This window comes from Streptomyces sp. NPDC107521 (assembly GCF_055598485.1).
In genome coordinates this window covers 347,194-403,143 of sequence record NZ_JBVKAT010000004.1, presented here as the reverse complement: position 1 = coordinate 403,143, position 55,950 = coordinate 347,194, and the positions used below count along the sequence as shown (strand labels likewise).

General features: G+C 74.6%; 49 protein-coding genes, 1 tRNA gene and 5 pseudogenes. 26 read left to right on the top strand and 29 right to left on the bottom strand.

The window, feature by feature from the left end; all coding sequences use genetic code 11:
* A pseudogene (locus ACZ7LB_RS09635) lies at positions 1 to 417 on the top strand (chitinase); the annotation flags it as partial.
* Positions 418 to 551: 134 nt separating this feature from the next.
* Here ACZ7LB_RS09635 and ACZ7LB_RS09630 read toward each other — a convergent pair.
* Positions 552 to 959, bottom strand: coding sequence for a hypothetical protein (locus tag ACZ7LB_RS09630; protein WP_471466609.1), 408 nt, complete (start codon positions 957 to 959; stop codon positions 552 to 554).
* Between ACZ7LB_RS09630 and ACZ7LB_RS09625 the strand changes: the two are divergent.
* The 8 genes and pseudogenes from ACZ7LB_RS09625 (at position 867) to ACZ7LB_RS09590 (ending at position 7,287) form a co-directional block, all read left to right on the top strand.
* Positions 867 to 1,610, top strand: a pseudogene (locus ACZ7LB_RS09625) (NAD(P)H-dependent oxidoreductase). The gene ACZ7LB_RS09630 and the pseudogene ACZ7LB_RS09625 sit on opposite strands and share 93 nt — an antisense overlap.
* Positions 1,611 to 2,121: 511 nt before the next feature.
* The gene (locus tag ACZ7LB_RS09620; protein WP_471466607.1) at positions 2,122 to 2,331 is read left to right on the top strand and encodes a hypothetical protein; all 210 of its coding nucleotides are present in this window, start codon (positions 2,122 to 2,124) and stop codon (positions 2,329 to 2,331) included.
* Complete coding sequence (locus tag ACZ7LB_RS09615) at positions 2,315 to 2,827, top strand: DUF6879 family protein (RefSeq protein ID WP_471466606.1); 513 nt, start codon at positions 2,315 to 2,317, stop codon at positions 2,825 to 2,827. The genes ACZ7LB_RS09620 and ACZ7LB_RS09615 overlap by 17 nt, the downstream gene beginning before the upstream one ends.
* On the top strand, positions 2,824 to 3,657 hold the full coding sequence (locus tag ACZ7LB_RS09610; protein ID WP_471466604.1) for a helix-turn-helix domain-containing protein: 834 nt from the start codon (positions 2,824 to 2,826) through the stop codon (positions 3,655 to 3,657). The genes ACZ7LB_RS09615 and ACZ7LB_RS09610 overlap by 4 nt, the downstream gene beginning before the upstream one ends.
* Before the next feature lie 552 nt (positions 3,658 to 4,209).
* Positions 4,210 to 4,347, top strand: a complete 138-nt coding sequence (locus ACZ7LB_RS09605) for a hypothetical protein (protein WP_411952198.1) — start codon at positions 4,210 to 4,212, stop codon at positions 4,345 to 4,347.
* A gap of 14 nt (positions 4,348 to 4,361) precedes the next feature.
* A pseudogene (locus ACZ7LB_RS09600) lies at positions 4,362 to 5,550 on the top strand (cupin domain-containing protein).
* Positions 5,547 to 6,452, top strand: coding sequence for an aldo/keto reductase (locus tag ACZ7LB_RS09595; protein ID WP_471466602.1), 906 nt, complete (start codon positions 5,547 to 5,549; stop codon positions 6,450 to 6,452). Before ACZ7LB_RS09600 ends, ACZ7LB_RS09595 begins: the two are co-directional and overlap by 4 nt.
* A 238-nt stretch (positions 6,453 to 6,690) precedes the next feature.
* Positions 6,691 to 7,287, top strand: coding sequence for a hypothetical protein (locus ACZ7LB_RS09590; RefSeq protein ID WP_471466601.1), 597 nt, complete (start codon positions 6,691 to 6,693; stop codon positions 7,285 to 7,287).
* Positions 7,288 to 7,308: 21 nt separating this feature from the next.
* Here the strand turns inward: ACZ7LB_RS09590 and ACZ7LB_RS09585 are convergent, their stop codons facing one another.
* The 3 genes from ACZ7LB_RS09585 to ACZ7LB_RS09575 form a co-directional block, all read right to left on the bottom strand.
* Positions 7,309 to 7,887: a recombinase family protein gene (locus ACZ7LB_RS09585; protein ID WP_471466641.1), complete on the bottom strand. Its 579-nt coding sequence runs from the start codon at positions 7,885 to 7,887 to the stop codon at positions 7,309 to 7,311.
* A 256-nt stretch (positions 7,888 to 8,143) separates the two neighbouring features.
* Positions 8,144 to 8,231: transfer RNA gene (locus ACZ7LB_RS09580), tRNA-Leu, on the bottom strand.
* A gap of 410 nt (positions 8,232 to 8,641) precedes the next feature.
* The gene (locus ACZ7LB_RS09575) at positions 8,642 to 9,589 is read right to left on the bottom strand and encodes a beta-ketoacyl-ACP synthase III (protein ID WP_471466600.1); all 948 of its coding nucleotides are present in this window, start codon (positions 9,587 to 9,589) and stop codon (positions 8,642 to 8,644) included.
* A 691-nt stretch (positions 9,590 to 10,280) separates the two neighbouring features.
* On the opposite strand from ACZ7LB_RS09575, the gene fdhD reads away from it, so the two are divergent.
* On the top strand, positions 10,281 to 11,132 hold the full coding sequence (fdhD, locus tag ACZ7LB_RS09570) for a formate dehydrogenase accessory sulfurtransferase FdhD (protein WP_471466598.1): 852 nt from the start codon (positions 10,281 to 10,283) through the stop codon (positions 11,130 to 11,132).
* Between the two features lie 54 nt (positions 11,133 to 11,186).
* On the opposite strand, the gene ACZ7LB_RS09565 is transcribed toward fdhD, so the two are convergent.
* A complete protein-coding gene (locus ACZ7LB_RS09565) occupies positions 11,187 to 12,206 on the bottom strand; it encodes a bile acid:sodium symporter family protein (RefSeq protein ID WP_471466639.1) in 1,020 nt (339 codons plus the stop codon).
* A 581-nt stretch (positions 12,207 to 12,787) separates the two neighbouring features.
* On the opposite strand from ACZ7LB_RS09565, the gene ACZ7LB_RS09560 reads away from it, so the two are divergent.
* Both ACZ7LB_RS09560 and ACZ7LB_RS09555 read left to right on the top strand, forming a co-directional pair.
* Positions 12,788 to 13,681 (top strand): LysR substrate-binding domain-containing protein, encoded by an 894-nt coding sequence (locus tag ACZ7LB_RS09560; protein ID WP_471466596.1) that lies wholly within the window; start codon positions 12,788 to 12,790, stop codon positions 13,679 to 13,681.
* Between the two features lie 157 nt (positions 13,682 to 13,838).
* Positions 13,839 to 14,675, top strand: coding sequence for an aldo/keto reductase (locus ACZ7LB_RS09555; RefSeq protein WP_471466595.1), 837 nt, complete (start codon positions 13,839 to 13,841; stop codon positions 14,673 to 14,675).
* Between the two features lie 231 nt (positions 14,676 to 14,906).
* On the opposite strand, the gene ACZ7LB_RS09550 is transcribed toward ACZ7LB_RS09555, so the two are convergent.
* From ACZ7LB_RS09550 to ACZ7LB_RS09535, 4 genes are all read right to left on the bottom strand, one after another.
* A complete protein-coding gene (locus tag ACZ7LB_RS09550) occupies positions 14,907 to 15,995 on the bottom strand; it encodes a class I SAM-dependent methyltransferase (RefSeq protein ID WP_471466593.1) in 1,089 nt (362 codons plus the stop codon).
* A 229-nt stretch (positions 15,996 to 16,224) separates the two neighbouring features.
* Positions 16,225 to 16,938 carry a hypothetical protein gene (locus ACZ7LB_RS09545; protein WP_471466591.1) on the bottom strand — a complete coding sequence of 238 codons (714 nt, stop codon included), beginning with the start codon at positions 16,936 to 16,938 and terminating at the stop codon, positions 16,225 to 16,227.
* A gap of 251 nt (positions 16,939 to 17,189) precedes the next feature.
* Complete coding sequence (locus ACZ7LB_RS09540) at positions 17,190 to 17,438, bottom strand: hypothetical protein (protein ID WP_471466590.1); 249 nt, start codon at positions 17,436 to 17,438, stop codon at positions 17,190 to 17,192.
* A gap of 363 nt (positions 17,439 to 17,801) precedes the next feature.
* Positions 17,802 to 18,110: a 4a-hydroxytetrahydrobiopterin dehydratase gene (locus ACZ7LB_RS09535; protein WP_471466588.1), complete on the bottom strand. Its 309-nt coding sequence runs from the start codon at positions 18,108 to 18,110 to the stop codon at positions 17,802 to 17,804.
* A gap of 123 nt (positions 18,111 to 18,233) precedes the next feature.
* Between ACZ7LB_RS09535 and ACZ7LB_RS09530 the strand changes: the two genes are divergently transcribed.
* The 6 genes from ACZ7LB_RS09530 (at position 18,234) to narI (ending at position 26,778) form a co-directional block, all read left to right on the top strand.
* Positions 18,234 to 19,055, top strand: coding sequence for a helix-turn-helix domain-containing protein (locus ACZ7LB_RS09530; RefSeq protein ID WP_471466587.1), 822 nt, complete (start codon positions 18,234 to 18,236; stop codon positions 19,053 to 19,055).
* Between the two features lie 75 nt (positions 19,056 to 19,130).
* Entirely contained in the window at positions 19,131 to 19,994 is an 864-nt protein-coding gene (locus ACZ7LB_RS09525) for a helix-turn-helix domain-containing protein (RefSeq protein WP_471466586.1), read from the top strand.
* A gap of 278 nt (positions 19,995 to 20,272) precedes the next feature.
* Positions 20,273 to 23,968 carry a nitrate reductase subunit alpha gene (locus tag ACZ7LB_RS09520; RefSeq protein WP_471466585.1) on the top strand — a complete coding sequence of 1,232 codons (3,696 nt, stop codon included), beginning with the start codon at positions 20,273 to 20,275 and terminating at the stop codon, positions 23,966 to 23,968.
* A complete protein-coding gene (narH, locus tag ACZ7LB_RS09515; RefSeq protein WP_471466583.1) occupies positions 23,968 to 25,560 on the top strand; it encodes a nitrate reductase subunit beta in 1,593 nt (530 codons plus the stop codon). The genes ACZ7LB_RS09520 and narH overlap by 1 nt, the downstream gene beginning before the upstream one ends.
* A gap of 1 nt (position 25,561) precedes the next feature.
* Positions 25,562 to 26,059: a nitrate reductase molybdenum cofactor assembly chaperone gene (gene narJ, locus ACZ7LB_RS09510; protein WP_471466581.1), complete on the top strand. Its 498-nt coding sequence runs from the start codon at positions 25,562 to 25,564 to the stop codon at positions 26,057 to 26,059.
* Positions 26,056 to 26,778 carry a respiratory nitrate reductase subunit gamma gene (gene narI / locus ACZ7LB_RS09505; RefSeq protein ID WP_471466579.1) on the top strand — a complete coding sequence of 241 codons (723 nt, stop codon included), beginning with the start codon at positions 26,056 to 26,058 and terminating at the stop codon, positions 26,776 to 26,778. Before narJ ends, narI begins: the two co-directional genes overlap by 4 nt.
* 80 nt (positions 26,779 to 26,858) lie before the next feature.
* Here the strand turns inward: narI and ACZ7LB_RS09500 are convergent, their stop codons facing one another.
* From ACZ7LB_RS09500 to ACZ7LB_RS09490, 3 genes are all read right to left on the bottom strand, one after another.
* Entirely contained in the window at positions 26,859 to 27,287 is a 429-nt protein-coding gene (locus ACZ7LB_RS09500; RefSeq protein ID WP_471466578.1) for an OsmC family protein, read from the bottom strand.
* Positions 27,288 to 27,344: 57 nt separating this feature from the next.
* Complete coding sequence (locus ACZ7LB_RS09495; RefSeq protein WP_471466576.1) at positions 27,345 to 29,510, bottom strand: phage holin family protein; 2,166 nt, start codon at positions 29,508 to 29,510, stop codon at positions 27,345 to 27,347.
* A 124-nt stretch (positions 29,511 to 29,634) separates the two neighbouring features.
* Complete coding sequence (locus tag ACZ7LB_RS09490; protein ID WP_161228882.1) at positions 29,635 to 30,036, bottom strand: hypothetical protein; 402 nt, start codon at positions 30,034 to 30,036, stop codon at positions 29,635 to 29,637.
* An 80-nt stretch (positions 30,037 to 30,116) separates the two neighbouring features.
* On the opposite strand from ACZ7LB_RS09490, the gene ACZ7LB_RS09485 reads away from it, so the two are divergent.
* Entirely contained in the window at positions 30,117 to 30,890 is a 774-nt protein-coding gene (locus ACZ7LB_RS09485; protein WP_471466574.1) for an MBL fold metallo-hydrolase, read from the top strand.
* Complete coding sequence (locus ACZ7LB_RS09480) at positions 30,887 to 31,516, top strand: DedA family protein (RefSeq protein WP_471466573.1); 630 nt, start codon at positions 30,887 to 30,889, stop codon at positions 31,514 to 31,516. Before ACZ7LB_RS09485 ends, ACZ7LB_RS09480 begins: the two co-directional genes overlap by 4 nt.
* A gap of 149 nt (positions 31,517 to 31,665) precedes the next feature.
* On the opposite strand, the gene ACZ7LB_RS09475 is transcribed toward ACZ7LB_RS09480, so the two are convergent.
* The 4 genes from ACZ7LB_RS09475 to ACZ7LB_RS09460 form a co-directional block, all read right to left on the bottom strand.
* Positions 31,666 to 32,733 carry an MBL fold metallo-hydrolase gene (locus ACZ7LB_RS09475; RefSeq protein ID WP_471466572.1) on the bottom strand — a complete coding sequence of 356 codons (1,068 nt, stop codon included), beginning with the start codon at positions 32,731 to 32,733 and terminating at the stop codon, positions 31,666 to 31,668.
* Positions 32,730 to 34,121 (bottom strand): aminotransferase class I/II-fold pyridoxal phosphate-dependent enzyme, encoded by a 1,392-nt coding sequence (locus tag ACZ7LB_RS09470; protein ID WP_471466571.1) that lies wholly within the window; start codon positions 34,119 to 34,121, stop codon positions 32,730 to 32,732. The genes ACZ7LB_RS09475 and ACZ7LB_RS09470 overlap by 4 nt, the downstream gene beginning before the upstream one ends.
* Before the next feature lie 1,579 nt (positions 34,122 to 35,700).
* Positions 35,701 to 36,666, bottom strand: coding sequence for a hypothetical protein (locus tag ACZ7LB_RS09465; protein ID WP_471466570.1), 966 nt, complete (start codon positions 36,664 to 36,666; stop codon positions 35,701 to 35,703).
* A 316-nt stretch (positions 36,667 to 36,982) separates the two neighbouring features.
* Positions 36,983 to 37,777, bottom strand: coding sequence for an RNA polymerase sigma factor SigF (locus ACZ7LB_RS09460; RefSeq protein ID WP_471466569.1), 795 nt, complete (start codon positions 37,775 to 37,777; stop codon positions 36,983 to 36,985).
* 803 nt (positions 37,778 to 38,580) lie between these two features.
* On the opposite strand from ACZ7LB_RS09460, the gene ACZ7LB_RS09455 reads away from it, so the two are divergent.
* On the top strand, positions 38,581 to 38,973 hold the full coding sequence (locus ACZ7LB_RS09455) for a DUF2795 domain-containing protein (RefSeq protein WP_471466568.1): 393 nt from the start codon (positions 38,581 to 38,583) through the stop codon (positions 38,971 to 38,973).
* 89 nt (positions 38,974 to 39,062) lie between these two features.
* Positions 39,063 to 39,617 (top strand): type 1 glutamine amidotransferase domain-containing protein, encoded by a 555-nt coding sequence (locus tag ACZ7LB_RS09450; RefSeq protein WP_471466566.1) that lies wholly within the window; start codon positions 39,063 to 39,065, stop codon positions 39,615 to 39,617.
* Between the two features lie 422 nt (positions 39,618 to 40,039).
* On the opposite strand, the gene ACZ7LB_RS09445 is transcribed toward ACZ7LB_RS09450, so the two are convergent.
* The gene (locus ACZ7LB_RS09445; protein WP_471466564.1) at positions 40,040 to 40,324 is read right to left on the bottom strand and encodes a DUF6158 family protein; all 285 of its coding nucleotides are present in this window, start codon (positions 40,322 to 40,324) and stop codon (positions 40,040 to 40,042) included.
* 63 nt (positions 40,325 to 40,387) lie between these two features.
* Between ACZ7LB_RS09445 and ACZ7LB_RS09440 the strand changes: the two genes are divergently transcribed.
* Positions 40,388 to 41,509: a baeRF2 domain-containing protein gene (locus tag ACZ7LB_RS09440; RefSeq protein ID WP_471466563.1), complete on the top strand. Its 1,122-nt coding sequence runs from the start codon at positions 40,388 to 40,390 to the stop codon at positions 41,507 to 41,509.
* A 168-nt stretch (positions 41,510 to 41,677) separates the two neighbouring features.
* On the opposite strand, the gene ACZ7LB_RS09435 is transcribed toward ACZ7LB_RS09440, so the two are convergent.
* Positions 41,678 to 43,297 (bottom strand): ABC-F family ATP-binding cassette domain-containing protein, encoded by a 1,620-nt coding sequence (locus ACZ7LB_RS09435; RefSeq protein ID WP_471466561.1) that lies wholly within the window; start codon positions 43,295 to 43,297, stop codon positions 41,678 to 41,680.
* A 412-nt stretch (positions 43,298 to 43,709) separates the two neighbouring features.
* On the opposite strand from ACZ7LB_RS09435, the gene ACZ7LB_RS09430 reads away from it, so the two are divergent.
* The 3 genes from ACZ7LB_RS09430 to ACZ7LB_RS09420 all read left to right on the top strand — a co-directional run bounded on the left by ACZ7LB_RS09430 (position 43,710) and on the right by ACZ7LB_RS09420 (position 46,406).
* A complete protein-coding gene (locus tag ACZ7LB_RS09430) occupies positions 43,710 to 45,224 on the top strand; it encodes a phosphatase PAP2 family protein (protein ID WP_471466559.1) in 1,515 nt (504 codons plus the stop codon).
* 136 nt (positions 45,225 to 45,360) lie between these two features.
* Complete coding sequence (locus tag ACZ7LB_RS09425) at positions 45,361 to 46,182, top strand: methyltransferase domain-containing protein (protein WP_471466558.1); 822 nt, start codon at positions 45,361 to 45,363, stop codon at positions 46,180 to 46,182.
* A gap of 53 nt (positions 46,183 to 46,235) precedes the next feature.
* Positions 46,236 to 46,406, top strand: a complete 171-nt coding sequence (locus ACZ7LB_RS09420) for a hydrophobic protein (protein WP_471466556.1) — start codon at positions 46,236 to 46,238, stop codon at positions 46,404 to 46,406.
* A gap of 56 nt (positions 46,407 to 46,462) precedes the next feature.
* On the opposite strand, the gene ACZ7LB_RS09415 is transcribed toward ACZ7LB_RS09420, so the two are convergent.
* The 11 genes and pseudogenes from ACZ7LB_RS09415 to ACZ7LB_RS09365 all read right to left on the bottom strand — a co-directional run bounded on the left by ACZ7LB_RS09415 (position 46,463) and on the right by ACZ7LB_RS09365 (position 55,222).
* Positions 46,463 to 46,750, bottom strand: a complete 288-nt coding sequence (locus ACZ7LB_RS09415; protein WP_471466554.1) for a gas vesicle protein K — start codon at positions 46,748 to 46,750, stop codon at positions 46,463 to 46,465.
* Between the two features lies 1 nt (position 46,751).
* Positions 46,752 to 46,931, bottom strand: coding sequence for a gas vesicle protein (locus ACZ7LB_RS09410; protein ID WP_161228830.1), 180 nt, complete (start codon positions 46,929 to 46,931; stop codon positions 46,752 to 46,754).
* 263 nt (positions 46,932 to 47,194) lie between these two features.
* A pseudogene (locus ACZ7LB_RS09405) lies at positions 47,195 to 47,965 on the bottom strand (GvpL/GvpF family gas vesicle protein); the annotation flags it as partial.
* A complete protein-coding gene (locus tag ACZ7LB_RS09400; RefSeq protein ID WP_471466552.1) occupies positions 47,962 to 48,291 on the bottom strand; it encodes a gas vesicle protein in 330 nt (109 codons plus the stop codon). The pseudogene ACZ7LB_RS09405 and the gene ACZ7LB_RS09400, both read right to left, overlap by 4 nt.
* Positions 48,288 to 49,550: an SRPBCC family protein gene (locus ACZ7LB_RS09395; protein WP_471466550.1), complete on the bottom strand. Its 1,263-nt coding sequence runs from the start codon at positions 49,548 to 49,550 to the stop codon at positions 48,288 to 48,290. Before ACZ7LB_RS09395 ends, ACZ7LB_RS09400 begins: the two co-directional genes overlap by 4 nt.
* On the bottom strand, positions 49,547 to 50,263 hold the full coding sequence (locus ACZ7LB_RS09390) for a DNA primase (protein WP_471466548.1): 717 nt from the start codon (positions 50,261 to 50,263) through the stop codon (positions 49,547 to 49,549). The genes ACZ7LB_RS09395 and ACZ7LB_RS09390 overlap by 4 nt, the downstream gene beginning before the upstream one ends.
* Positions 50,260 to 50,523, bottom strand: coding sequence for a gas vesicle protein GvpG (locus tag ACZ7LB_RS09385; RefSeq protein WP_471466546.1), 264 nt, complete (start codon positions 50,521 to 50,523; stop codon positions 50,260 to 50,262). The genes ACZ7LB_RS09390 and ACZ7LB_RS09385 overlap by 4 nt, the downstream gene beginning before the upstream one ends.
* Positions 50,524 to 50,531: 8 nt before the next feature.
* Positions 50,532 to 51,317: a GvpL/GvpF family gas vesicle protein gene (locus ACZ7LB_RS09380; protein ID WP_471466544.1), complete on the bottom strand. Its 786-nt coding sequence runs from the start codon at positions 51,315 to 51,317 to the stop codon at positions 50,532 to 50,534.
* The gene (locus ACZ7LB_RS09375; protein WP_471466542.1) at positions 51,314 to 51,754 is read right to left on the bottom strand and encodes a gas vesicle structural protein GvpA; all 441 of its coding nucleotides are present in this window, start codon (positions 51,752 to 51,754) and stop codon (positions 51,314 to 51,316) included. Before ACZ7LB_RS09375 ends, ACZ7LB_RS09380 begins: the two co-directional genes overlap by 4 nt.
* A gap of 411 nt (positions 51,755 to 52,165) precedes the next feature.
* Positions 52,166 to 52,483: pseudogene (locus ACZ7LB_RS09370) on the bottom strand (gas vesicle protein GvpO); the annotation flags it as partial.
* An 888-nt stretch (positions 52,484 to 53,371) separates the two neighbouring features.
* Entirely contained in the window at positions 53,372 to 55,222 is a 1,851-nt protein-coding gene (locus ACZ7LB_RS09365; protein WP_471466540.1) for a transketolase, read from the bottom strand.
* Positions 55,223 to 55,950: the final 728 nt, after the last annotated feature.

Here is a 55,950-nt window from a genome sequence, read left to right as displayed (position 1 = left end):
CACGCCCTGCGCAACGACCTCACCCTCCTGCACGTCCAGGACTACAACTCCGGCTCCATCATGGGCCTGGACAACCAGTACCACTCCATGGGCGGAGCCGACTTCCACATCGCCATGACCGACATGCTCCTCACCGGCTTCCCCGTCGCGGGCGACACCGCCAACGTCTTCCCGCCCCTCAAGCCCGAGCAGGTCGCCATCGGCATGCCCGCCACCACCAACGCCGGCAACGGCCACGTCTCCCCCACCGAGGTCAACAAGGCCCTCAACTGCCTCACCAAGAAGACCGACTGCGGCAGCTACCAGACCCACGGCACCTGGCCCAACCTCCGCGGCCTGATGACCTGGTCCATCAACTGGGACCGCTTCGGCGGCCACCAGTTCCAGAACAACTTCGACACCTACTTCCGCCGCTGACCACCAGCCGGTCGTCGACCGCCCCGTGAAGACGCCGGAAGCCGACCGGGACACCCCGGCCGGCTTCCCCGGCGTACGGCGGCGCTCCTGGGACATCCGCGGGCCCGCCGTGTCGACGGCGACGGCCCCGGTCGTCACGTTCCCGCCGCCGCCCGGGCGGCGTCCGTGCCGCCGCCGTTCCGGGCGAGTGCAGTGCGCAGGCGGCGGGCGCGCCACCCGCTCAGCAGCCACGCGGACGGCAACTGGAGGGTGAGCATGGCGTAACCCGCCATGGCGAAGGCGTCATCGGCCGGTGCGGCGGCTCCGTCCCGCCACGCGGAGAAGCCGTACGACAGCAGCAGCACCAGCAGATACGCGCCGCCGTCGACCAGCGGAATCTGCCACGGCGGCCCGGGAGCACCGAGTCGGCGCGTCACGGTCAGGGTGAGGGCGGCGACGGTCAGGAACACGTGGGACAGCGGGTTCGCGGGCCAGAGCGCCACCCACGTCCCAAGGCTGTCCGCGGCCGCCGACCAGGCGAGGTCGACCAGGGCTCCGATCACCCCGGATCCGAGGGTGACGGTCAGCGGGTAGGAGACGGCGCCGGAAGCCCGCTGCGGGTGGTCCGGGACCCCGGCCGCGCGTTCGACGCCGGGACGCTCACCCCGGACGTCCTGGCCGAGCGGCAGAAACCGCTGTGGGCCGACACGCTCGTCCTCCGGTTCCCGCTGTGGTGGTACACCATGCCCGCGATCCTCAAGGGCTGGGTGGACCGGGTGTTCACCCAGCACTTCGCGTACGGCGTGGGCGAGCACAGCGACACCCGGTACGGCGGGCGCTTCGGCGAGGGCATCCTTTCGGGCCGCAGGGCCCTGCTGTCGGTGACCGTCGGCGGCCGGGCGTCGCACTACGCGGCGCGCGGGATCAACGGCCCCGTCGACGACCTGCTGTTCCCGATCCAGCACGGCATCCTCCACTACCCGGGCATGGAGGTACTGCCCCCGTTCGTGGTGTACGGCGCCAACCGGCTGAGCGGCGGGGACTACCGGGACGTCGTCGGCGCCTGACAACGGCGCCCGGTCGCCCTGGAATCGACCGAGCCGACCCCGTTCCGTCGCCAGAACTCGGGCGGGTGCGAGATGCCCTCGCTGCACCTGAAGAAGGGCCTGGAGCCCGCGGACCGCACGGGCTTCGGGCTGCACGTGCACGGCTGAGGGCGGCCGCGCCATGGGACCGCCGGCCGCGCGACCGGTCGCCCTCGGTCCCGGAAGGCGACCCGCGTCCCGGAAGAACAAGAGGACCCCTGGTGAACAGGGGTCCTCGCTGGTGTCCGAGGGGGGACTTGAACTCTCCTCTCGGGCACCAGCCCCCAACCGCTCTGACCTGGGGAAACGCCCGTCGACAGGCTTGATTTCGGCGGGCGTTTCTCCTGTTCTTTCCTGCTGTTTCAGGCCCTTTCGGGCCCCTGTTGGTCATGCGTTGGTCACGTGACCAACCCTCCTCCGAGGCGTCCGTCCCCGGTCAGGCTTCCTGGACCGCGCCACGGGGCTACGCCCAGTCTGCACGGGCGCGTACGTGCCCGCGTACCGGGGGTGGCCGGGGCGGTTGGGGACCTGTTTATGCAAGGACACGCATAGTCGCGTTCACGCATAGACGCGTAGCGCCACCCCCTCTACTGTCGGTGGGCAGGCGGCCCAAAGCGGGGCCAGAGCAAGGGGGTTTGGCATGTCCGAATGTTCGGCACTCACCCGGCTCACGGGCAACGGCAACGGCGAGTCCGGAGAAAAGGACTGCCCGAACGTGTACCGCACGGCCACGGGATCTTTCGTCGTGCAGGGCGACGTGTCCAACGCCTTCACCCCGCCCTCCGGGGAAGGGCTCGTGGAAATCCCGGAGGCGGTTCTCAGGGAGGCTTTCCGTGCACTTGGATGGTGACGCGTGGAATGACTGCTTCGATTCCATGGAGCGTGAGGCGTGGCGGCTGGAAACGCTGCCCGTCTACACCATGCCCCAGGAAGCGGAGAAGCTGAAGCGTTTCCTCGCCGGAGAGAAATCCCCGGACGATTACACGTCGGCCTGGATGGACGAGGTTCGGCAATGGGCCTCGGAAGGGAAGAGCGTCGGCAGGGTGCACGTCGTGACCCGCCCGCTCTCGGACTACCTCCGGTTCGAGTTCGAGTATTACTACCGGCACCACGTGAAAGCGGGCGAGGATATCCGCATTCTCGACCTCACCGACCGAGAGAACCCGGGGATTCCGGATCAGGACTTCTGGATGTTCGATGAGTCCAAGGTGGTCCTGATGAACTACCGGGCGGACGGGACGCAGATAAACCGGGAACTGTACGAGAGTGATCCTGAGCCGTATCGGCAGTGGAAGCGGATTGCCGTGGCCGAGTCGGTTCCATTCCTGGAGTACGTGAGCGAGTGATGTTCGACCCTGAACAGTTGGGGCAGCCGAAGCAAGAATTGGCCGCCCTGCTGAAAGAACTACGCAAGCGAGCCGGCCTCACTGGGGACCGGCTCGCTCGGCGTTGCAACATGTCCCAATCGAAGATCAGTCGGATCGAGAACGGGAAAGCCCAACCGAGCCTGCTCGACCTGGAGAGAATCCTCCGGGCTGTCGTTGCTCCGCCCGAGGTCATCGAGGAGGCCATTGCCCTCGCGAGGCTGGCCAATACCGAGTGGCAAGACCTGCGCTCACTGCGGCGAAGGGGGCTGGAGAAGAAGCAGACCGAACTTGCCGCGCTCGAATCCTCCTCTACCGAGTTCCGTTTCTTCCTGCTCTCGATGATTACGGGGCTACTGTCCACCCCTGAGTACATCCGGGCCAGCCTTGCCCATTCACCAACTGATGCCACTAAGACGATCGCGAGGAAGCTGGAGCGGCAGGAGGTTCTTTACGACACGAAGAAGCGGTTTACCTTCATCCTCACCGAACAGGCCGTGAGGTGGCCACTCCTGCCCCTTGCCGCGATGGCGATGCAGATTGACCGGCTGGCCTCACTGACCCACCTGCCGAATGTGAAGCTAGGTGTCATCCCAATCGCGGGATACAAACCCATGGCTCCTATGGACACCTTCACTGTCTACGACAACACCCTGGCCACTGTGGAGAACACCACCGGAGTCGTGATCCTGAGAGATCCACGCGACATCGAAATGCATTTGGAACTGTTCTCGACACTGGAGGGATACGCGCTGTTCGGGGCCGAAGCACGAGCCGTGTTGACGGAGTGGGCTGCCGCCTGTCGTTCATGATCTTTATTCCATGACGGGAAAGAACTACACAGCCGCCGCGTTCTGGGCCAATGATTTCCCCCATGACAGCGACCGAGCGAAACGAAGAGCGGGTGCGTTACGGCGTAGGTCGGGGGCGGGAGTACCGGCGGACGTTCGGCCCTGATGGTGGTGTGCGCTCATGACGGGGCGCATGACTCTGCGGGTGTCGTACGACGGCGGTCGGACGTACGGCCCGGTTCGTGAGGTACAGGTGGAGCCGCGCAATGCGGTGATCCTGGGCTCGCTGACCAAGTACCCGCCGTGCGGGTGCCCTCGGTGCGCGGGCCGCAGTTCGGTGCCTTCCAGTGCTCTCCGCTCCCTGGCGGTGGAGCCGAAGGCGACGTGATGCGTCGCTTGGGCCACTGGGTGCTGCGCCACCTTGGCCGGCACGCGGGGCCGCTCTACCTGGCCGCGATCCTCGGCGGCTGTGCCCTGGTTCTCGCCGTGGCTCTTTGGTAACCGCATTGGCCGCTGTCTCCGATGCCTCCCGCCCGATTCCCGGTGGGAGTTCCCGAGAAGAGAGGTAGTCCGATGGCGGAAGAGAACACCACTTCGGTGGCCCCCGAGGGGGGTGGCCTGCTCGTCGCGAAGCGGAAGATCGTGGCCGCACGCACCCGTGCCGAGCAGGAGTCTGACGTCAGCAGTGGCCGTTCCGACGGCAACGACTGAAGGGAGCGCCCACGGTGCTTGATACAGCCTCGTGGGCGGGGCGTCTGGGCGGGGACTTGTTCCTCGCCCAGACGTACCACCGCTCTTACGCGCACTTCCCCGGAGCCGCCGACACGGCGGGCCTGTTCTCCTGGGACGACCTGAACCGGGTCATCGCCACGCAGCGGCTGGAGCCGCCCCGGCTGCGCCTGTCGGTCGACGGCGAGATGGTCCCGCTCCACCGCTACGCGATCCCGACCACGAACCGCCGAGCGGTCACCTGGTCCCGTATCCAACCGTCCGACTTCCACGCCCAGCTCAGAGACGGGGCGTCGCTGGTGCTCGATGCGGTGGAGAAGATCCACCCCGCTGTGAGGGCGGCTGCTGAGGAGCTGGAACGCTTCCTCGGGACTTCCGTGCAGGCGAACGTGTACGCCCTCGTGGACCGAGCGGGAGGGCTTCGGTCGGCACTGGGATGACCACGATGTGGTGGTGGTCCAGTTGCACGGCTCGAAGAGGTGGCGCCTGTGGGGGATGACCCGTGAGGCGCCCACCTTCCGGGACGTGGAGTCGCCGGAGGAGCCGGAGGGCGACCCGGTGGCGGACCTCGTTCTGTCCCCGGGTGACGTGCTCTACCTGCCGCGCGGCTGGTGGCACTCGGTCACCGCTGACCAGGGGACAGAATCCCTTCACCTCACGTTCGGGATGGTCCCGCACACGGGCGCTGACCTGATGCTCTGGGTCGTCGACCAGCTCCGCGCGTCCCTCGCGCTCCGCAGGGACATCCCGCGCTTCGGCTCGCTAGCGGAACAGTCGGACTTCACCGACGCCGTACGCCGTGAAGTGGCCGACATGATGGCGGACCCCCGCCTCGTGGAGCGGTGGGCAGAGTCGATCGACACGACGGACCTGGGCCACGCGATCCCGTCCCTGCCCTACGTGGACGGGCTCCCCGCCCAGCGGGACATCACGGTCAAGCTCACCACTCCGAGGGGCCGCCTGACGGCGGACCGCGAACAGGGCACAGTCACCCTCTCGGCGGCCGGTACCGCGTGGGACTTCGCCGAGTCCGCCGCTCCCGCGCTGGGCACGCTGCTGACCAATCAGCCGACCACGCTCGGCGAACTCGCCGACTCTGCCGGACTGGAGGTCAAGGAGGTGGCCGAACTGGTCTCCGTCCTCATTGACGGCCACGCCGTCGCAGTCGTGGGGACGGCGCTGTGACCGCCGCTCTCTGCCTGGGGACATACCGCGTGCGTGCCGTCAGTCAGGCGGCGCGCACCGCCCTGGCTGCCGGTAGCCCCTGGGTGGACACGGCACCGAACTACGCCCATGGCCGGGCTCATGAGGAGTTGCGCCCGGTTCTCGGGGAGTACCCGACCGTACGGGTAGCCACGAAGGCGGGGTTCTTCACAGCGGAGCAGGGCCGCACCGCCCTCGCTGAGGGTGTGCTGACCCGGGATGAGACGACCGGTAGGCACAGCCTTGAACGGGGCTTCGTTCGCTGGCAGACGGAGCACTCGTTGGCCGCGCTCGGCCGCGTGGACCTGGTGTTCGTGCATAACCCCGAGCACCACGGGCACAGCCTTGACCGTGCCGTTCTGCACGGCCGTGTACAGGAAGCCTTCACGGCGCTGGAGGAGTTCGCCCATGCGGGCAGGATCGGCGGGTACGGCGTTGCCACCTGGTCGGGCCTGACCTCCGGAGCGTTCAGCGTGCCCGAGTTGCTCACGCTCGCCCGCCAGACGGCTGGTTCCGCCGAGCACCACTTCACGGGCTTGCAGATGCCCGTCAGCCTGATCATGGATGCCCCGATCACACGAGCCCTGAACGGCGGCGGCCCACTGGTACAGGCGAAGGACGCGGGGCTGATCACGTTCGGTGCTGCTCCCCTGCACGGGGGCGACCTCCTTGACGCCATGACACCCGAACTGGTGAACCTCATCCGCCCCGGCCTGTCGGCCGCAGCCGCTGCCCTGCTGGCCGCTGGCTCGTGCCCCGGCCTCGATGTCGTCCTCACCTCCGCGAGCACCCGCGAGCACTGGGACGATGTGGCCAAGGCTCTGGCTGCGCCGCTGACGGCCCAGGGACTCAGGAGGGTGACGGATGAACTCGCCGGTGAATGAGGAGGTACAGGCTTTGATGGAGGCCGCCCACGACCGGGCGGCCGAGGCGCTGGGCCTCACCTGCACGGGGCCGCTGGCGTGGGGCTTCCTCGGTGTCACTCTCGGACGCCGAGCGGGGAACCGGTGGCTACGGGTCAGCCGGACGGCGAAGAGGAACGCGGGCAGGAAGGCGGGGGAAGGCATCGTCGGCGCCTCGGAGCTGGTGCCTGACGGCGTGCCTCGCCCCCACCTGTACGCGGTGCATGACTGGACTGACGGCGAGTGGGCCTTCGAGTCGGCAGTCCTGGACTACCTCACGCAACCCATCGTGTCCCCCGACCGGGCCGACATCGACCACGACCCGGGGTTGCCTGACGAGTGGTGGGCGGACCTTCGCCAAGCCCTGGCCCTCCTCACTGAAGCGGAGGGAGTGAAGGCAACCGTGCGGGACGGGTGGATCGAACGAGCCTTCCCCCAGTTCCTCGGCATCCCTGCCCCCGCCAAGGTGGAGCGGGTGACCGGTCACGGTGACCTGCACTGGGGCAACCTCACCGGCGCGCCCCTGTGCCTGCTGGACTGGGAGCGGTGGGGACGGGTGCCCTTCGGCTATGACGCGGGACTCCTCCACGCCAACAGCCTGCTTGTTCCCGACGTAGCCGCCCGCATCCGCAAGGAGTTCGCGCCGATCCTCGACGCCCCCGCCGGCCGAATCGGGGAACTGGCAGCCCTGGCCGAGATGCTGCAAGCCGTAGCCCGTGGCTGGTACCCCGACCTTGCGCCCCGCCTGGTGGCCCGTGCAGAGGCGCTCACCGGAGTGCGCCCGCCCGTCCCGGTGCACTCCGAGGTGAGCGCCTGACTGCGCCCCTGTGCGCCTATCTCAGGCGCTCTCACCGATGTGCCGGTACAGGGTGGCTCGGGAGATCCCCAGGGCCTTGGCGATGGCGGTGACACTCTCTCCCTTGGCGTGCCGGGCACGGGCTATGGCTAGCTTGCCATCGTCCACGACGGAGGGGCGTCCACCGTGGTTGCCCTTGCGGGCCGCGGTGTCCAGCCCCTCCAACGTCTTCTCCCGGATGCCTTCCCGCTCCACCTCTGCGGCCACGGCCAGGACGGCGAACACGATGGCGCCCGCCCCGTTCGGGTCGTACACCCCTTGCAAGGGACCGGAGAGGAGTTCCAGTTGGATGCCGTCCTTCTGGAGCATGGACGAGAGGGTCATGAGTTCTGCCGCGTTGCGGGCAAGGCGCTTCATCTCCACCACGGTGAGGATCACCGGTTGGTTCGGGGTGGCTGTCGTGATCGCCCGTGCCAGAGTCAACGCCTTCTCCAGTTCCGGCCGCTCCTTCACACGGGTACTGATCTTCTCGGATAAGACGCGCGTGCAGTCGGCACGGGCGAGCATGTCCAACTGGCTCTGCAGTTCCTGCCCGACCGTGCTGCACCTGGCGTAGCCCAGTCGTATCGGTACGCCCCGGTATCGCTTCGGACACCACGGGGACTACCTCACCAGCCACCCACGGCTTACCGGGGTTGCGGTCGACCGTACGGCCGCTCTCGTAAGGACGGAGCACGCCGACTGGCCGCTTCCGGAGCGGGCCGACTCGGCCTATCATCCCTGGTCTGACCTGTGGACTCGCTCGGCTGTTGGTCACGTGGTTGGTCACGCCACAGCCGGAGAAACAGAAAGACCCCAGATCAACTGGGGTCTCTGCTGGTGTCCGAGGGGGGACTTGAACCCCCACGCCCGATAAAGGGCACTAGCACCTCAAGCTAGCGCGTCTGCCATTCCGCCACCCGGACCGGGTGTGTGTCGGCTCCGGAGTGTTCCCCGGCGGCGACATGGACAACCATACCAAGGTTTCGCAGCGCCTTTCACCTGCATTTCCTTCGCCCCGGCGACGCTCCGGCGGCGCCGGACCGGATGCACCCGGAGCGGCACCATGAGTGACGGGATGGTTACGTGGTGTCGGATCCGCGAGCGGCGGGCGCGGGCGCAGTCGCCGCTCCGGGAGCATCCGCGGGGCACCCCGCGGTTCGCGCCCGCCGCCACGGCGAGCGTCCTCCCGGTCCGCCCGCCCGGGCGCTCCGCTCCGCGCCGGTCGACGGTCCGCGGGCGTACGACGACCGGGCCACGTCCGGTGCGCCGCCGCGGTTCGCCCCGCCGGAGCGGCACGGGCCGCCGCGCCCACCGAGCCCCTGCCGCCCCTCCGTCAGGGGCAGCGGACGACCTGCCCGGCGTAGGAGAGGTTGCCGCCGAAACCGAAGAGGAGGACGGGGTCGCCGGAAGTGATCTCGCCCCGTTCCACCAGCTTGGACAGGGCGAGCGGGATGCTGCCCGCCGAGGTGTTGCCGGAGTCGACGACATCGCGGGCGACGACGGCGTTGACCGCGCCGATCTTCTGCGCGAGGGGTTCGATGATGCGCAGGTTGGCCTGGTGGAGGACGACCGCGGCGAGGTCGGCCGGTTCCACCCCGGACCGCTCGCAGGTCCGGCGGGCGATGGCGGGCAGCCGGGTGGTGGCCCAGCGGTAGACGCTCTGGCCCTCCTGCGCGAAGCGCGGCGGCGTGCCCTCGATGCGGACCGCGTTGCCCATCTCGGGCACCGAGCCCCACTCCACCGGGCCGATCCCCGGCTCCTCGCCCTCCGCGCACGCCTCGACCACGGCGGCACCGGCCCCGTCGCCGAGCAGGACGCAGGTGGTGCGGTCGGTCCAGTCCGTGATCTCGGACATCTTGTCGGCGCCGATGACCAGGGCGCGGGTCGCCGCACCGGCCCGCAGGGTGTGGTCGGCGGAGGCGAGGGCGTGGGTGAACCCGGCGCAGACGACGTTCACGTCGATCGCGGCCGGTCCGGGGATGCCGAGCCGGGCGGCCACACGGGCGGCCATGTTCGGGGAGCGGTCGATCGCGGTGGAGGTGGCGACCATGACGAGGTCCACCTCGCCGGGCGCGGTCCCGGCCGCCGCGAGGGCCTTGGCGGCCGCGTGGGCGGCCAGTTCGTCGACGGGTTCCTCGGGCCCGGCGATGTGGCGGGTCCGGATGCCCACCCGGCTCCTGATCCACTCGTCGCTGGTGTCGACCATGCCCGCGAGGTCCTCGTTGGTGAGAACCCGGGCGGGCTGGTAGTGGCCGACGGCGGTGATGCGCGAGCCGCGCATGGCGGAACCCCCTCGCTTCCTCGGGTGCTGATCCACCAGTCTGTTCAGTGACCGACGGGTAGGAGGGCAGGTGAAGCGACAGGATTCGGTCATCCCGCTTGTCGGTTTCGCTCAGCATCCGAGACGGAACCGGAACGACCGCCGGTGATACGCGGTTCTCGCCCCCATATGGACGGGGCGGCACCGGGCGGGGGCGCCCCGCTCGCCGGCCTTCCCCGGAAACGGCGCGGACGCTCTCCAGGGCATCGTCCACGATCCGCCCCGCGAAGTCGACCGATTTACCGAAAGCGCCATCCCCGTCCCGGACGCACCGCCCACCACGCCCACCCCCGCCACGCCCACCGCCCACCGCCCGCCGCACCCCGCGCACCTCGTCCGGTGGCTCCGGCGCCCCGGCGCACACGCCGTATCCGCGCCCGCGCCGCGCGCACGGCCGGGCCGCCCGGCCGCCGCCCGCGCCTCCCCGGCCCGGTGGCCGGACCACCCTCTTCCCGCCCCCGGGCCCTGCGGGACAATGGCGGGACCGAGGCCGTCGGAGGCCGACGAGGCCCGCTCCGCCGCGGGGCGCCCGGCCCCGGCGGGCGGCGGCACATGACACGGCACAGGAAACACGGCGCACGGCAGGAGCCGCTCCGGCCGTCCGTACGTACGCAGGAGAACCGGGACCGACCGGCGCGAGGGGCACACGGACATGGGACGAGTCACGGAACGACGCAGGGTGATCCGCATCCGGGACGGCGCGGTCTCCGCCCGCCCGGACACGCTCGTCGCGGAGGAGCCGCTGGAGATACGCCTCAACGGCAAGCCCCTGGCGATCACCATGCGCACCCCCGGCCACGACTTCGACCTCGCGGCGGGCTTCCTGGTCAGCGAGGGCGTGCTCGGCGGGGCGGAGGACCTGCTGAACATCGTCTACTGCGCGGGCGCCACGGCCGACGGCTCCAACACGTACAACGTGGTGGACGTGCGGACCGCGCCCGGGGTGCCGATGCCCGACATCACCCTGGAGCGGAACGTCTACACGACCTCGTCCTGCGGTCTGTGCGGCAAGGCGAGCCTGGACGCGGTGCGGACGACCGCGCGGTGGCCCGTCGCGGACACGCCCCCGCTGCGCCTCTCCCCCGGGCTGCTGGCGGAGCTGCCCGGCCGGCTGCGCGCGGCACAGCGCGTGTTCGACCGGACCGGCGGCCTGCACGCGGCGGCGCTGTTCACCGAGGACGGCGAGCTGGTCGACGTCCGGGAGGACGTGGGCCGGCACAACGCCGTCGACAAGCTGGTCGGCCGGGCGCTGCGCGACGGGGGGCTGCCGCTGTCGCGGTCGGTGCTGCTGGTCTCGGGGCGGGCCTCCTTCGAGCTGGCGCAGAAGGCCGTGATGGCGGGCGTTCCGGTGCTGGCGGCCGTGTCGGCGCCGTCGTCCCTGGCGGTCGACCTGGCCGTGGAGACGGGGCTGACGCTGGTGGGGTTCCTGCGCGGCGGCTCCATGAACGTGTACGCGGGCGCGGAGCGGCTCGTCCTGCCGGAACCGGCCGGGCACCCGGACTGACCCGGCCGGCGTCCCCGTTCCGGACGCCCGGAACGGCCCTCGGGGACCGCCCCGTCACCCCCGGCGGGGTCCGCTCCCGGCCGCCCCGGGCACCGGTGGGTACTCCGGGGCCTCGGGGGGTTCCTCCGGAGGGGCCGTCCCCCGAGGGGCGCCCGCCCCGGGGTCCCGCGCGCGGCGTCCGGCGATGACGGCGCACACCATGAGCTGCATCTGGTGGAAGAGCATCAGGGGCAGCACGGCCAGCGAGGCCTCGGCGCCGAACAGGACGCTCGCCATGGGCAGTCCGGAGGCGAGTGACTTCTTGGACCCGGCGAACTGGATCGCCACCCGGTCCGCCCGCCCGAAGCCCAGCGCCGCCGCGCCGTACCAGGTCAGCAGCAGCATCACGGCGAGGAGCACCGCCTCCACCACGAGCAGGCCGCCCAGTCCGGCCGGGCCGACCCGGTGCCAGACGCCCCGCACCATGCCCTCGCTGAACGCGGTGTAGACGACCAGCAGGATCGAGCCCCGGTCGACGAACCCCAGCACCCGCCGGTGCCGGGCGACGAACCCCCCGATCCAGCGGCGGAGCAGCTGGCCGGCGGCGAACGGCACCAGCAGTTGGAGCACGATCCTCAGCAGCGCGTCGGCGGAGAACGCGCCCCCGCCGCCGCCCAGCAGCAGGGCGGCCAGCAGCGGGGTGAGGAGAATGCCCGCCAGGGAGGAGAAGGAGCCCGCGCAGATCGCGGCGGGCACGTTGCCGCGTGCCAGGGAGGTGAAGGCGATGGACGACTGGACGGTCGACGGGACGAGGGTGAGGAAGAGCAGCCCCTGCTGGAGCGGCTCGGTCAGCAGGGCCGGGACGAGGCCCCGGGTGGCGAGGCCGAGCAGCGGGAAGACGGCGAAGGTGCAGGCCAGCACCGTGAGGTGGAGCCGCCAGTGGCGCAGCCCGTCCATCGCCTCGCGGGTGGAGAGCCGGGCGCCGTAGAGGAGGAAGAGGAGGGCGATGGCCCCCGTGGTGGCACCGGAGGCGGCCTCGGCGCCCGCGCCGCGTACGGGGAGCAGCGCGGCCAGCCCCACCGTGCCGAGGAGCATCAGGACGAAGGGGTCGACCGGCGGTCGGGCCGGTCGGCTCGGGCGTTTCACGGTGCTCCCGTCACTCGTCGTCTCGCTGTCGCTCGCCCCGGGACACCGGGCGCACGGGCCCCTCCGGGTCCGTCTGGCCGCCGTGCGGACCGCCCGGGCCGCTCCGACCGGTCCGGACCCGCTTCGTCCCGTCCCGTCGGGCCCCTTCGACCGTCGTTCGACCCCGCCCGGCGCACCCGGTCCACCCGGTCCGGGGCGGCGTCTCCGCCTGTCCCGTCCCGGAGTCCCCGGGCCGGTACCGACCGGGTCCGTCCCGCCGCCCGGCCCGCGGGCCCCGGCCCACCGGCCGCCCGGCGCCCGGGCCGACCGGCCGGTCCTGCCGTCCTGCCGTCCTGCCGTCCTGCCGTGAGGCGACCCCGGACTCCCCGGACTCCCAGGGCTCCCCGGGCTCCCCGGGCTCCCCGGGCTCCCCGGGCTCCCAGGGCTCCCAGGGCTCCCGCCCCATCGTGCCCGTCCCGCCCGTGATCGGGAATCCCGCACATCGCTCTCACTGTCATCACGCCTCCCGATGACCGGCTACCGTGGGCCCCGTGTACGACCCCTCCCACCTGCGCACCTTCCTCTCGGTGGCGCAGACCCTGAACTTCACCCGGGCCGCCCGGCGGCTCGGGCTGCGGCAGTCCACCGTGAGCCAGCACGTGCGGCGGCTGGAGGAGGCCGCCGGGCGGCAGCTCTTCACCCGGGACACCCACTCGGTGGAGCTGACCGAGGACGGCGAGGCGATGCTGGGCTTCGCCCACCGCATCCTGGAGGCCCATGAGAAGGCCGCGGCCTTCTTCACCGGCACCCGGGTCCGCGGGCGGCTGCGCTTCGGGGCGTCCGAGGACTTCGTGCTGACCCGGCTGCCGGAGGTGCTGGAGGGCTTCCGCCACGACCACCCCGAGGTCGACCTGGAGCTGACGGTGGAGCTGTCGGGCACGCTGTACGAGCGGCTGGCGGCCGGGCGGCTCGACCTGGTGCTGGCCAAGCGGCGCCCCGGGGACCCCGGGGGCGAGTTCGTCCGGCAGGACCGGCTGGTGTGGATCGGCGCCGAGCGGCTGCGGCTGGACCCGGACCGCCCGGTGCCGCTCATCGTCTACCCGCCGCCGGGCATCACCCGGGACCGGGCGATGGAGGCGCTGCGCCGCCAGGGCCGCGAATGGCGGGTCGTGTGCACCAGCGGGAGCCTGAACGGACTGATCGCGGCGGCCCGCGCGGGCCTCGGGGTGATGGCCCACTCCCGGGGGCTGATCCCGCCGGGCCTGGTGCGGGTCCCGGACCGGGCCGGGCTGCCCGAGCTGGGCCGGGTCGACTTCGTCCTGGTGCACGGCCGCCACCGGCCGGCCGCCCGGGACGCCGCCGACGCCCTCGCGGCGGCGGTCCTGGCGGGCGGCGACCGGCTGCACCGGCCGCAGCGGCCCGAACCCGGCCACTTTCCCGGCTGACCCGCCGGAACCCGGACGCGGTGGCCCCGGGGACGCTTACGACGGCGCAGCCGAGGAACCCTACGGAGGTGAGAGAAGCCCGGTCAGGAATGCATCCCGGCCCGTGATCGTTGAGCAGGGGCGTACGAACGACCACAACCCGAAGGATCGAGAGCTCGTGAGCAGCAAGGTCCCCCCGATCATCCTGAACAACGGCGTCGAGATGCCCCAGCTTGGCTTCGGTGTCTGGCAGGTGCCGGACGACGAGGCCGAGACCGCCGTCGCGACGGCGCTGGAGGCCGGGTACCGCGGCATCGACACAGCGGCGATCTACGGCAACGAAGAGGGCACCGGCAAGGCCATCGCCGCCTCCGGCGTCCCCCGCGAGGAGCTCTTCGTCACCACCAAGCTCTGGAACAGCGACCAGGGGTACGACGCCACCCTGCGCGCCTTCGACACCTCGCTGGCCAAGCTCGGCCTGGAGTACGTGGACCTGTACCTGATCCACTGGCCGCTGCCGTCGAAGAACCTCTACGTCGACACGTACAAGGCGTTCGAGAAGCTGTACGCCGACAACCGGGTCAAGGCCATCGGCGTCTCCAACTTCCTCCCGGAGCACCTGCAGCGGCTGATCGGGGAGACGTCGGTGATCCCGGCCGTCAACCAGATCGAGCTGCACCCGCACCTCCAGCAGCACGCCTCCCGCGAGTTCCACGCGGAGCAGGGCATCGCGACCGAGGCGTGGTCCCCGCTGGGCTCGGGCAAGGGCATCCTGGAGATCCCGGCGATCGTGGCCATCGCCCAGAAGCACGGCCGCACCCCGGCCCAGGTCGTGCTGCGCTGGCACCTCCAGCTCGGCAACGTGGTGATCCCGAAGTCGGTGACCCCGTCGCGGATCAAGGAGAACATCGACGTGTTCGACTTCTCCCTGGACACCGAGGACCTCGCGGCGATCAGCGCCCTCAACGAGGACCGGCGGCTGGGCCCGGACCCGGCCACGTTCGAGGTGGCCTGAGCCGCCCCACCACCCGCTGCGAGGGCCCGGTCCGTGACGGACCGGGCCCTCGCCCCGTCCGGGGTCCCCAGGACCTCTCGTTTGGATCATGCCGGGCTCGCGGGCCCTGGCACCGCACCTCGCCGCGTTGCCGTCGGTCGCCAGGGCGCTCCGCCCCGACTCCCTCCTCCGCCTCGCGACGCACGGCGCCGGACCCCGCCCCCTGATCCGGCTCGATCCAGACGAAAGACCCTAGACCCCGTCGACGGGGCGGACCGCCGTGTACACGGTGCGGGCCAGGAGGACGAAGACGTCCGGGCGCCGGTGCACGCCCGCCTCGTCGTCGGGGTCGAGCAGCCGGTCCAGCGCGGCCCGGTCCCCGGCGTCCAGGACGTCGGCGGCCCGCTCGCGCTGCCGGGAGAGCACCTCGGCGACGTAGGCGCGGGCCGTGTCCGGCAGCGGGGCGGGCAGGTCCAGCAGGAAGCTGCGGGTGCCGGTGTGCCGCAGGCCGGCCGCGGTCAGCAGGGCGGGCCAGTCCTCGGCCACCGCGACCGAGCCGGGCAGGCCCGCGCGCATCCGGGCGAACTCGTCCTCCTCCAGGGCGTGCAGCCGGGCCTGGAGGCCGGGGCGGCCGAAGCCCAGGTCTCGGGGCAGGAAGCGGGCGGGCAGTCCGCCCTCCAGGACGGCCAGGGTGCCGCCGGGTGCCAGGCGCGCGGCGAAGGCCGCCAGCCCGGCCCGCTGGTCCCCGAGGTGGTGCAGGCTCTGGCTCGCCCACATCAGGCCCGCCGGGGCGCCGACCCCGTCGAGGGCGTCCGGCAGTTCACCGGTCACGGTGGCGAAGCGGTCGGCGGCGCCGATCCGGGCGGCACGGGCGCGGGCCCGCTCCAGCAGGGGCGCGGCCCCGTCGACGGCGACGATCCGGGCGTCGGGGAAGGTCTCGGCGAAGAGGCCGGAGACGACGCCGGGGCCGCTGCCGACATCGACGACCAGCCCCGGGCCGGGCACCTCCGCCGCCAGCCACTCCAGGGCCCGCCGGTACATCGGGGCGTACAGCTCGGCCTGGGCCTCCAGGACCGGGGCCATCTCGGCCCAGTCGAGGTCGGTGTGGTCGTGGTGGTGACCGTGCCCGCCATCGCCGTGCCCGTGGCCACCGCCGTGCCGGTCGCCCTCGGCGGGCGTCTCGCCCGCGCCGTGCCCGCCGCCACCGCCCCGGTGCTCACCGCCGTCCCGGTGGCCGTCCGTGCCGTGGGTCCCGGCGGGGCCGTGGCCCGTGGGCGGGTGCTCGTGCGGATCTCCGGGGCCCGGTGCGTCCCCGTGCTGGTGAAGGTGGTCGTGCGCCATGCTGGTCAGCCTCCCGTTCGCGAGGCCGCCAGGGTGCGACGACGCACCGGGGGGAGGCAAGCCGTGTTGCCGGGACGGCAAATCGGGCCGCGCCCGGACCGTCCGTCTCCGTCCCCGGCGGGGCTGCTCCGGGGCCCGGCCCCGAGGGGAGCCGGACCCCCGGCCGTGCCCGCACGGTGACGGGCCGGGCGGGCCGCCAGGGCGGCGGGCAGGCGTTCCGGGCGCCTTCCTACGGGATCCGGCCCGTGAAGATCGCGGCCTCGGAGTCGTAGTCCGGGGTGATCTCGATCTGCACCAGCTTCTCGCCCTTGGGGAGTTCGCAGCCCCAGGGCACGTTGATCGACCGCCCGGCGAGCAGCTTGGTCTCGGGGCCGCCGTTCAGTCCGGCGGCGGCGTCGAAGACCGCCTCGGCGCTGCTGCCGTCCTCGCCGTAGGAGCAGTTGACGGTGAGCATCGGCGCGTCGAAGGGCTTGTCGCCCTTGTTCTCCAGCCTCACGGTGAACCGGACGTACGGGGTGTTCTCGGGCACGGCGGAGTCGGTGGAGACCGCTCGTTCGAGCCCGGTGAGACCGACCTCGATGTCGCTGTCGTAGACGACGGTGTCGTCGAGGGCGTGCACCCCGTCGGCGGTCGCGGTGTCCCCGGTCCCCTCCGGACCGTCGTCCGCGGTGTCCGCCCCGGACTCCCCGGCCCCCTCGCCGCCGTCCGCCGCGTCCGGTCCGGCGGTCTCGGTGACGGTGACGGTGGGGGCCGGTTTCGCCCTGCCGTCGCCGGTGAGGCCGAGGGTCGCGACGACCGCGACGACGGCGGCGACGACCGCGGCGGCGCCCGCGACGAGGGCGGTCGTGACGGCGGGCCGCCTGCCCGGCGGCGGGGGCGGAGGAGGCGGCGGCATCGGCGGCCCGTAGGGCGGCATCGGCGGCGGAGTGCTGTACTGGCTCAAGGTTCCCCCCGGAACACGATGGTGACGGACCCCATCATCCCCCCGGATTCCCGCGAGATCGGGCCATGTGACCGAATCGTGCCGAACACCCGGACGCACGGGCCCGGACGCACGGGCCCGGACGCACGGGCCCGGACGCACAGGCCCGGACGCACAGGCCCGGACGCACCCGGACGCACAGGCCCGGAGGCACGCACCGGCCGCACGGACCCCGGCTCACGGGCGGGGACGCGCGGACCCGGCGCGGGACTTCAGCCGCCGGAGCGGGCCCCGCCGCCCCCGGCCGTCGTGGTCCCGGCGGGCCCGGGCGGCGTACTTCCGGCGCTCTCCGGCCCCCGGCGGCCCCCGGCCACGAGCACCACCGTGAACACGGCCAGCACCGACCAGACTCCCCAGAGGACCCGGACCACCGGGTGGAGGCCCATGCTCACGGTGAGGGCGCTCACCGAGACCAGGCTCGACGTGGTGCTCACGACCAGCAGCTTCAGCGACCTGATCACCGGGCGCCTCCCGCCGGGGCGTCCGCCGCCGTCCGCCTTCCCCTGCCGCTGTCCATCGCGCTCCCCCACCGTTCGTCTCGTCCCGGACGCCCGTGCCGTCGGGGCGGACCGGCCCGGCCGGCGCCTCCCCCGCCCGTACTGTGGCACGGACCGGAGCACTCCGGGAGCCCCGGAGCCGAGGCCCCCGAGGGACCGTGCGAGCGGCGGCGGGGCGACGGGTGACGACGCCGGTGCCGCAGCGAGGTCGAGCGGGCCGCGGGCCCGGGGCGGCACCTGACCGAGGCGGCTTCGGCTTCGGCACGGACTCGCCGCCTCATAGGGGGCCGTACCCGGGGGCTTCGCTCGTGCGGTCGGCCCCGGGGGTCAGTGTGCCCCGTGACTCCCGGCCAGGTCCTCCACCCTGCGGGCGAGTTCGATGTCCTTGCCGGTGAGGGCGCCCCCGGCGCTGTGGGTGCTCACCACGAGGGAGACCGAGCGGTAGCCGAGGGTGAGGTCGGAGTGGTGGTTCAACTCCTCCTGCACCTGGGCGATGTGGACGGTCATCGCCGCCGCCGCGAAGTGCGAGCCCAGGTCATAGGAGCGGGTGAGGCGGCCGGTGCCGTCGACGGACCAGCCGGGCAGGCGCGCCAGCCGCTCCCGGGTCTCCTGCGGGGACAGTGGTTCGGCGGACATGGGCCGCGCTCCCTTCCTGGACGGATGTGCCCTCAGCGTGACACAGGGGGACCGCGCGGGCCCGGTGCGGCGGGCCACCCGGGCGGCACCGGCACCGGCACCGCGTCGACTACGGTCGTGCGCATGACGCCTCCCGGCACCACCGCCCCCACCGTGACCGTCCAGGGCGTGGGCCCGCTGCTGCGCGACTGGCGTGAGCGACGGCGGGTCAGCCAGCTCGAACTGGCCCTGCGCGCCGACTCCTCCGCCCGTCACATCAGCTTCGTCGAGACGGGCCGGTCCCGGCCGAGCGAGGAGATGGTGCTGCGGCTGGCGGAGCACCTGGACGTGCCGGTGCGGGAGCGCAACGCCCTGCTGCTCGCGGCGGGCTACGCCCCGCGCTACCCGGAGACCCCGCTGGACGACCCCGCGCTGGACACCCTGCGCGAGGGCACCGAGCGGCTGCTGCGGGCCTACGAGCCGTACCCGGCGCTGGTGGTCGACGCGACCTACGGGGTGCTGGCCGCCAACCGGGGGGTCGCGCTGCTGACCGAGGGCCTGCCGGAGCACGTGCTGGCGCCGCCGCTGAACGCCATGCGGCTGACGCTGCACCCGGAGGGCCTGGCCCCGCGCATCCGCAATCTGGCCGAGTGGCGCGGGCATCTGCTGGCCCAGATGGAGCGGCAGATCGCCCTGCGCCGGTCGGCGGCGCTGCGGGCGCTGTACGAGGAGGTGGCCGCGTACCCGGTGCCCGCGGGCGCGGGGGCGGGGGACCCGCCGGCCGGGCCGGTGCCGTACTTCGCGCTGCCGATGCGGATCGAGCACGGGGGGCGGACGCTGTCGTTCATCTCGTCCATCGCCACCTTCAACACACCGATGGACGTCACGGTGGCCGAACTGGCCATCGAGACGCTGCTCCCGGCCGACCCGGCCACGGCGGAGTACCTGTCCGCGGCGATCTCCTGACGTCCGCCCCCTGTGGCGCCCGCGGGGGGCCATGACAGACTGCGGACAGGCCGGGGCACGTTGGGGAGGCGCGGCATGAGCGAGCGGCGGCCCGCGCCCACCGTGGGACAGGTGGTGCTGGGCAGACGGCTGCAGGAGCTGCGGGAGGCGGCGGGCCTCAGGCGCGAGGAGGCCGCCAAGGTCCTGCGGGTGGCACCGGCGACCGTGCGGCGCATGGAGACCGCCGAGGTCTCGCTGCGCATCCCCTACGTGCAGATCCTGCTCACCGCGTACGGCGTCGGCGAGCAGGAGGTCAAGGCGTTCGTGGCGCTGGCCGAGGAGGCCAACCTGCCGGGCTGGTGGCAGCGGTACCACGACGTGCTGCCGGACTGGTTCAGCCTGTACGTCAGCCTGGAGGGCGCCGCCCGGATGATGCGGTCCTACGAACCGCACTTCGTGCCGGGCCTGCTGCAGACCGAGGGGTACGCGCGGGCCGTGCTGGAGTCCGGCACCATCGGCAACGCCGGGAAGGAGGCGGTCGAGCGGCACGTGGCCCTGCGCATGGAGCGGCAGCGGCTGCTGGACCGCGCGGACGCGCCCCACCTGTGGGTGGTGATGGACGAGACGGTGCTGCGTCGGCCGGTCAGCAACGACGGCGGGGTGATGCGCGAGCAGATCGGCAGGCTGCTGGAGTTCACCGGCCGGGAGCGGGTGACGCTCCAGATCGCGGAGTTCGCGGACGGCCCGCACCCCGGCACGTACGCACCGTTCACGCTGTTCCGGTTCGCGGAGCCGGAGCTGCCGGACATGGTGTTCACCGAGTATCTGACGGGCGCGCTCTACCTGGACTCGCGCTCGGAGATCTCCGCGCACCTGGAGGTCCTGGACCACATGACCGCGCGGGCCGCCTCCACCCGGCGCACCGGGACGATCCTGCGCGAGTACCGCGACCGCTACTGACCGCGCCCGGCCGCCCCCGCTCACCCGCGCCGCCCGTACATCGGCACCGCCCGCGCCCCCTGACCGGTCGGCACACCCGCACCGGTCCGCGCACCCTGCCCGCACGGCGCCCCGCGCCCCCTCTCCCCGCGCCGCCCGCGCGCTCCCGCCCCGCGCCCTTCCGGCCCGGGCGCCCCCGAACCGGGTCCGCCGGGCGTCCCAACCCGTTCGGGCGCCGTGAGCAGGTGCGGCCCCGCGCGCGCCCCTAGGTTCGGACACGAGCGATCCAGGGAGCGCACGTGACGGACACGCGGACACCGCCCACCGAGCCGGGCGCGGCGCTGCTGCGCGCGGGACGGTTCCTCCGGCCCGGCACCGCCGCGCCCGACCTGCACAGCATCGGACTGGTCGGCGGACGCGAGGCGGACGCCTTCTACCGGGACCGGTGGAGCCACGACAAGGTCGTGACCTCCACCCACGGGGTCAACTGCACCGGCTCGTGCCGCTGGCAGGTGTACGTCAAGGACGGCATCATCACCTGGGAGACACAGGCCACGGACTACCCGTCGGTCGGCCCCGACAGCCCCGAGTACGAGCCCCGCGGCTGCCCCCGGGGCGCGGCCTTCTCCTGGTACACCTACTCGCCCACCCGGGTGCGCTACCCCTATGTGCGCGGGGTCCTGCTCCAGATGTACCGGGAGGCCCGGGAGCGGCTCGGGGACCCGGTGCTGGCCTGGGCGGACGTCCAGGGCGACCCGGAGCGGCGGCGGCGCTACCAACTGGCCCGCGGCAAGGGCGGCCTGGTGCGCGCCGACTGGGACGAGATGATCGAGCTGATCGCCGCGGCCCATGTGCACACCATCCGGACCCAGGGGCCGGACCGGATCGCGGGGTTCTCCCCGATCCCGGCGATGTCGATGGTGTCGCACGCGGCGGGCGCCCGCTTCCACTCGCTCATCGGCGCGCCGATGCTGTCGTTCTACGACTGGTACGCGGATCTGCCGGTGGCGTCGCCGCAGGTCTTCGGGGACCAGACGGACGTGCCGGAGTCGGGCGACTGGTGGGACGCCGCCTATCTCTTCATGTGGGGGACGAACGTCCCGGTGACCCGCACCCCGGACGCCCACTGGATGGCGGAGGCCCGCTACCGGGGGCAGAAGGTCGTGGTGGTCTCGCCGGACTACGCCGACAACACCAAGTTCGCCGACGAGTGGCTGCACCCGCACCCGGGGACGGACGCCGCGCTGGCGATCGCCATGGGGCACGTGGTGCTCAAGGAGTTCTTCGTCGACCGGGAGACGCCGTTCTTCTCGGACTACGTGCGGCGCTTCACCGACCTGCCGTTCCTGGTGACGCTGGTGGAGCGGGACGGGGCCCACGTCCCGTCGAAGTTCTTGCGCGCGGCGGACCTCGGGCAGGAGGGGGAGGACGCGAGCTGGAAGACGGTGGTGCTGGACGGGGCCTCGGGCCGCGCCGTCGTCCCCAACGGCTCCCTGGGCTTCCGCTGGAACGAGGCCGACCGGGGCCGGTGGAACCTGGACCTGGACGGGATCGAGCCCCGGCTGAGCCTGCACGGACACGAGGCGTCCGCCGGCGTCGAGGTGCTGCTGCCCCGCTTCGACACCGACGGGGGCCCGCACGGGCAGGGCAGCGGCGCCGTGGCCCGGCGCGGGGTGCCGGCGACCCGGCTGGGCGGTCCGGACGGGCCGCTGGTCACCACGGTGTTCGACCTGCTGCTCGCCCAGTACGGGGTGGCCCGGCCGGGGCTGCCGGGCGAGTGGCCGGGGTCGTACGAGGACGCGGCATCGCCCGGCACCCCCGCCTGGCAGGAGACGCACACCTCGGTCCCGGCGGCGGCCTGCGTGCGGATCGCCCGGGAGTTCGCGCGGACCGCCGAGCGGTCCCGGGGCCGCTGCATGATCCTCATGGGCGCGGGCACCAACCACTGGTTCCACTCCGAGACGATCTACCGCGCCTTCCTCGCCCTGCTCCAGCTCACCGGCTGCCAGGGCCGCAACGGCGGCGGCTGGGCGCACTACGTCGGCCAGGAGAAGTGCCGTCCGGTGACCGGCTGGGCGTCGCTGGCCGCCGCGTCGGACTGGGCGCGCCCGCCGCGGCAGATGATCGGCACGGCGTACTGGTTCCTCAACACCGACCAGTTCCGCTACGACCGGTTCGGCGCGGACGTGCTGGCCTCGCCGCTGGGCGAGGGGCTGTTCACCGGGATGACCGCCGCGGACTGCCTGGCGCTGTCGGCGCGCACCGGCTGGATGCCGTCCTACCCGACCTTCGACCGCAACCCGCTGGAACTGGGCGGGGCGTTCGGCGACCCGGTGGCGAACGCGGTGGCCGAACTGCGGGCGGGCACACTGCGGTTCGCCTGCGAGGACCCGGACGCGCCGGAGAACTGGCCGCGGATCGTGACCCTGTGGCGGGCCAATCTGCTGGGCTCGTCGGCCAAGGGCGCGGAGTACTTCACCAAGCACCTGCTGGGCACCCACTCCTCGCTGCGCGCCGAGGAGGCCGCGCCGGGCGAGCGGCCCCGGGACGTGGTCTGGCGGGAGGAGGCGCCGGAGGGCAAGCTCGACCTGCTGCTGTCGCTGGACTTCCGGCACACCTCCTCGACCCTGCTGTCGGACGTGGTGCTGCCCGCCGCCACCTGGTACGAGAAGCACGACCTCTCCAGCACGGACATGCACCCCTATGTGCACGCCTTCTCGCCCGCGGTGGACCCGCCGTGGCAGGCGCGCACCGACTTCGACACCTTCAGGGCGCTGGCGGAGAAGCTGAGCGAACTGGCCGTCGTCCACCTCGGGGTGCGCAAGGACCTGGTGGCCACGCCGCTCCAGCACGACACCCCCGGCGAGACCGCCCAGCCCGGCGGGGTGGTGCGGGACTGGAAGCGCGGCGAGTGCGCGCCCGAGCCGGGCCGGACGATGCCGAACCTGACCGTGGTGGAGCGCGACTACACGGCGGTGGGGGCCAGGTACGCGGCGCTGGGGCCGCTGGTGGAGTCCAAGGGGCTGCCCGCGAAGGGGATCACCCTGCGGCCGGACGAGGAGGTGGAGCGGCTGCGGGAGATGAACGGCGCGGTGCGCGGCGGTCCGGCGGACGGGCGGCCGCTGCTGGACACGGCGGTGAAGGCGGCGAACACGATCCTGGCCCTGTCCGGGACGACCAACGGGCGCCTGGCGACCCAGGGGTTCCGCACCCTGGAGGAGCGGACCGGGCAGGAGATGGCGCACCTGGCCGCCGAGCACGAGGGCCGGCGGGTCACCTACGCCGACACCCAGGCCGCGCCGGTGCCGGTGATCACCTCGCCGGAGTGGTCGGGCATTGAGTCCGGCGGGCGCCGCTACACGGCCTTCACGCTCAACACCGAGCACCTCAAGCCCTGGCACACGCTCACCGGCCGCCAGCACCTCTTCCTGGACCACGACTGGATGCACGAACTGGGCGAGGCGCTGCCGGTGTACCGGCCACCGCTGGACATGAACCGGCTGTTCGGCGAGCCCCGGCTGGGCGCCGACGGGCAGCGGGAGGTGACCGTCCGCTACCTCACCCCGCACAACAAGTGGTCGATCCACTCCGAGTACCAGGACAACCTGTTCATGCTGTCGCTGTCCCGGGGCGGGCAGACGATCTGGATGGCACCGCAGGACGCGGACGCCATCGGCGTGGCCGACGACGACTGGATCGAGGCGGTGAACCGCAACGGCGTGGTGGTGGCGCGCGCGGTGGTCTCGCACCGGATGCCGCCGGGCACCGTCTACATGCACCACGCGCAGGAGCGGACGGTCAACGTGCCGCTGGCGGAGACGACCGGGATGCGCGGCGGGATCCACAACTCCCTCACCCGGCTGCTGCTCAAGCCGTCCCATCTCATCGGCGGCTACGCCCAGTTGTCCTGGGCTTTCAACTACCTGGGCCCGACGGGCAACCAGCGCGACGAGGTGACGGTCGTCCGCCGCCGCCGTCAGGAGGTCGAGTACTGATGCGCCCGATGGCCCAGATCGCGATGGTGATGAACCTCGACAAGTGCATCGGCTGCCACACCTGTTCGGTCACCTGCAAGCAGGCGTGGACCAACCGGCGGGGCGTGGAGTACGTCTGGTTCAACAACGTGGAGACCCGGCCCGGCCAGGGCTACCCGCGCCGCTACGAGGACCAGGAGAGATGGCGGGGCGGCTGGGAGCTGAACCGGCGGGGGGCGCTGAAGCTGAAGGCGGGCGGGCGGTTCCGCAAGCTCGCCGGGATCTTCTCCAACCCCCGGCTCCCGGAGATCAAGGACTACTACGAGCCGTGGACGTACGACTACCGGAATCTGACCGACGCCCCGCTCGGCGGCGACTACCCGGTGGCCCGCCCGGTGTCGCAGCTCGACGGCAAGCCGATGAAGATCGGCTGGTCCTCCAACTGGGACGACAACCTGGGCGGCGCCCCCGCCTACGGCGATCTGGACCCGATGGTGGAGCGGACCCGCCGGGAGGCCGAGGACAAGGTGCGGTTCGCCTTCGAGCAGACCTTCATGTTCTACCTGCCGAGGATCTGCGAGCACTGCCTCAACCCGTCGTGCGTGGCCTCCTGCCCGTCCGGGGCGATGTACAAGCGGTCGGAGGACGGGATCGTCCTGGTCGACCAGGACCGCTGCCGCGGCTGGCGGATGTGCGTGACCGGCTGCCCGTACAAGAAGGTGTACTTCAACCACAGCACCGGCAAGGCCGAGAAGTGCACCTTCTGCTACCCGCGGGTGGAGGCGGGGCTGCCGACGGTGTGCTCGGAGACCTGTGTGGGGCGGCTGCGCTACCTGGGCGTGCTGCTGTACGACGCGGACCGGGTGGTCCCGGCCGCCGAGACGCCGGACGAGAAGGACCTGTACGAGGCGCAGCTCGGCGTCTTCCTCGATCCGGAGGACCCCGAGGTGCGGCGGGCGGCGGAGGCGGCCGGCATCCCGCACGACTGGGTGGAGGCGGCCCGCCGCTCTCCCGTGCACGCGCTGGTCAGCCGGTACCGGGTGGCGCTGCCGCTGCATCCGGAGTACCGCACCATGCCGATGGTCTGGTACATCCCGCCGCTGTCGCCGGTGGTGGAGGCCCTCACCGAGACGGGCCACGACGGGGAGGACGCGGAGAACCTGTTCGGCGCCATCGACACCCTGCGCATCCCGCTGGAGTACCTGGCGGAGCTGTTCACCGCGGGCGACGTGGGCCCGGTGCGGGCCTCGCTGGAGAAGCTGGCCGCGATGCGCGCCCACATGCGGGCGGTCACCTTCGGCGAGGAGCCGGACCCGGCCACCGCGGCGGCCGTCGGCATGACGGCCGAGCAGATCCGGGACATGTACCGGCTGCTGGCCATCGCCAAGTACGAGGAGCGGTACGTGATCCCGACGGCCGCCGTGGGGGACGCCCAGCGGCTGGAGGAGTCGCTGCCGGGCTCGTGCAGCCTGGACACCGAGGGCGGGCCGGGGATGGGCGGTGACGGGCCGTTCGGCCGGGACTCGGGGCGCAGGCGGCTGCCGCTGGTGCCGGTGGAGAACTTCCACGTCCTGCGCCGCCGGCAGACCGCGGACGACGAGCGGGAGGTCTGAGATGCCCGGCGGAGCCCAGGTGCTGTACCAGGCGGCGGCCCTCTGCCTGACCTATCCCGACGACGCGTTCCGCACCCGGCTGCCGCTGCTGCGCGAAGCCGCCCCGCAGCTGCGGGAGTTCACCGACCACGCGGCGGCGACCCCGCAGCCCGCGCTCCAGGCGCACTACGTCGAGGTCTTCGACTTCAAGAACCGGCACAGCCTGTACCTGAGCTGGTGGACCGACGGCGACACCCGGCGGCGCGGCATGTCGCTGGTCCGCTTCAAGGAGCTGTACCGGGCCCACGGGCTGGAGCTGACCGGCGAGGAACTGCCCGACTTCCTGCCCGCGGTGCTGGAGTTCACCGCCCGCACCGGGAGCACGGAGCCGCTCGTCGAGCACCGTGACGCGCTGGACCAGCTCCGCTCCCGGCTGACCGCCTTCGGCACGCCCTACGCGCGCGTGCTGGACGCGGTCTGCGCCACCCTGCCGTCCGCGTCCTCCGGAGCCCGCCGATGACCGTGTTCCTCTGGGGCGTCCTGCCCTACGTCGCCTTCCTGTCCCTGGTCGCCGGGCTGGTCTGGCGGCATCGCTACGACCGGTTCGGCTGGACGACCCGCTCCTCGCAGGTGTACGAGTCCCGGCTGCTGAACATCGCCTCGCCGGTGTTCCACTACGGCATCCTGTTCGTGCTGGCGGGGCATCTGATCGGCCTGTTCGTCCCGGCGTCCTGGACCCGGGCGGTCGGTGTCGACGAGCACGCCTACCACCTGCTGTCGCTGTACGCCGGCACCCTGGCCGGGGCGCTGGCGGTGGCCGGGATCGTGCTGCTGGTCTACCGGCGCCGCACCCGGGCCCCGGTCTTCCGCGCCACCACGGGCAACGACAAGGTGATGTACCTCTTCCTGCTCGGCGCCATCGTCCTCGGCATGGTCGCCAAGCTCTCCGACACCGCGGGCAACGGCTACGACTACCGGGCCACCATCGCCCCCTGGGCGCGCAGCCTGTTCACCCTGCGGCCCCGGACGGGGCTGATGGAGGGGGTGCCCGTCCTCTACCACGTGCACGCGGTGGTGGGGATGGTGCTGATCGCCCTGGTGCCGTACACCCGGCTGGTGCACATGTTCAGCGCGCCGGTGCAGTACCTGACCCGGCCGTACGTGGTGTACCGGTCGCGCGACCCCGGGCAGTTGGGGCCGCGCCCGGAGCGCCGCGGCTGGGAGCGGGCGGGTTCCTGAGGGCCGCCCCGGCGGGGACGGCTCCCGCGCGGCCCCGTTCCGCGGGGCCGGGTGCGCGGGGCCGCTCCCGCGCGGGGACGTCAGCCGGCGAGCTTGGCCGCCAGGGTGATGGTGGTACCGGTGAGGGCCTGGCTGACCGGGCAGTTCTTCTTGGCGTCCTCGGCGGCGGCGACGAAGGTGTCGTTGTCGATGCCGGGGACGACGCCCTCGACGGTGAGGTGGATGCCGGTGATGCCCTCGCCGGGCTGGAAGCCGACGTCGGCGGAGGTGGTGATCCTGGTGGGCGGGGTGCCCGCGCCGGCCAGCCCGTGCGACAGGGCCATGGAGAAGCAGCTCGAATGCGCGGCGGCGATCAGCTCCTCGGGGCTGGTCTTCCCGTTCGCCTGCTCGGCGCGGGACGGCCACGACACCGGCTGCTCCCCGATGCCGGAGGAGTCGAAGGTGACGACACCGTCGCCGTCGAGGAGGTTCCCTGTCCAGACGGTGTGTGCGGAGCGCGTGGTTGCCACGATTCTTCCCTTTCGGATGGTCCCGTTGTCCCCTTGCGGGGTTCCACCCCCATCCGATCACATTCCCCCTGCCGGACGCCGCAGGACGGCCCTTTCCCCCGGGCCCTCCCGCCCCGCTCCCCCGGGAGCGCCGGGAGCGCCGGGGCCGCCGGTGCCCGGCACCGGTGCCGCGGTCCCGTCCGGGGTCCGGGCGCCCCGGGCCTCGCGCAGCCAGCGGCGCAGCACCCGGTGCACCCGCTCGGCGCCGACGAGGGCGGTCCCCTCCCCGCCCGGCGCGGACAGCACCAGCGGGGAGAGCAGGAAGGCCCGCGACTGGGCGCCGCCGAGCCCGCCGTGGGAGCCGATCTGCTCCTCGAAGGCGAGCACCTCGCCGTCGGCCGGGTCGTGGAAGGAGTTGACCATGATGTCGGCGGTGTGCGGGAAGCCGTGGGTGCGGCGCACCGCTTCGGCGGCGCCGGGTCCGAAGACCGCGAGGGGGCCCGGGTCCTCGTCGAGCCGGTCCACGGGTGTCTCCGCGCCGTGCGCGCCGAGCACCACGCCCCCGTGCCGCTCGCTGCGCACCAGCAGGAAGCCGATGCCGGGGTGGTTGGCGAGGGTGGGCAGCAGGGCGGGGTGGCGGGCGTCGATCTCCTCCCGGCTCATCCGGTGCGGCACGTCGGGGAAGGAGACCAGGCCGAGATTGCCGGAGGCCAGCACCACGGGCTCGGAGCGGCGCCCGGCGGGCCGGTAGCGCTCCTCGCCCTCCTCGACGGGCCGGTGCAGGGCGGCCCGTACGGCGGTGCGGGCCTCGGCGCCGCTGCGGGTGCGCCGGGCGCGGCGCGGCACGGGCAGCCCGCACCCGGCCCGCACCAGGTCGCCGAGGGTGAGCCCGTAGCGGGTGCGGAACGTCTCGCCGGGGCTCTGCCCGTGGTCGGAGAGGACGACGAGGCGGTACTCGCGGGGAGTGTGCTCGGCGACCTTCTCGATCAGCGCGAGGCAGCGGTCGAGGCGGCGCAGCACCCGGGCGGCGTCCCGGCCGTGCGGCCCGGAGTGGTGCGCCACCTCGTCGTACGCAACCAGGTCGGCGTAGACGGCGGTGCGGCCGGCGAGCATGTCGCCCATCACGGCGGCGACGACCACGTCCCGTTCGACGACCGTGGCGAAGGCGCGGACGAGGGGGTAGAGGCCGCCCCGGGAGACGCGGGGGCGGTCCTTGCGCAGCCGGGCGCGGGTGGACTGGCCGATCTCCCGGCAGACCTCGGCGGCGAAGGACATGGCGGTGCGCACGGCGTTGGCGGGGTCGGAGAAGTAGGCGAAGTAGCCCGCCCGGGAGCGGGTGCCGGGGCCCCGGCGGCGGGCGGCGATGGACAGCACGAGCGCCTGCTCCCCGGCGCCGCCGCTGAACAGGTTGCCGCGGCTGGCCCCGTCCTCGGCGAGCAGCCCGCCGTCGCCGGTGCGCTCGACGGCCCGGTGCTGGAGCGCGGCGGCGCTGGCGGGGCGGTTGCAGACGACGACCTCGCCGCTGTCCTTCTCGTACCAGCGGAAGGCCGGGACGTCGTGGTTGCTGCCGTGCAGGATGCCGAGCTGGCTGGCGCCGGTCTGGCTGGACCAGTCGGTGCGCCAGAGGTCGAGGCGGTGGGTGGCGGGGGTGCCGTCGCGGCCGAGCCAGCGGGCGACGGTGGGCAGGGTGCCGTCGGCGACGGCGTCCCGGAGCACGTCGTGGCCGACGCCGTCGAGCTGGAGGAAGACGGTGCCGGGGGCGGAGGGGCAGGGCGGGCCGCCCCTGCGTCGGCGGTGGGCCAGCCGGGAGAGCCGGCGGCGGTAGGCGTCGTCGTCGCGCACGGCCAGGGCGCCGCCGGTGGCGGAGGCGACGGCGGACATCACGGCGGCCACCACGACCGCCGTCTCCGGGGCGACGCCGCCGCGGGTGGTGGGGTTCAGGTCGAGGGCGAGGAAGAGCAGCCCGCCGTTGAGGAAGAAGACCAGCAGGCCGAGGACGAGGGCGGGCACCAGGAGCAGCAGGCGCACCAGGAGCGGCCACACCAGGGCGGACAGGAGGCCGAAGGCCCCGGCGCCGAGGGCGGCGGTCACGGCGATGTCGGTGGGGCTGTCGCCGTCGGGCGACTGGAGGCGGAAGTCGGGCAGGATCCCGGCGAGCGCCAGCATGGTGACGGTGGAGACCGCCCACACCGTGACGCTCCGGCCGATCTGCCCGGCGACGCGTCGCCAACGCCCTGCACCCACGGTCCCGCACACCTCACGTCGTCCCGGCCCGCGGTCGGTACGGGCTGCCCTCACCCTGCCACAACGGCCGGGGGGCGGCGTTTGTCCCCCCTGGTCCCGTTCCCTCCCGTGAGGGCGCGGCCGGTCAGCGGCCGTCGTACCCGGCCGTCGGCATCGACAGCCTGCGGTGCACGCGCGCCTTCATCTCGGCGTCGTAGGAGGGTTCCGCGTCGTTGACGGTCTCGACGCGCACACCGCGCCGCAGGCACTCGTCGGTGAACTCCTCGACGGAGGCCAGGGCGCTCTCCAGCACCCTGCGGCTGGGGGCCACGAACAGGTCGCGGCCGGGGAGGACGCCGTCCCAGAGGGCGTCGTGGTCCGGGCGCAGCGCCCGGACCAGTAACTCCCGGGCGACGACGTAGCCCCGCTCGGCGGCCCAGCGGGCGCACATGGCGTACTGGCTGCGGGAATCGACGAGGAACGGATCGTCGTCCAACTGCTCCAACGGCGTCAGACTCGCGATGGACGTCACCCGCACCGGCCCCATGAATGCCCTCACCTCCAGTTTCGTCGCAGACCCTACTCCTGGACGTAGGCTGCGGGGAGTCGCGCGAAGGAGGCGGAAGGGTGCCGGTGGAGGTCACCTGGTGGGGACACGCCACCTGTACGGTGGAGGATTCGAACACTCGTGTGATCACGGACCCGCTGTTCGCCCGCAGGCTCGGGCACCTGCGCCGCCGCCGGGGTGACGTACCCCCGGCGTACGCCTGCCGCGCGGAGGTGGCGCTGATCTCGCATCTCCACGCCGATCATCTGCATGTGCCGTCGCTGGAGCGCCTCGCCCCGGGCACGCGCCTCCTGGTGCCCCGGGGCGCGCCCCGGTCGGTGCCGGGCGTGCGCCGGCTCGCGCACCTGGAGCTGACGGAGGTGGCCCCCGGTGACGAGGTGGCCCTCGGTGACCTGCGCGTTCAGGTGGTCCCGGCGCGGCACGACGGGCGGCGGCTGCCCTTCGGACCGCACCGCTCCCCCGCGCTCGGCTATGTCGTCGAGGGCGAGGCGCGGACGTACTTCGCCGGGGACACCGGGCTGTTCGAGGGGATGGCCGGGGAGGTGGGCCGGGTCGACGTGGCGCTGCTGCCGGTGGGCGGCTGGGGGCCGTACCTCGGCGCCGGGCACCTGGACGCCGGGCGGGCGGCCGAGGCCCTGGCCCGGCTGGCGCCCGCGACGGCGGTGCCGGTGCACTACGGCACGTACTGGCCCGTGGGGATGGACGCCGTGCGCCCCCATGAATTCCATGCGCCGGGTGACGAGTTCGCGCGCCTGGCCGCGCTGCGTGCGCCGGACGTGGCGGTGCACCGGCTGGAGCACGGCGGGAGCGTACGGGTGGAGGCCGCCCGGTGACCTGGCTGGGCTCCGTCGCGAACGCGGTCGTGCCGGCCGAGCCGACGCAGCAGGCGCTCGGCTATCCGTCGCTGTTCCTGCTGGTGCTGATCGGGGCGCTGGTCCCGGTGGTGCCGACCGGCGCGCTGGTGAGTTCGGCGGCCGTGGTCGCCCTGCACCAGACACTGCCGTACTCCATGGTGATGGTGTTCGCTACGGCGGCGCTGGCCGCCTTCCTCGGGGACATGGGGCTGTACTGGCTGGGGCGGCGCGGCGTCGGTTCGCGGAACGGGTCGCGCTGGCTGGAGGCGATCCGCGCCCGGGCGCCGGAGGAGCGGCTGGCCCAGGCGCAGGAACGGCTGGCCGCGCACGGGGTCGCGGTGCTGGTGCTGTCCCGGCTGGTGCCCGCGGGGCGGATTCCGGTGATGCTGGCCTGTCTGCTGGCGAAGTGGCCGCCGCGCCGGTTCGCCCGGGGCAACCTGCCGGCCTGCCTGGCCTGGGCGGCGACGTACCAGTTGATCGGCGTGCTCGGCGGCTCCCTGTTCCGCAAGCCCTGGGAGGGCGTGGCCGCCGCCGTCGCCCTCACCCTGGTGGTCGGCGCGGCGCCGGGGGTGTGGCGGCGGGTCCGGGGACCGGCGAAGGCGTAGCGGGGCGGGCCGGTACGGAGTCGGGGGGCGGGGTGCGGAGTCCGGGGCGGGGTGCGGACCGGGGCCGCGGGGCGACCGCGGGCCCGAAGGACGCGGCCCGGTCGCGGGACCACGGCGCGGGGCCCGGACGTCCGTCGCGGGGGCGGAGGTCACTCCAGGACCCGGGAGGCACCGACGGGCAGGTCCCACAGGGCGTCGCGGTGCAGACCGGCGCGGTGCCAGGCGGCGCGGACCCGGGTGAGGGGCTCCAGCACCGGTTCCGCCGAGAGGACGAAGGTTCCCCAGTGCATCGGGGCCATGCGGCGGGCGCCGAGGTCCTGGGCGGCCCGGACCGCCTCCTCCGGGTCGCAGTGCACGTCGCGCAGCCACCAGCGCGGATCGTAGGCGCCGATGGGGAGCAGGGCGAGGTCGATGCCCGGGTAGCGGCGGCCGATGCGTCCGAACCAGTGGCCGTATCCGGTGTCGCCCGCGAAGTAGACCCGGCGGCCCTCGGGATCGGTGAGGACCCAGCCGCCCCACAGGCTGCGGCAGGTGTCGGTGAGGGTGCGCTTGGACCAGTGGTGGGCCGGTACGAAGTCGAAGCGGACGCCGCGCAGTTCGGCCCCCTCCCACCAGTCCAGCTCGGTGACCCGGGTGAAGCGGCGGCGGTGGAACCAGCCCGCGAGTCCGGCCGGCGCGAACACCGGGGTGTCGCGCGGCAGCCGACGCAGGGTGGGGGCGTCCAGGTGGTCGTAGTGGTTGTGGCTGATGACGACGGCGTCGACGCGCGGCAGCGCGCTCCAGGCGACGCCGACGGGGGTGACACGGGCCGGGGTGCCGAGGATGCGGCGCGACCAGACCGGGTCGGTGAGCACGGTGAGGCCGCCCAGGGACACCACCCAACTGGCGTGCCCCGCCCAGGAGACGGCGACGGCGCGGGTGCCCACGCGGGGCAGCGGGCCGGGCGCGAACGGCAGCCGGGGGATGTCGGCGAGTCCCTCCGGGCCGGGTCTGACGGCGCCCTCGCGGGCGAATCTGGCGATGGCCCGCAGACCGGGCAGCGGGGCGGTCAGCCGGTCGTGGAAGGCGCGCGGCCACACCCGCCGCTCGGCCAGCGGGCGGGGCTCCGCGAGCGGCGGGAAGGAGGTGCCCGGGGCCGCCGGGGGCACGGCGGCCACCGGGGCGGCCGGGGGGCGGGAGCGCTGGGTGCCCGTCGTCGTCCGGGGCTGCTGTGTCATCGGGGCTCCCATCGCTGAGCGTCACGGAGTTCGTCGAAGACCGACCGCAGGACGGCCAACGCGCCGCGCACACCCGGTGGTTCCACCGGGCCGGGGGCCGGGGCGCGGTCCTCGGCGGGAGACGGGCGCGGGTGCGGATGCGGGCCAGGGGGTGTGGGGAGTGCGGGGGTCTCCCGTCCCCCGGCCGGGGGCTCGGCCGCGTCAGGTCCGGCGGCCGGAACGGTGCCCGGGGGCGCGGGAGCGTCCCTTCCGGCGGCGGATCCGGGGCCCGGGGCGAGCAGGCGTTCCGCGCGGCGCTCGGCCTCCGGTCCCTCGCCGAGCAGGGGCCCGGTGGACAGCCGCACGCGCAGGGCGGGCAGTTCGTCGCCGAAGCGGTGGCCGCCGGGGGCGGGCATGCCGAGCCGGGCGGTGAGGAAGTCCTCCAGTTCCTGGGCGTCCGTCACGCCGCGCCGCGCGAGCGCGCCCCGCAGCGGACCCAGGTCGGCGTACAGATGGCGGCCCGCCTGCGGGGGCCGGGCGGTGGCGCCCGAGGAGACGACGGCCGCGTGCGCGGCGGCGGCCAGCCGCGCGTGCAGCCGGACGGCGGCCACCCGGCGGGCGGTGACCGGCTCGGGCTCGGCCAGGGCGTACGCGGCGGCCGCCGCGACCGGGGCGGCGACCCGGGCACCGAGGGCGGTGAGCGCGTCCAGCACCCGCGCGCGCAGACGGTCGCCCCCGGCGGTGCCGGGGAAGCGGGCGACGGCGGCGGGCCAGGCGGGCGGCAGCAGCGCACCGGCCAGGTCGGTGACGACGGCGACCCGGTCGGGCAGCATCTCGGCGGGGCTGAGCAGGACGGGGGCGCGCGGGTCGTGCAGGGTGTCGCGCCAGGTCTCGTCGCTGACCAGGAGCAGCCCCTCCCCGGCGGCGGCCAGGACCGTCCCGTGCACCAGCTCGGGCGGGGCGACGGTGCCGGTGGGGTCGTCGGCGACGGACAGCACGAGCACCCGGGGGTCGCCGCCCTCGGCGCGGACCCGGCGCACGGTCTCCAGGAGGGCGTAGGGGTCGGGTACGCCGCCGCCCTCGGCCGGGGTGGGGACGTGGAAGACGGCCCGGCCCAGGAGCCGCGCGTACGGCGCCCACCAGGCGGCGCAGGGCCGGGGCACCAGGACGTCGCCGTCGACGGCGGCGGTCAGGGCGAGGAGCAGCGCGTGGGCCCCGGGCCCGGCGACGGCCCGGCCGGGGCCGGTGGGCAGCCCGCGCCGCTCCCAGTACCCCCGGGCCGCGTCGAGCAGCGCCCCGCCGCCCCCGACCGGCTCCTCCCGCGCCCGCCCCGCGGCGGCGGCGACCACCCCGGCCAGTTCGGGCAGCACGGGCAGCCCGTCCCCGGGCAGCGACGGCCCGAACCGCACGGGACCGTGCCCGGACGGGGGGACGCGCCGGGGCCCGGGGCCGGCCGGGAACGGGGGTCCGCCCGGGGGGCGGGGCGGTCCGGGAACGGGGCCTCCACCGGACCCGGCCTCCCGGTCGGGTCCGGAGCCCTGCCCGGGTTCGCGGCGGCTCCGGCCGGGGCGGGGATCCTCGCCGGAGGCACGGTTCCAGCCGGGGAGGGGCTCCCTGCCGGGGAGGGGCTCCTGGTGGGGACCGGGGCGTTCACCGGGGGCATGGTTCCTGCCCCGGACGGGGCCGGCACCGGGGGTCCGGTTCCAGCCGGGGAGGGGGTCCGCACCGGGAGCACGGCCCAGGCCGGGACCGGGGTCTTCACCGCCATGGACCTGGCCGACTCCCTGGCCCCGGGCAGCGTCGGGGCCGAGGGCCGGGGCGGAGCCGCACGCGGAGTCCGGGGCGGGGCCAGGCGCGGGTGCCGCCTCGGACACGGGGTCCCAGCCCGGGCCGGGACCGGGCGCCGAGCCGGACGCGGTGACCAACCCCGAGCCGGAGGCAGAGGTCAGGGCGCACGAGGAGACCGGGGCCGGGGTGGGGCCAGGCGCGGGGGCCGCCCCGGACACGGGGGCCCAGCCCGGGCCGGGACCGGGCGCCGAGCCGGACGCGGTGACCAAGCCCGAGCCGGAGGCAGAGGTCAGGGCGCACGAGGAGACCGGGGCCGGGGTGGGGCCAGGCGCAGGAGCCGCCCCAAACACGGGGGCCCAGCCCGGGCCGGGACCGGGCGCCGAGCCGGACGCGAAGGCCGAGCCGGGACCGGGGGCAAGGAGCGGGGCGCACACAGAGGCCGGGGCAGGGGCAGAGCCAGGCGCCGGGGCCGACCCGGGCGCGGGAGCCCAGCCTGGGCCGGGCGCCGGCCCGGGCGCAGATGCCGAGCCGGGCACACAGGCAGGGGGCGGGGCGCACACGGAGACCGGGGCCGCAGCGGAGCCAGGCGCAGGAGCCGCCCCGGATGCGGGGGCCAAGCCGGAGTCGGGGGTCAAGCCAGGACCGGGGGCAGGGGGCGGGGCGCACGTGAAGACCGGGGCCGCAGCGGGGCCAGACGCAGGGGCCCACCCGGGCGCGAAGGCCGAGCCAGGCACGCAGGCAGGCGGCGGGGCACACACGGAGGCCGGGGCAGAGCCGGGCGCCGGGGCAGACCTGGATACGAAGGCCGAACTCGGACCGAGGCCAGGGGCCGTCCCGGGCGTGGAAGCCAAGCCGGGGCCGGAGGCCGGGCCGGGGCCGGAAGCCAAGCCGGGGCTGGGGGCCGGGCCGGGGCCGGAGACCCATCCGGGGCCGGAGGCCGAGCCGGGGCCGGAGGCCAAGCCAGGGCCGGAGGCCCATCCGGGCGCGGGGGCCGAGCCGGGACCAGGGGCCGGGGGCCGGGCCGTGGCTGGGGCGGGTGCGTGGGTGGGGTGTGTGGGCCGCATGGCTTCCTCGCCTCCGCGCAGTCCGTCGCGCCGTCTCCGCCGTGATCCGTGGCCGCCCGGCGGTGGCCCGCCTCCTCGGTCGTGCTCCAAGTACCCACCGGGCCGCCCGGTCATGGCCGCGCCCCGCGAGGAGGTGTCAGCGCCGTACTCCGCTCCCCCGCCGCAGCAGCCGGTGCGCCGCCGCGCCGAACGCCCCGGCGATCAGGGCGCCGCCCGCGGCCAGCGCGGGCACGGAGTCGGTGAAGGCGCCGCCGGAGCCCGCCCGCACGCCGTACTCCGGGGTCCCGGCGCCGCCGCAGGTCCCGTCGGGCGCCACCGGCTCCGGGCACGGGGGCCGGGTCGTGCACGACGTGCCGCGGCCCGCGCCCTCGCCGCGCGGGGCGGGGGATCCGGGGCAGGGCGACTGGCCCGGCCACGCGGACGGGTCGGGCCGTGCGGACGGGGCGGGCCCGCCGGGCCGGGACGGCTTCGCGGGAGCGCTCCCCGCACAGGGCACTCCCGGGGCGGCCGGTTCGGGGCAGGGCGGCCCGGCGGCGCCGTCCGGGGAGACGGTCATGTCGGCGCTCCAGGGGTCGCCCTCGCTCCCGGCCTCGCCCGGGCAGGTGCCGTCGACGGTCCAGGGGTACTCCGGCCCGGCCGCGTCCGGGGTGTCCGGGAAGCTGTCGGCGGGGGCCACCCGCGCGGTGCCCCGGTAGGCGGGGCCGCCCTCGGCGTCGGCGACCCGGCGCAGTACGACCGTGCCCTCGTCGAAGGCGGCCGACGTGGCGTCGAGGGTGGCGGGGGCGGGCCCGCCGGTCTGCCCGCACGAGACCGCGACGGTGACCGTTCCGCCGGGTCCGACGGCGGCCGGGTCGACCTCCGCCGCGGACCGCCCGAGGCCCAGGGGACCGGGCTCCTCCGCACCGGGCCCGAGGTCGGGCACGAATCCGGCGCCGTCCGGCACGGTCTCCGGCACCGTGTCGGGCCCGATGCCGGACGCGGTCTCCCCCGCGTCGGGGGGCCGCGGCGGCGTGCCGGATTCCGCGGTGGCGGTTCCCGCGCACATCCCGAGGGCGGCACCGGTCAGGAGGGCGGCGGACAGGGCGCGGGCGGTGCGGCGCATGGAGCGGGCTCCTTCGGGCGGCGGCGGGGCACGGCACTCGCGCACCCCCGCCCATCACAGCCGCCCCGCCCCCGCCCCGCGCGCCGCCGTGCGCCGTTGGCGGGACACCGGCGCCCGAGCGGGTGACGGCGGGGTGCCCCCGGGTTCCCCGACCGGGGCCACGCCCCGTACCGCGGCGTCGGCGCCCGGGCCCGGGGCAGACCCGTCCGGGGCGCGGCTCCGCACGGCCCCGCCGGTCCTGCCCGAGGGGGGCCCGGCGCCTGCCCCCGCGCGGGACGTCACGGAGCCCGGGCGGCTCCCGGCCGGGGCCCGGCGCTCACGGTGTCGCGTCGCTCAGCGCCTGTTCCCGCACGCGCGCGCAGCAGCGCGTGATCAGCCGGGACACGTGCATCTGGGACAGGCCCAGGCGCGCGGCGATGCGGCTCTGCGTCATGTCGTCGAAGAACCGCATGTAGAGGATGGCCCGTTCGCGCTCCGGCAGCGCCGCGAGACCGTCCTTGACGGCCTGGCGGTCGACGACCGTGTCGAGCGCCGGATCGGGGGCGCCGAGGGCGTCGCCCAGCGAGTAGCCGTCCTCGCTGCCGGGCAGTTCGGCGTCGAGGGACAGGGCGGTGAAGGACTCCAGCGCCTCCAGGCCCTCCCGCACGTCGTCCTCGCTCAGGCCCGTCCGCTCGGCCAGGTCCGCGACCGACGGGTGGTGGCCGGAGGCCGTCGGGGCGAGTTCCCGGCCGGCCGTGCGGACGCGGTTGCGCAGTTCCTGCACCCGGCGCGGCACGTGCAGCGTCCACATGTGGTCGCGGAAGTGCCGCTTGATCTCGCCGGTGATGGTCGGTACGGCGTAGCTCTCGAAGGCGCTGCCCAGACCGGGGTCGTACCGGTCGACGGCCTTGACCAGGCCGAGGGCGGCGACCTGGCGCAGGTCCTCGTGGCTCTCGCCGCGGCTGCGGAAGCGTCCGGCGATGCGTTCGGCCATCGGCAGCCACGCCTCGACGATCCCGTCGCGGACGGCGGCGCGCTCGGGTCCGTCGGGCAGGGCGGTGAGGCGGTGGAAGGCGTCGGCGGTGTCGGGGGCGTCGTCGTGCGGGTGCTTGGCACCGGCGTGGATCGGCATGCGCGTCGCAACTCCCTCGGAGTGCGGGGCCCGTCGTCGCTCCGGGGGTGCTCCGGCGACGGGGCCGGGGCGGAACGGCGCTCCGGCCGGACGGCCTCGGGCCGCGCGCGGCGGGTGCCGGTGGTACGACGACACGGCCCGTGGGGGCGGGCGGTCACCGTGGGAGAAGGTCCGGGTGCCCGGACGGACGCCTCGTGGAGGGACACCTCTCCCACGGGCGTGCCTGCTGTCCGAAGCACTGGACGTGCCCCTGCCCCATGGGCCGGAGTCCAAACCCCCGCTTCCGGACGGGCGGCGGAATCCGTCCGCCGGGCCGCCCGGTGCGGGCTCCCGGATGTGACCCCGCCCGGCGGGGTGCGAAGGGGGCGGGGAAGGCCGGGGACGGCCCGTGGCCTCCCACCGGGGCGACGCGCAGGACGGCACGGGGGCACGGGCACACGCGGGACGCCCCGGGCGCGCGGAACCGGGGCGGCCTGCGACGCCGGGGAGACCCTTCCCGTTCCGGGGCGGGGGACGGTCTCCCCGTGGGGCGGGCCGGGGAACACCGTCCCCGTGGCCGTCCCGGCGCGACACCGCCCCGGCCGTCCCTCCCCCGGCGCACACCCCTGCGACGTCCGCACCCCGTCTCCCGCGCGACATCGCCCGCGCGGTCACCCCGCGCAGCCTCCCGGACACCCCGCGCACCCCCCCCGTACCTGCGGGAACGCCCGTTCCGCCGGTCACCGAAGCCCTCGGCGGAGAACCCGTGTCGGGGTGCTCCGTTCGGGTACGCGGTCCGCACCCCCGAAGGATGTGAGGGAGACATGCAGCGAGGCAGCGACCGGCTGAGCGCCCACCGCGACGACGAGATGAAGCACGAACTGCAGGGCATGCTGCGCTCCGGGCACCCCACCCGTACCGAGGAGTGGAACGACCCGGAGCCGACGGCCGAGGACGACCCGGAGGTCATGTACGGCCCGGTGACACCCGACCGCGGGCCCACCCGTCTGGAGGCCCTGCGGCTGGAGCTGGCCCGGACCCTGACCCGGGGTTCCTTCCCGGCGGGCCCCGGGGAACTGGGCCGGGCCCTGCGTCTCGGCCACGCCCCCGACACCCTCGTCGAGGGCATGGAGCGGCTGCCGCGCAAGGCGCGCTACGGCAACGTCCAGGAACTGGCCGTCGCCCTGACCGAGACCGGCGGTGCCGGGCGCCCCTGAACGGCCCCGGCACCCGACGGCGTACGAACGACACGGGTGGGCGCCCGGCCAGAACGGCCCGGCGCCCACCGGAACAGGAGCCGAACCCCATGCGCATCGCATTCCTGACCGCACCCGAGGGCGTGGAGCGGGTCGAGCTGACGGAGCCGTGGCGGGCGGCGGAGGAGGCGGGCCACGACCCGGTGCTCGTCTCCACGCGGTCCGGCGAGATCCAGGCGTTCGACCACCTCGACAAGGCCGGCGCCTTCCCCGTGGACGAGGTGGTCGGCGAGACCTCGGCGGAGGCGTTCGGCGGCCTGGTGCTGCCGGGTGGCGTGGCCAACCCCGACTTCCTGCGCACCGACGGGAGGGCCGTGGCGTTCGTGCGGGACTTCTTCGCGCGCGGCCTGCCGGTGGCCGCGATCTGCCACGCGCCGTGGACGCTGATCGAGGCGGACGTGGTCCGCGACCGGGTGCTGACCTCCTGGCCGAGCCTGCGGACCGACCTGCGCAACGCCGGGGCCACCTGGGTCGACGAGCGGGTCCGGGTCTGCGACCGCGGTGACAGCGTCCTCGTCACCAGCCGCCGGCCGGACGACCTGGAGGCGTTCTGCGCGGCCTTCCTCGCGGAGTTCGCCGGGGCCGGGGCATCGGCCTCGGTCTGAGCAGCGCCCGGCCCCGGGGACACGGGAGTCCCCGGGGCCGGGCGGCCCGCTCCCGAACGCGGTCATCGGCCATGTGGCCGTCGGCCGCCGATGGCCACGTACCGCACCGACCTACGGCGCCGCCGCTCGGCGCGGTACGTCGGCAAGCTCGCGGCATCATGAAACCGCCGCCCGCACGGACCCGACACCCGGGACGGGGAGCCCCAACTGTTCAACTGCGGTGCACCGGCCCCCACGGGGACGCACCGGTCCGGCCCGCGTAACCCGGGGTTCCTCGAAGGGCCCCGACACCAGCGGCCGGCGAGGGCCCGCGAGGGCGCCTTCCGCGCGGACGCCCGCCGAGGGCACGGCCCTCCGGGACCGGCGGGCCCTGCGGAGGGAACCGGCGGGCGGGACCGGCCGGCCCGGCGGGACGGGAGCGCTCAGGCCCCCGGGGCCGGTGCCGCCGCCTCGCCGCTGATCCGGCCGCGGGCGCCCTCACGGGTCCGTCCGGCGACGACGGAGCGCCGGGGGTTGCGGCGCAGCCACTCGCCCTCCAGCCGCGCCATCCGGTCGTTGTGGGCGCGCAGGGCGCCGTTCGACCCGTAGAGCAGCGTGTCGTGGCGCGTGCGGTGGATGGTCTCCAGCTCCTTCATGAGCTGCTGGTCGTCCAGCCGCGCCGGATCCACTCCGGACGGGGCGCCGTCCCGCGTGTCGTGTTCGTTCATGCGGTCCGGGTACCCGCCCCCGGGCAAGACCACCCCCGAGCGCCCTCCGGGAGGGAGCCAGACATGGACCTCGCCTTTCTGCATCCGCTCTACGCGGACCCGGGCCCCTGGGCCTCCGTGTACGTCGATCTCTCCCGCCACACGGAGGACACGGCGCACGAACGCGAGCTGACCGCCGAGGCGATCGCCCGGGAGCTGGCGGACCAGGGCGCGGACGACGCGACCTGCCGGGCCGTGCGGGACGCGGTGAACGAGCTGCGGCACGCCTCCGACCCCCATGGACGGGCGCTGTTCGCACGGGCCGGGCGGGTGGTCCTCGACCCGCCGCTGGCGCGCGCCCCGTACGGCGGGACCACGGCGGACTGGGCGCCGCTGCCGCACGTGGCGCCGCTGCTGGACCTGGCGGGCGAGGACCCGTTGTCGGTGGTGGCGTACATCGACCGCAAGGGCGCCGACTTCGAGCTGCGCACCGCGCTGGGCAGCCGGGACGCGGGCTCGGTGACCGGCAGGCAGTGGCCGCTGCACCGCACCGGCTCGGCCGACTGGTCGGAGCGCCACTTCCAGCTCCGGGTGGAGAACACCTGGGAGCACAACGCGGCGGAGGTCGCGGACGCGCTCGCGGTGTGCCAGGACGAGACCGGCGCCGACCTGCTGATCCTGGTCGGCGACGACCGGGAGCGGCGCGCGGTGCGCGAGCGGCTGCCCAAGCGGCTCCGGGACCGGGTGGCCGAGGCCGGGCACGGCGCGGGCAGCCGGCTGCTGGACGGGGAGGTGGAGCGGCTGCGCGACGACCATGTGCGGGAGAGGGCGCGGGAGGACCTGGAGCGGTTCCTGGCCGCCAGGACACCGGACGACGAGGGCCGGGCAGGGGCGGCGGAGGGCGTTCCGGCGCTGGTGGAGGCGGCCCGGGAGCACCGCATCGACGAGCTGCTGGTCATCCCGGACGGGCCGGACACCCACCGCGAGGTGTGGATCGGCGAGGACGCCGACCAGCTCGCCGTGCGCCGCACGGAGCTGAGCACGCTCGGCGAGCAGAACTCCTGGGCGGCCCGCGCGGACGACGCGCTGCTGCGCTCGGTGGTGATGACCGGCGCCCCGGCGGTCTCGATGACCCCGGCGCTGCGCGGGGGCCCGGCGGACCGCGCGCCCGTGGGCGGCCTGGGCGCGCTGCTGCGCTGGCGGTGACGCCGCCGCCCCGGGCCGGGGCGGCGGCGGACTCGGCCGGGGCGCGGCGCGCCTGCCCCGGCGCCGTACCCGGCGGGACGGGGTGCGCGGTCGGAGGTCGCCCGGCGGGCGGGCGGCTGGCGGCGGGCGGCGGGCGGCGGGCGGGAGGAACGAAGGGGGCGTGGCGCGCTAGCGGGCGCGCTCCACCCGGCGTTCGTCCCAGACGGGCTCCGTCGTCTCGCGGACCCGGCCGTCGCTGCCGAAGACGAGGTAGCGGTCGAAGGAACGGGCGAACCAGCGGTCGTGGGTGACGGCGAGGACCGTGCCCTCGAAGCCCTCCAGCCCTTCCTGGAGTGCCTCGGCCGATTCCAGGTCGAGGTTGTCGGTCGGCTCGTCGAGCAGCAGGGCGGTGACGCCCTCCAGCTCCAGCAGCAGGATCTGGAAACGGGCCTGCTGGCCGCCGGAGAGCCGGTCGAAGGACTGCTCGGCCTGCTGGGTCAGCTCGTAGCGGCGCAGCCGGGACATGGCGGCGCCCCGGTCCTGGGAGTGCTCGGTCCACAGGATGTCGAGCAGGGTGCGGCCCAGCAGCTCGGGGTGGGCGTGGGTCTGGGCGAAGTGGCCGGGCACGACGCGGGCGCCCAGCTTCCAGCCCCCGGTGTGAGCCACGGTGTCCCCGGCGAGCAGCCGCAGGAAGTGCGACTTGCCGGAGCCGTTGGAGCCGAGGACGGCGACCCGCTCGCCGTAGAAGACCTCCAGGTCGAAGGGTTTCATCAGACCGGTGAGTTCGAGGCCCTCGCAGGTGACGGCGCGGACGCCGGTGCGCCCGCCCTTCAGGCGCATCCGGATGTCCTGCTCGCGCGGCGGCTCGGGCGGCGGCCCGGCCTCCTCGAACTTGCGCAGCCTGGTCTGCGCCGCCGCGTAGCGGGAGGCCATCTCATGGCTGACCGCGGCGGCCTGCCGGAGCGTCAGCACCAGCTTCCTGAGCTGGGCGTGCTTCTCGTCCCAGCGGCGGCGCAGCTCCTCGAAGCGGGCGAAGCGCTCGCGGCGGGCCTCGTGGAAGGTGGCGAAGCCCGCGCCGTGCACCCAGGCGTCGGCACCGGCGGGACCGGGCTCGACGGAGACGATCCGCTGGGCGGCGCGGGCCAGGAGCTCCCGGTCGTGGGAGACGAACAGGACGGTCTTGCGGGTCTCCGCGAGCCGCTCCTCCAGCCAGCGCTTGCCGGGCACGTCGAGGTAGTTGTCGGGCTCGTCGAGCAGCAGCACCTCGTCGGTGCCGCGCAGCAGGGCCTCCAGGACGAGGCGCTTCTGCTCACCGCCGGACAGGGTGCGCACCTGCCGCCACTGGGCCTTCTCGTAGGAGACGCCGAGCGCGGCGGTGGTGCAGATGTCCCAGAGGGTCTCGGCCTCGTAGCCGCGCGCCTCGGCCCAGTCGGCGAGCGCCTGGGCGTAGGCGAGCTGGGCGGCCTCGTCGTCGACGGTCATGATGGCGTGCTCGGCGGTGTCGACGGCGCGGGCGGCCTCGCGGATGCGCGGCGGCGCGACGGAGACCAGCAGGTCGCGCACGGTCGTCTCGTCCCGCACCGAGCCCACGAACTGCCGCATGACGCCGAGCCCGCCGCTGATCGTGACGGTGCCGCCGTGCGGCTTCAGCTCACCGGAGAGCAGGCGCAGCAGCGTGGTCTTGCCCGCGCCGTTGGGCCCGACGAGGGCCACGACGGAACCCTCGCCCACCCGGAAGGAGACGTCGCCGAGGAGCGTCCTCCCGTCGGGCAGGTGGTACTCCAGGTGCGCGGCTTCGAGATGACCCATGGAACCGGATTGTGCGGGGCGGCCGGGGACCGTGGCAAACCGATATCCGGGGACACGGGCGGGACACGGGCCGCACCGGGACCGGGGGCGGACCCGGGGCGCACCGGGCGGCGGGGGCCGGCCGGCGCGGAGCCGGGTCACGGCCGCCGCAGAGGGCAGGACCGGGGTCGCCGCGGAGGGCAGGACCGGGGCCGGCGGGCGGGGCCCGGGCCAGAGGCCGACCGGGGCCGGAAGGCGGGGCGCGGGGCAGGAGCCGCCCCGGCGGAGGGCCGGGCGTGAGCCGGAGGGCCTCCCCCCGTGCCCCGGGCCCCGAGAGCCCGGCGCGCCCGCCCGGGTGCCCGGCACCGCTGTCCCGCGCGGCCGCCCGGATGTCCGGCGCGAGAATCCTCGTTCTCGGGGTAGGCGGACCGGCATGAGCCCCGACGTCGACCTCACCCTTCCCGGACCCGGACCGCGCCCGCTGCGCGACGGCCTCATGCGGCTGGACCACCGTGTCTTCGAAGCCGTCGCCGCCCGTGACTGGCCCGCCGCCACCCGTGTGCTGCCCCGGCTGAGCCGCGGCGCCAACCACGGGGTGCTGTGGGTCGCCGCCGCGGCGGCGGTGGCCGCCTCGCGCACCCCGAGGGCCCGGCGGGCCGCGGCCCGGGGACTGGCCTCGCTGGGGCTGGCCTCCCTGACGATCAACACCCTCGGCAAGCGCTCGGTGCGCCGCTCGCGCCCCCCGCTGGACCCAGTGCCCCTGGTGCGGCGGCTGAAGCGGCAGCCGGTCACCACCTCGTTCCCGTCCGGGCACGCCGCCTCGGCCGCGGCCTTCGCGACCGGGGTGGCCCTGGAGTCCCCGGGCTGGGGCGCGGCGGTGGCACCGCTGGCCGGGGCGGTGGCGCTGTCCCGCGTCTACACCGGGGTGCACTTCCCGAGCGACGTCCTGGCGGGCGCGCTCCTGGGCGCGGGGGCGGCGTTCGCCGTGCGGGGCCTGGTGCCCACCCGGGCGCAGCTCACCCCGCCCGCCCGGCCGCGCGCCGAGGTTCCGGCGCTGCCCGAGGGCGACGGCCTGGTCCTGGTGGCCAACATCGGCTCGGGCACCTCGGACCGGGTGCGGGCGCTGTGCGACGCGCTGCCGAAGGCCGAGGTGATCGAGTGCGAGCCGGAGGAGGTGCGGGCCGAGCTGGAGGACGCCGCGGGCCGGGCGCGGGTGCTCGGGGTGTGCGGCGGCGACGGCACCGTGAACGCCGCCGCGGAACTGGCACTGCGCCACGGGCTGCCGCTCGCGGTGCTCCCCGGCGGCACCCTCAACCACTTCGCCTACGACCTCGGGGTGGAGGACGCGCGGGACCTGTGCCGGGCCCTGGAGGCGGGCGAGGGCGTCCGGGTGGACGTGGGCCGGTTCGCCTCCGGCGGGCGGCACGGGATCTTCCTCAACACCTTCAGCCTGGGCGTGTACCCCGAGCTGGTGCGGGAGCGGGAGCACTGGTCGCCCCGGATCGGCGGCTGGCCGGCCGGGGTGCTCGGCGCGGTGCGGGTGCTGCGCGCCGACCGGCATCCCCTGGAGGCCGAGGTGCGGGGGCGCAGGCGCCCGCTGTGGATGCTGTTCGCGGGCAACGGCACCTACCACCGCCGGGGGCTGGCCTCGGGCCGGCGGCTGGACATGGCCGACGGGCAGCTCGACGTGCGGGTGGTGCACGGCGGGCGGTGGCCCGCGCTGCGGCTGCTGTCGGCGGCCCTGGCCGGTCCGCTGACCCGCTCCCCCGCCCACGCGGCGGTCCGCACGCCCCGGCTGCGGCTGTCCGGCGTCGCCCCCGGCACCCTGCTGGCGTACGACGGCGAGCTCACCGAGACCGAGGGCGATCTGACGCTGGAGAAGCTGCCGGAGGCGCTCACCGTCTACCGCCCGCTGACCGGCCCGGAGCCGGGCGGGACGGCCGGCTGACCCTCCTCCGTTCGGTCCAGATAGCGAAACAGCGGTCTCATCATATGGAGCGCGGGCGTACGGTGAACCTGTCGTCGGACGGGGTCCGTGCCCCGCGTTCCGGCGTGCCGTCAGCCGCTTGGAGAGGGGATCAGCCATGCCCGAGCCTCGGGAGACCGCCGTCTACACCCATGGGCATCACGAGTCCGTGCTGCGCTCGCACACCTGGCGCACCGCCGCCAACTCGGCCGCGTACCTGCTCGGTTCGCTGGAGCCGCACATGGCGGTCCTGGACGTCGGCTGCGGGCCGGGCACCATCACCGCGGACCTGGCGGAACTGGTTCCCGGGGGCCGGGTGACCGGTGTGGACCGGGCCCCGGGCATCCTGGAGCGGGCGGCGGCCACCGCCGCGGAGCGCGGTCTGGCCAACGTCTCCTTCGAGGTGGCGGACGTACAGGCGCTGCACTACCCGGAAGACTCCTTCGACGTGGTCCACGCGCACCAGGTGCTCCAGCACGTGAGCGATCCGGTACGGGCCCTGCGCGAGATGGGGCGGGTGACCCGGCCGGGCGGCCTGGTCGCCGTCCGGGACGCCGACTACGCCGCCATGACCTGGTACCCCGCCTCGGCGGGCCTGGACGACTGGCTGGACCTCTACCACCGGGTGGCCCGCGCCAACGGGGGCGAGCCGGACGCGGGGCGGCGGCTGAAGGCGTGGGCGATGGAGGCGGGGTTCACCGACATCACCGCGAGCTCCGGCACCTGGACCTACGCCACGCCCGAGGAGCGGGAGTGGTGGAGCGGCCTGTGGGCGGACCGCACCCTGGAGTCGTCCTACGCCGACCGTGCCACCGAGGGCGGTCACGCCACGCCGGAGCGGCTGCGGGCCGTCTCGGCGGCCTGGCGGGAATGGGGAGCGTGTCCGGAGGGCTGGTTCGGTGTGCTCAACGGAGAGATCCTGTGCCGGAAAACCGCGTGACCCATGCCTGAACGGTGAAATCGGGGACACCAGTAGGGCAGGAGGTTGACACTATGTTTCCGCTTTTGCTCGTACTGCTTCTCGCCGTGGTCCTCTTCGGTATCGGATTCGCGGTGAAGGTCCTCTGGTGGATCGCGCTGGCCGTTCTCGTCATCTGGCTGCTGGGCTTCCTGGCCCGCGGCACGACGGCGGGCGGCGGCCGGGGCCGCTGGTACAGGTGGTGACCCGCGTGCGGTGAGCCGCGGAGAGTACACGAAGCAGGGCCGCTGCCCCGGGAGGATCACTCCCGGGGCAGCAGCGGTCCCAGCGGCCCGAGGTCCAGGTTCAGGTCCTCGGGCCGCAGTCCGTAGCGGTCGCGCAGCTCGGCCATGCGGTCGTCGAGCAGCATCAGGGTGAGCCCGATCCGCTCCTCCTGCTCCTCGCTCAGCTCCCCCTCGTCGACGCGGCGCAGCGCCTGCCGCTCCATGAGCTGGCGCAGCAGTTCCACGACGGTCAGCACCAGTTTGACCAGGTCGCGTTCGACGGTGTCGGGTTCCAGTGCGAGCCGCTTGCCGGGGTGTTCGGACATGTCACTCCCCCCAGGGCGCGGGGACGTCCCGGTTGACCGAGCTGATCAGGGCGTTGAGGTCGATGCGGACCAGGTCCACGTCCGCGATGCGCAGGGTGAGGTCGCCGGTGATGACGACGCCGCCGGCCAGCAGCCGGTCGAGCAGGTCCACCAGGGCGATCTCGCGGCGCTCCACGATCACGGCGCCTCCCCGGGACGGGTCGGTCCGCCACCGGTTCCCCCGGCGGTTCCCCCACCGGGACCGCCGGGGCCGCCCGCGTTCTTCCGCCCGCCGTTCCCCCCGCCCGGATCACCCCCGCCGGGACCGCTTCCGGCCGGGCCCGGTCCTCGCGGGCCCTTTTCTTCCGTTCCCGTTCCCGTATCCGCCGGGGCCTGTTCCTCCGGCGCGTTTCCCGGCCGGCCGGCCGGGTCTTCCCCTCCCGGGAATTTCCCTTCCGAGGCGTCCCCTCCCCCGTTCTCCTCTCCGGCGAAGGAATACGCGGCCCACGGCCCGGTCAGTTCCACGCGGATTCCGGGAGTTCCGCCCTTCAGCGCGTCCACGGCCTCCACGAATTCCTCGCAGGTCTCCCGGGGCACCAGATAGGCGGCGTTGAGGACGTTCCTCCCGGCGGCCCCGGACAGCTCCGGATTCTGCGGCGCGTGCAGCCGGGCCGCGTCGGCACGGGCGGAGAGGGCGTCGTGCAGACGCGTCGCGCACTCCTCGGCCCGGGACCAGCGCTCCTCGTCCGCACGGTCGCGCATCCGGCGCCGCCGCAGGTAGTCCCGGCCCGAGGCGGGGCGGGAGGCCGGGGCGGCCCCCGCCCCGGCGGGCTCCCGGTCCTGCTCGACGTACACCTTGACGCCCCACTCCACGCGCCCCGCCAGCCGGTCGAGGGTGCTCCGGAAGCCGTCACCGCGTTCCTCCATCATCGTCCGCACCCCGCTGTCGTCCCGGAAGACCGTGGCCAGCCGGAGCGGCAGCGGCGTGGTGACGGCGGTGAGCGCGTCGACGACCTGCTGGTGGGCGCGGGCGGTGCCGGAGAGCCAGTCCAGGTCCTCCAGGCGCGCCCGCAGCGCCTCCTCCGAGAAGTCGGCCTCGGGCACATGGCTGACGACCGCCACCAGTCCCCCGTGGGCGAGCAGCCTCGGCGGATCGCCCGCCACCCCGGAGAGCTGGGCCTGCAGGGCCGCGCCGAAGGGCCGGCAGACGGCGTAGACGTAGCGCAGTCGGGTCACGGTGCCTCCTCCCCCGGTACGCGGCCCGGTTCCAGTTCTCTGAGCCGCTGTCGCAACTCGGCGTTCTCCTTCGTCAGTTCGTCCCGCCGGGCCCGCGAGGAGAGCGCCGGGTCGGACTCCCACCAGTCGATCCCCATCTCCTTGGCCTTGTCGACGGAGGCGACGACCAGCCGCAGCTTGATGGTGAGCAGTTCGATGTCGAGCAGGTTGATCCGGATGTCACCGGCGATGACGACGCCCTTGTCGAGCACCCGTTCCAGGATGTCGGCGAGGTTGGCGCCCTGCCCCTGGGCATAGGGGTCGGGCAGTCTGCTGGGGGTGGTCATCGGCGGCTCCCGCCCCCCTCGTACTCGTCGTCCTCGTACTCGTCGTCCACGACGTCCTCGCCGCCGTCCTCGTCCGCGTCGGGGGCGGCGTACTCCTCCTCCGGGTCCTCCTCGTCGTACTCGTCCTCCGGGACGGGCTCGCCGGAGTCCTCCTCGTCGTACGGATCGTCCGGCCCGTCCCCGGCCTCCGCACCGGGTTCCCCGTTCTCCTCCTCTTCCTCCTCGGCGCCGTCGTCCTCGTCGAGGGCGCCGTCCCCGTCGTGTCCGTCGTGTCCGTCGTCCCCGGCGCCGGGGGCGGTCTCCTCGAGGTCGGCCTCCGGTTCCCCGTCGCCGGGGGCCTCGCCCCCGTCTTCGCCACCGCCGGACTCCGGCCGCCGTTCCTCCTCCGCGAGGGCCTCCTCGTGGTCGCGGACGACCTCGCCGTCGCGGATCTCACCGCGCCAGCCGTCCTCCGCCTCTCCCCTGAGGGTGATGTGGCGGACGTAGTTCTTGAGGTCGAGGCGGGCCCGGCGGCCCTGGGCGCGCCAGAGGTTGCCCGTCTTCTCGAAGAGGCCCTTGGGGTAGTACTCGATGACCAGGATCACGCGGGTGAGCCGGTCGGCGAGCGGGTGGAAGCTGACGACGCCCTTGGTCGTGCCCTTGGCACCCTCCGACGTCCAGGAGATCCGGTCGTCCGGCACCTGCTCGGTGGTCTTCGCCTTCCAACTGCGGTTGGACCAGAAGACCTTCATCTGCCAGTCGGAGCTGGTGTCATCGGCGCGCCGGGCGCTCTTGACGCCCTTGGCGAAGGTGCTGAAGTCCTGGTAACGGGTCCACTGGTCGTAGGCGGTGCGCAGCGGTACGCCGACGTCGGCGTACTCGATGATGACCGTGGGCCGGTTGCCCGAGCCGCCGCGGCGTCCGCCCCTGCCGCCGACCGCGTTCCGGACGGCGCCGACGACGCGGTCCTTGGCGCGGGAGGCGCCGAGCTCCAGGGCGCTGCGCAGGGGGCCCTTCCCCTCGGCCAGTTTGCGTCCGCCGTCCAGGGCGAGCCGGGCGAAGCCGGGGCTGTTGCCCTCGGCGACGTCGTTGAGCCGGTTGGTGGTCTCGCCGAGCCTGCGGCCCGCTCCGGCGAGCAACTGCTGGGCCCGCGCCGCGAGATAGTCCTGCGCCTCGGCCTTGAGCCGGTCGGCCGCCTCGCTGCGGGCCAGCTCGCCGAGCGGGTTGCGCTCCGCGGCGCCGCCGACGGCGGAGGCCGCCGGTCCCAGGGTGTCCGTCACCGGTCACCACCGCCCTTCGTCCGTCCGGCGCCGGCCGTCCGCCGGGCCTCCCCCGCCCGCTGGGCCGCCGCCTTCCGGGCGGGCTGCGTCTTCTCGGCGGCCGTGCGGTCCTCGGGCGCCCTGGCGGTCCTCTTCGCGGGCGTCCTCTTCGCCGACGCCTTCGCGGCGGGCTTCCCCGCCCCGGGCTTCCGGGAACGGGCCTGTCCCGCTGAGGCCCCACCGGTCCGGGTCCCGGTACGTCCCTTCTCGTCCCGGCCGTCCCCGGAGTCCTCCGCGGCTCCGTCGTCCCCGGTGTCCCCGGTGTCCGCGGTGTCCCCGGTGTCCACCGAGTCCGCCAGGTCCGCCGGGTCCGCCGGGTCGTCCGCGTAGTCCGTCTCCACGTCCGGTGCGGGCACCGCGCCGGAGAGCTGGTCGCGCATCCGCTCGGTGCGTCCGTGCAGCCGGTCGGCGAGGGCGTCCATCCGCCGTTCCACCAGGGCCCCGGTCGCGGCCGTGCCCACGCCCCGCAGGTCGCCGCGGAGCTGGTCGCCGATCTCCTTCCACTGCGGGTTGTCCCGCAGGCGGGCGGAGACCAGCTCCGCGATGCCCGACGGTGTCAGGTTCAGTTTCCGGCCGGCCATCATGGTGCCCACGGCGACCGCGAGTTTGAGTTTCCTCGTGCGTCCCAGCAGATATCCGGCCCCTATCGCGAGGCCCAGTCCCGTTCGGTTCATGGCGCCGTACCGTTGCCCAATCCCGCGCCCGTGCGCGTCGCCGTCTCCAGCCGGTCCAGCAGCGCGTCCTCCTGCTGGTCGAACTGCTCCTCGGTGATCTCCCCCGCCTCCAGTGCCTCCTCCAGCCGGGCGAGTTCGGCGCGGATCGTTCCGGGGTCGTAGTAGATCCGCTCCGCCTCCCTCATCACCTGTCCGATCGCCCAGGCGCTGCCGCGGGCCGGTGCCAGCGGCAGCATCAGGACCTCCGAGATGAGTCCCACGCGGCCCGTCACCCCGTCCCGCTCGGCGCCGAGCCGTGCGCGCGGCCCGCGTGGGTGCCCGCGGGCTCGGCCGGGCCGGGCTCGACGAAGCTGTACGGCGGCAGGGGGCCGTTGACCCGCACCTCCAGGTGCGGCAGGGCGGCGCGGGCCCGCTCCACGGCGGCCAGGAAGGCGTCGGCCGACTCCCGGTCCACGAGGAACGACACGTTGGCCAGCCAGCCGCCGGAGTCGGGGCCCCTGCTCACGGACTCGGCGACCGGTTCCAGGGCCCGTTCCAGCGCGGTGCCGTCCACCGCCTCCTTGCCCTTCACCGCCGCCGCGACCAGCTCACCGAGGCGTATCCTGTCCTCGTAACCCCCGCCCCCGGCCCGCCGGTTGGCCTCGGCCCGGGCGCGGATCTCCGGGTTCTCCGCCATCACGTGGTGCAGCACGGCCTCTTCCACGTGGTTGGCCTTGACGTTGTACTCGACGCGGCCGTCCAGCGCCCGCAGACGCTCCCGGTAGTGTCCGGCGCGCCGGGCCAGGACGGAGGTGACCGCCGTGTCGTCCGGGGCGACGCTGCCGAACCGCATGGGCAGCACGCACCCGTCGGCTCCCGCCTCGCTGAGCACGGCCTGATGGGCCAGCAACTCCCTGCGCTTGGGCCGCAGCCCCTCGGGGGCGTCACTGACCACGGCGGCCAGCTCGCCCTCCCTGAGGACCCGCACCGCGCGCGGCGGGTCCCCGACGCCGACCAGGCCCTCCGGGAGCGCCGGATGCGCTTCGGCCGTGATGCCGTAGACGTACGTACTCACTCCTGCTCCCCCTTCCGGCGCGACGGGGCGGCCTTCCGGGTGCGGGCCCGGGGAGCGGACTCGTCCTCGGAACCGCCCTCCCGGGCGTGCTTGAACGCGTCGGAGATGGTCTCGGCGGCGCCGGACAGCGCTCCCTTGGACTTGCCCCGGGCGCCGGACTCGGTCATCTCGCCGACCAGGTCGGGCAGGCCCGGGTTCTTGCGCGGCCCGGCCTCCAGGTCGAGCCGGTTGCACGCCTCGGCGAAGCGCAGATACGTGTCGACGCTGGCGACCACGACCCGCACGTCGATCTTCAGGATCTCGATGCCGACCAGGGAGACGCGCACGAAGGCGTCGATGACGAGTCCCCTGTCCAGAACGAGTTCGAGCACGTCGTAGAGGCCGCTGCCGCCGCCTCCGCCTCCGCCGCCACCCTGCTGTGCCGGTACTACTGTCATTCCGGCGATACCTCCCTGTCTCCGGGCTCTCGGTGTCCGGGGTCGTTGTCGGTGTCGGGGGCCGTGCCCGGTGTCCGGTGTTCTCGCTGTCCGGCTCTCCCGGCCTTCCCGGGCGCCCCGGGCGTTCCGGGCGTTCCGCGTGTCCGGGGTCCTCGGACGCGGGGATCCCTCCGGATGTGCGAGGCCGTTGTCCGTACCGCGCCGTACGGTCCCTCGCGCCGGTCCACGGCGTCCTGGAGCCGCCCCGCGCCGCCGGGCCGTTCCCCTCTCGCTCACCGGCGCCTCCGCGCACGGGGGACACGGCGTCCCTTCCGCCGTGCGTCCACCGTGCGCGCGGCGCCCTGCCGTCGGGCCCCGGCCAGGCCGGCCGTATCCGTCCGGTGGGCGTACCGCCGGGGCAGGCGGTGCGGTCTAGCGCCCGTCGGCCCGGCCGCGCTCGTAGCGCCGGGCCCGGCGGTACCCGGTGAGCATTCCCTCGGGGTCCAGCTCGACCAGATAGCTCGCCATCAGGCTCATCGTGTCGGGCACCCGCTCCAGTTCGAGCACCTCGACCTCCAGCGACCAGCCCTCCTCCGTCCGTCCGAAGGACGACACGGATTCGGCGGTCAGCCCGGTCAGCTCCCCGAACTGGGCACGCGCCTCGCGCAGCACCACCATGGGGGCGGGCGGCCGGGCCGCCGCCGTGCCGCGGGACGACCGGGTTCCTTCGGTGTCGGTGTCGGTGGTGTCGCTCCCGTCACGGTCGCGATGAGTGCTCTTGCCGGTCCCGCCACCCCGGTTCCCGGTGTCGCGGCCGGTGCCGTCGTCGCTTCTGTTGTCGGTTCCGGTGTTGGTGTCGTTGCCGCCGGTGGCACCGGTGTCGGCGTCCGTCCGTGAACGCCGCGGCCGGGGATGACCCTCTCGCGGGTCCTTCTGCTTTCCGGCGGTGTTCCCTGTGTCAGACATGACCACCTCCCCCTCCGTGTGGCCGCGTGCTCCCGGACCAAACCTCTGCGGTTGCGCGAATCGAAGGGATGTGCTGGACCGGGCCGGGGTGCGGGGCCGACGAACGGCGAGGAGGGTCGGTGCGGGTGACGCGGGCGCCGTACGGGACACAGCGGCGGGACACGACCCCGGTCGGGCACGGGCCGGGGGGAGGCCGCGGCGGGGCACGCGCGGGCGACGGCGGGCCGCCGGAGGCGCACGGGGGTGGCAGCGCGCCCCCTGCGCACACGCGCGACGCCGACAGACTCGGGTGGCCACGCGACGCCCCCGGCCGGGACCGGCGGGGCTCCGGAGCGCACGGACGCGACGCGGAAGCAGTACGGAAGCGACGGGCCCGGCGTCACACCCGGCCACGGTTCCCGTACGCCCTGCGCCGCCGCTTGCGCACCCCGGCCGAGCACGGCCGACGCATGGTCAACTAGCCGGCCGGCCCTCGCCGTGCACGTCGTTCCGGCACGCCCCGGCGCACGCCACGTCTCCGGTACGGCGACGGGGCACCGCCCGGCGGCCGCGGCGAGGCGTCACACCTCTACGCGCGCCGCTCCCCGGCCGCGGCACGCCCCGCCGGGGAGCGGGCATGGCGCCGCCGGGGACGGCGCGCGTGGGCCTTCCGTCCCCGGCGGACGAGGGGGGTCAGACGACGACCGCCTGCTCGACCAGCATCCGGCCGGCCGCCGCGATGGTCTCGGCGTCGATGCCCGCGACGTGCAGTTGCTCGGCCGGTGTCGCGGAGCCCGGCATCGTGTCCACCGCCAGCCGGACCAGGCGCGGCACGGGCCGTCCGTCGCGGAAGGCGTCGAGGACCGCGTCCCCGAGGCCGCCCTGGGGCCGGTGGTCCTCCACGGTCAGCAGGCAGCCGGTGTCCTCGGCCGCCCTGCGCAGCGTCTCGCGGTCGACCGGCTTGACCGAGTACAGGTCGATCACCCGGACCGGGATGCCCTCCCGGTCGAGCACATCGGCGGCGGCCAGCGCCTCGTGGACGGTGACGCCCGCCGCGACGACGGTCAGCCGGTCCCCGGCACCGGAACGCAGTATCTTGCTCCCGCCGACGGGGAACTCCTCGTCGGGACCGTAGATCACCTCGTTCGCGCCGCGCGAGGTGCGCAGATAGCGGATGCCGTCCAGGCCGGCCATCTCCGCGACGAGCCGCGCCGTCTGGTTGGCGTCGCACGGGTAGAGCACCGTCGTCCCGTGCAGGGCCCGCATCATCGCCAGGTCCTCCAGGCCCATCTGACTGGGCCCGTCCTGGCCGATGGCGACCCCCGCGTGGGAGCCCACGAGATTGATGCCGGAGCCGCTGACCGCGGCCATCCGCGCGAAGTCGTGCGCGCGGGTGAGGAAGGCCGCGAAGGTGGACGCGTACGGCACCCAGCCGCGCGCAGCCATCCCGACCGCGACGGCGACCATCTGCTGCTCCGCGATGTAGCACTCGAAGTAGCGCTCGGGGTGCTCCTTGGCGAAGAACTCGGCGCGGGTGGAGTCCCCGACCTCACCGTCCAGGGCGACGACATCGCCGCGTGCGGTGCCCAGGGCGGTCAGGGCCTCGCCGAAGGCGTCGCGGGTGGCGACCTGTTCGCCCCTGCGGTACCGGGGCGGTTCTATCCGCCCGGTGCCCCCGGTGTACGGCGCCGGGGTGGCGGGCGGCCCGGCCACCCGGACGCGCAGGCCCTCGCGCGGGCCGCCGAGTTCCGCGACGGCCTCCTCGGCGTCGGGCAGCGGTTTGCCGTGCTGCCCCTCCCGGTTCTCCACGGCCGCGACGCCCTTGCCCTTGAGGGTGCGGGCGATGACGGCGGTGGGCTGGCCCCGGGTGGACAGGGCCTCGCCGTAGGCGCGGTCGACGGCGTCCACGTCGTGGCCGTCGATCTCGACCGTGTGCCAGTCGAAGGCCCGGAAGCGGCGGGCGTAGGCGTCCAGGTCGTGGGCGTGCCGGGTGGGACCGCGCTGGCCGAGCCGGTTCACGTCGACGATCAGGACGAGGTTGTCCAGGTGCTCGTACCCGGCCTGCTCGGCGGCCTCCCACACGGAGCCCTCCGCCATCTCGCTGTCACCGCACATCACCCACACCCGGTAGTCGGCGTGGTCCAGCCGCTTGCCGGCGAGCGCGATGCCGACGCCGACGGGCAGGCCCTGACCGAGCGATCCGGTGGCCGTCTCGACCCACGGCAGCCGCCGGGGCGTGGGGTGCCCCTCCAGACGGCTGCCCAGGGTACGGAAGGTGAGCAGTTCGTCGTCGTCGATGGCCCCGGCCGCCTTGTAGGCGGAGTACAGCAGCGGGGAGGCGTGTCCCTTGGAGAGGACGAAGCGGTCGTTGCCGGGGTGGTCGGGATGGTCGAAGTCGTAGCGCAGGTGCCGGGCGAGCAGGACGGCCATCAGATCCGCCGCCGACATCGACGAGGTCGGGTGTCCGGACCCCGCGGCCGCGGCGGCCCGGACGCTGTCGACGCGCAGTTGCTGGCCGAGTTCGGTGATCTCTCCGGTGTTCATGAATCTCCTTTCGCCCGCCCGTCGGAACGCCTGACGGGACCGGGCGCGACGTCGGGGCCGGGCGGGGGCTGACCGGGCGGCGCCTCCGGCCCGGGATCGGACGGCGCCCCGCGGCCCCGGTGACGGGCCGGGGTGCCGGGAGCCGCGGTCGCCGCGCGGGTGCCCGGCGGGGGCTTCGGCTTGGCATGGGCCCCGGGCGGCGGCTTCGGCTTGGCCCGGGTGCCCGGTGGCGGCTTGGGGATGCCGTGGGCACGGGACGGCTGCCCGGACGGCTTGGCGTGGGCCCCGGGGGACCGGGGGGTCGTCCCGGGCCGCTTCTCTGCCGGGGGCGGCGGTCCTGCCGGGGGCGACTGCTCCGTCGGGGCCGGGGAACCGGCGGGGCCCGGGCCGGAGGGGGGACGGGAGCCGGGCCTCGGCGCCGCGGCCGGGGGTGACGGTTCGGCGCCGGTGGGCCCGCTCGACGGGGACGCCGCGTCGGGAGACCCCGGCGCGGGAGGGGGTTCGGGTCCGGAAGGGGGGCCGGGCGCGGGGGGTCCCCCGGAGGGCGGTTCGGCAGCGGGGCGGGGCTCGGGGGCGGACCCCGGGGCGCCCTTCCGGCCGTGGGGCGGGGCGGGCTTGGGGTGTGCGCCGTGAGGCTCGGCGGGCTCGGGGTGAGCGCCGTGAGGCGGGGCGGGCTTCGGGCGCCCGCCATGAGGCTCGGCGGGCTCGGGGTGAGCGCCGTCGGGAGG

Bases quoted from the DNA above. Each gene is read 5' to 3' on its own strand.
- ACZ7LB_RS09620 (WP_471466607.1), top strand. From the start codon at position 2,122: ATGTCCGAATGTTCGGCACTCACCCGGCTCACGGGCAACGGCAACGGC.
- ACZ7LB_RS09605 (WP_411952198.1), top strand. From the start codon at position 4,210: ATGGCGGAAGAGAACACCACTTCGGTGGCCCCCGAGGGGGGTGGCCTG.
- ACZ7LB_RS09575 (WP_471466600.1), bottom strand. From the start codon at position 9,589: ATGCGCGGCTCGCGCATCACCGCCGTCGGCCACTACCAGCCCGCCCGG.
- fdhD (WP_471466598.1), top strand. From the start codon at position 10,281: ATGGGACGAGTCACGGAACGACGCAGGGTGATCCGCATCCGGGACGGC.
- ACZ7LB_RS09565 (WP_471466639.1), bottom strand. From the start codon at position 12,206: ATGCTCCTCGGCACGGTGGGGCTGGCCGCGCTGCTCCCCGTACGCGGC.
- ACZ7LB_RS09550 (WP_471466593.1), bottom strand. From the start codon at position 15,995: ATGGCGCACGACCACCTTCACCAGCACGGGGACGCACCGGGCCCCGGA.
- ACZ7LB_RS09535 (WP_471466588.1), bottom strand. From the start codon at position 18,110: ATGTCCGCCGAACCACTGTCCCCGCAGGAGACCCGGGAGCGGCTGGCG.
- ACZ7LB_RS09530 (WP_471466587.1), top strand. From the start codon at position 18,234: ATGACGCCTCCCGGCACCACCGCCCCCACCGTGACCGTCCAGGGCGTG.
- ACZ7LB_RS09525 (WP_471466586.1), top strand. From the start codon at position 19,131: ATGAGCGAGCGGCGGCCCGCGCCCACCGTGGGACAGGTGGTGCTGGGC.
- narH (WP_471466583.1), top strand. From the start codon at position 23,968: ATGCGCCCGATGGCCCAGATCGCGATGGTGATGAACCTCGACAAGTGC.
- narJ (WP_471466581.1), top strand. From the start codon at position 25,562: ATGCCCGGCGGAGCCCAGGTGCTGTACCAGGCGGCGGCCCTCTGCCTG.
- narI (WP_471466579.1), top strand. From the start codon at position 26,056: ATGACCGTGTTCCTCTGGGGCGTCCTGCCCTACGTCGCCTTCCTGTCC.
- ACZ7LB_RS09490 (WP_161228882.1), bottom strand. From the start codon at position 30,036: ATGGGGCCGGTGCGGGTGACGTCCATCGCGAGTCTGACGCCGTTGGAG.
- ACZ7LB_RS09475 (WP_471466572.1), bottom strand. From the start codon at position 32,733: ATGACACAGCAGCCCCGGACGACGACGGGCACCCAGCGCTCCCGCCCC.
- ACZ7LB_RS09465 (WP_471466570.1), bottom strand. From the start codon at position 36,666: ATGCGCCGCACCGCCCGCGCCCTGTCCGCCGCCCTCCTGACCGGTGCC.
- ACZ7LB_RS09460 (WP_471466569.1), bottom strand. From the start codon at position 37,777: ATGCCGATCCACGCCGGTGCCAAGCACCCGCACGACGACGCCCCCGAC.
- ACZ7LB_RS09455 (WP_471466568.1), top strand. From the start codon at position 38,581: ATGCAGCGAGGCAGCGACCGGCTGAGCGCCCACCGCGACGACGAGATG.
- ACZ7LB_RS09450 (WP_471466566.1), top strand. From the start codon at position 39,063: ATGCGCATCGCATTCCTGACCGCACCCGAGGGCGTGGAGCGGGTCGAG.
- ACZ7LB_RS09445 (WP_471466564.1), bottom strand. From the start codon at position 40,324: ATGAACGAACACGACACGCGGGACGGCGCCCCGTCCGGAGTGGATCCG.
- ACZ7LB_RS09440 (WP_471466563.1), top strand. From the start codon at position 40,388: ATGGACCTCGCCTTTCTGCATCCGCTCTACGCGGACCCGGGCCCCTGG.
- ACZ7LB_RS09435 (WP_471466561.1), bottom strand. From the start codon at position 43,297: ATGGGTCATCTCGAAGCCGCGCACCTGGAGTACCACCTGCCCGACGGG.
- ACZ7LB_RS09430 (WP_471466559.1), top strand. From the start codon at position 43,710: ATGAGCCCCGACGTCGACCTCACCCTTCCCGGACCCGGACCGCGCCCG.
- ACZ7LB_RS09425 (WP_471466558.1), top strand. From the start codon at position 45,361: ATGCCCGAGCCTCGGGAGACCGCCGTCTACACCCATGGGCATCACGAG.
- ACZ7LB_RS09420 (WP_471466556.1), top strand. From the start codon at position 46,236: ATGTTTCCGCTTTTGCTCGTACTGCTTCTCGCCGTGGTCCTCTTCGGT.
- ACZ7LB_RS09415 (WP_471466554.1), bottom strand. From the start codon at position 46,750: ATGTCCGAACACCCCGGCAAGCGGCTCGCACTGGAACCCGACACCGTC.
- ACZ7LB_RS09400 (WP_471466552.1), bottom strand. From the start codon at position 48,291: ATGACCACCCCCAGCAGACTGCCCGACCCCTATGCCCAGGGGCAGGGC.
- ACZ7LB_RS09390 (WP_471466548.1), bottom strand. From the start codon at position 50,263: ATGAACCGAACGGGACTGGGCCTCGCGATAGGGGCCGGATATCTGCTG.
- ACZ7LB_RS09375 (WP_471466542.1), bottom strand. From the start codon at position 51,754: ATGACAGTAGTACCGGCACAGCAGGGTGGCGGCGGAGGCGGAGGCGGC.
- ACZ7LB_RS09365 (WP_471466540.1), bottom strand. From the start codon at position 55,222: ATGAACACCGGAGAGATCACCGAACTCGGCCAGCAACTGCGCGTCGAC.